This window comes from Phragmitibacter flavus (genome assembly GCF_005780165.1).
Taxonomy (GTDB): domain Bacteria; phylum Verrucomicrobiota; class Verrucomicrobiia; order Verrucomicrobiales; family Verrucomicrobiaceae; genus Phragmitibacter; species Phragmitibacter flavus.
The window spans coordinates 173,014-230,684 of sequence record NZ_VAUV01000005.1 but is presented as its reverse complement, the minus strand read 5'-3'; the positions used below and the strand labels follow the sequence as shown (position 1 = coordinate 230,684).

Annotated in this window: 50 protein-coding genes (2 of these 50 only partly in view); 27 read left to right on the top strand and 23 right to left on the bottom strand. The window is 58.0% G+C overall.

What is annotated here, in order from left to right:
- Nucleotides 1-219, top strand: partial view of a LamG domain-containing protein gene (locus FEM03_RS07750; protein ID WP_138085628.1) — the final stretch only. It extends 771 nt beyond the left edge of the window; 219 of the gene's 990 nt are visible here — the last part of the coding sequence; its start codon lies beyond the left edge, outside the window; its stop codon occupies nt 217-219.
- Here the strand turns inward: FEM03_RS07750 and FEM03_RS07745 are convergent.
- Nucleotides 216-1,658, bottom strand: a complete 1,443-nt coding sequence (locus FEM03_RS07745) for a DUF1501 domain-containing protein (RefSeq protein ID WP_138085627.1) — start codon at nt 1,656-1,658, stop codon at nt 216-218. The genes FEM03_RS07750 and FEM03_RS07745 overlap by 4 nt on opposite strands.
- A gap of 11 nt (nt 1,659-1,669) precedes the next feature.
- Entirely contained in the window at nt 1,670-4,789 is a 3,120-nt protein-coding gene (locus FEM03_RS07740) for a DUF1553 domain-containing protein (protein ID WP_138085626.1), read from the bottom strand.
- A gap of 69 nt (nt 4,790-4,858) precedes the next feature.
- Between FEM03_RS07740 and FEM03_RS07735 the strand changes: the two genes are divergently transcribed.
- Nucleotides 4,859-5,617 carry an AraC family transcriptional regulator gene (locus tag FEM03_RS07735; protein WP_138085625.1) on the top strand — a complete coding sequence of 253 codons (759 nt, stop codon included), beginning with the start codon at nt 4,859-4,861 and terminating at the stop codon, nt 5,615-5,617.
- A 1-nt stretch (nt 5,618) separates the two neighbouring features.
- Here FEM03_RS07735 and FEM03_RS07730 read toward each other — a convergent pair whose 3' ends face one another.
- Nucleotides 5,619-6,455: a nucleotide excision repair endonuclease gene (locus FEM03_RS07730; RefSeq protein WP_138085624.1), complete on the bottom strand. Its 837-nt coding sequence runs from the start codon at nt 6,453-6,455 to the stop codon at nt 5,619-5,621.
- A 305-nt stretch (nt 6,456-6,760) separates the two neighbouring features.
- On the opposite strand from FEM03_RS07730, the gene FEM03_RS07725 reads away from it, so the two are divergent.
- The gene (locus tag FEM03_RS07725) at nt 6,761-8,374 is read left to right on the top strand and encodes a formate--tetrahydrofolate ligase (RefSeq protein WP_138085623.1); all 1,614 of its coding nucleotides are present in this window, start codon (nt 6,761-6,763) and stop codon (nt 8,372-8,374) included.
- 21 nt (nt 8,375-8,395) lie between these two features.
- Here the strand turns inward: FEM03_RS07725 and murI are convergent, their stop codons facing one another.
- Nucleotides 8,396-9,244, bottom strand: coding sequence for a glutamate racemase (gene murI, locus FEM03_RS07720; RefSeq protein ID WP_138085622.1), 849 nt, complete (start codon nt 9,242-9,244; stop codon nt 8,396-8,398).
- A gap of 77 nt (nt 9,245-9,321) precedes the next feature.
- Complete coding sequence (locus FEM03_RS07715; protein WP_138085621.1) at nt 9,322-10,200, bottom strand: bifunctional 5,10-methylenetetrahydrofolate dehydrogenase/5,10-methenyltetrahydrofolate cyclohydrolase; 879 nt, start codon at nt 10,198-10,200, stop codon at nt 9,322-9,324.
- A 191-nt stretch (nt 10,201-10,391) separates the two neighbouring features.
- Between FEM03_RS07715 and FEM03_RS07710 the strand changes: the two genes are divergently transcribed.
- The 3 genes from FEM03_RS07710 to FEM03_RS07700 all read left to right on the top strand — a co-directional run bounded on the left by FEM03_RS07710 (nt 10,392) and on the right by FEM03_RS07700 (nt 12,917).
- Nucleotides 10,392-11,423: a thiamine pyrophosphate-dependent dehydrogenase E1 component subunit alpha gene (locus tag FEM03_RS07710; RefSeq protein WP_240772700.1), complete on the top strand. Its 1,032-nt coding sequence runs from the start codon at nt 10,392-10,394 to the stop codon at nt 11,421-11,423.
- 99 nt (nt 11,424-11,522) lie between these two features.
- Nucleotides 11,523-12,488 carry an alpha-ketoacid dehydrogenase subunit beta gene (locus tag FEM03_RS07705; protein WP_138085620.1) on the top strand — a complete coding sequence of 322 codons (966 nt, stop codon included), beginning with the start codon at nt 11,523-11,525 and terminating at the stop codon, nt 12,486-12,488.
- 69 nt (nt 12,489-12,557) lie between these two features.
- Entirely contained in the window at nt 12,558-12,917 is a 360-nt protein-coding gene (locus FEM03_RS07700; protein ID WP_138085619.1) for a hypothetical protein, read from the top strand.
- A 357-nt stretch (nt 12,918-13,274) separates the two neighbouring features.
- Here the strand turns inward: FEM03_RS07700 and pheT are convergent, their stop codons facing one another.
- From pheT to FEM03_RS07645, 11 genes are all read right to left on the bottom strand, one after another.
- Entirely contained in the window at nt 13,275-15,665 is a 2,391-nt protein-coding gene (gene pheT, locus FEM03_RS07695) for a phenylalanine--tRNA ligase subunit beta (protein WP_138085618.1), read from the bottom strand.
- Between the two features lie 86 nt (nt 15,666-15,751).
- The gene (gene pheS, locus FEM03_RS07690; RefSeq protein ID WP_138085617.1) at nt 15,752-16,768 is read right to left on the bottom strand and encodes a phenylalanine--tRNA ligase subunit alpha; all 1,017 of its coding nucleotides are present in this window, start codon (nt 16,766-16,768) and stop codon (nt 15,752-15,754) included.
- Nucleotides 16,769-16,977: 209 nt separating this feature from the next.
- Nucleotides 16,978-17,361 carry a 50S ribosomal protein L20 gene (rplT, locus tag FEM03_RS07685; protein ID WP_138085616.1) on the bottom strand — a complete coding sequence of 128 codons (384 nt, stop codon included), beginning with the start codon at nt 17,359-17,361 and terminating at the stop codon, nt 16,978-16,980.
- A 131-nt stretch (nt 17,362-17,492) separates the two neighbouring features.
- On the bottom strand, nt 17,493-17,702 hold the full coding sequence (gene rpmI / locus FEM03_RS07680) for a 50S ribosomal protein L35 (protein WP_138085615.1): 210 nt from the start codon (nt 17,700-17,702) through the stop codon (nt 17,493-17,495).
- Nucleotides 17,703-17,833: 131 nt separating this feature from the next.
- Nucleotides 17,834-19,063, bottom strand: a complete 1,230-nt coding sequence (locus FEM03_RS07675) for an alginate export family protein (RefSeq protein ID WP_138085614.1) — start codon at nt 19,061-19,063, stop codon at nt 17,834-17,836.
- A 23-nt stretch (nt 19,064-19,086) separates the two neighbouring features.
- Nucleotides 19,087-20,691, bottom strand: a complete 1,605-nt coding sequence (locus FEM03_RS07670; RefSeq protein WP_138085613.1) for an MFS transporter — start codon at nt 20,689-20,691, stop codon at nt 19,087-19,089.
- Between the two features lie 9 nt (nt 20,692-20,700).
- Nucleotides 20,701-22,578, bottom strand: a complete 1,878-nt coding sequence (locus tag FEM03_RS07665) for an amidohydrolase (RefSeq protein ID WP_138085612.1) — start codon at nt 22,576-22,578, stop codon at nt 20,701-20,703.
- A 27-nt stretch (nt 22,579-22,605) separates the two neighbouring features.
- Nucleotides 22,606-23,190, bottom strand: coding sequence for an antibiotic biosynthesis monooxygenase (locus FEM03_RS07660; protein ID WP_138085611.1), 585 nt, complete (start codon nt 23,188-23,190; stop codon nt 22,606-22,608).
- Nucleotides 23,191-23,207: 17 nt separating this feature from the next.
- Nucleotides 23,208-23,885, bottom strand: coding sequence for a hydrolase (locus FEM03_RS07655; RefSeq protein WP_138085610.1), 678 nt, complete (start codon nt 23,883-23,885; stop codon nt 23,208-23,210).
- 178 nt (nt 23,886-24,063) lie between these two features.
- Nucleotides 24,064-24,711, bottom strand: a complete 648-nt coding sequence (locus tag FEM03_RS07650) for a response regulator (RefSeq protein ID WP_138085609.1) — start codon at nt 24,709-24,711, stop codon at nt 24,064-24,066.
- Nucleotides 24,708-26,459 (bottom strand): GAF domain-containing sensor histidine kinase, encoded by a 1,752-nt coding sequence (locus FEM03_RS07645; protein WP_166442710.1) that lies wholly within the window; start codon nt 26,457-26,459, stop codon nt 24,708-24,710. The genes FEM03_RS07650 and FEM03_RS07645 overlap by 4 nt, the downstream gene beginning before the upstream one ends.
- 125 nt (nt 26,460-26,584) lie before the next feature.
- Here FEM03_RS07645 and FEM03_RS07640 point away from each other — a divergent pair, with 125 nt between their 5' ends.
- Complete coding sequence (locus FEM03_RS07640; RefSeq protein ID WP_138085607.1) at nt 26,585-27,598, top strand: peptidylprolyl isomerase; 1,014 nt, start codon at nt 26,585-26,587, stop codon at nt 27,596-27,598.
- Between the two features lie 86 nt (nt 27,599-27,684).
- Here FEM03_RS07640 and FEM03_RS07635 read toward each other — a convergent pair whose 3' ends face one another.
- Complete coding sequence (locus FEM03_RS07635) at nt 27,685-28,470, bottom strand: AraC family transcriptional regulator (protein ID WP_138085606.1); 786 nt, start codon at nt 28,468-28,470, stop codon at nt 27,685-27,687.
- 101 nt (nt 28,471-28,571) lie between these two features.
- On the opposite strand from FEM03_RS07635, the gene FEM03_RS07630 reads away from it, so the two are divergent.
- Genes FEM03_RS07630 through FEM03_RS07610 form a run of 4 tightly spaced genes read left to right on the top strand, consistent with a single transcriptional unit; the run spans nt 28,572 to nt 31,990 of the window.
- Nucleotides 28,572-29,342: a CDP-alcohol phosphatidyltransferase family protein gene (locus tag FEM03_RS07630; protein WP_138085605.1), complete on the top strand. Its 771-nt coding sequence runs from the start codon at nt 28,572-28,574 to the stop codon at nt 29,340-29,342.
- Between the two features lie 39 nt (nt 29,343-29,381).
- On the top strand, nt 29,382-29,990 hold the full coding sequence (locus tag FEM03_RS07625) for a lysophospholipid acyltransferase family protein (RefSeq protein ID WP_138085604.1): 609 nt from the start codon (nt 29,382-29,384) through the stop codon (nt 29,988-29,990).
- Between the two features lie 42 nt (nt 29,991-30,032).
- Nucleotides 30,033-30,986: a phosphatidate cytidylyltransferase gene (locus FEM03_RS07620; protein WP_138085603.1), complete on the top strand. Its 954-nt coding sequence runs from the start codon at nt 30,033-30,035 to the stop codon at nt 30,984-30,986.
- Between the two features lie 56 nt (nt 30,987-31,042).
- On the top strand, nt 31,043-31,990 hold the full coding sequence (locus tag FEM03_RS07610) for a hypothetical protein (protein ID WP_166442709.1): 948 nt from the start codon (nt 31,043-31,045) through the stop codon (nt 31,988-31,990).
- A gap of 112 nt (nt 31,991-32,102) precedes the next feature.
- Here the strand turns inward: FEM03_RS07610 and FEM03_RS07605 are convergent, their stop codons facing one another.
- Nucleotides 32,103-32,906, bottom strand: coding sequence for an alpha/beta fold hydrolase (locus tag FEM03_RS07605; protein WP_138085601.1), 804 nt, complete (start codon nt 32,904-32,906; stop codon nt 32,103-32,105).
- Here FEM03_RS07605 and FEM03_RS07600 point away from each other — a divergent pair.
- Nucleotides 32,898-33,701 (top strand): hypothetical protein, encoded by an 804-nt coding sequence (locus FEM03_RS07600; RefSeq protein WP_138085600.1) that lies wholly within the window; start codon nt 32,898-32,900, stop codon nt 33,699-33,701. The two genes, FEM03_RS07605 and FEM03_RS07600, sit on opposite strands and share 9 nt — an antisense overlap.
- Nucleotides 33,702-33,929: 228 nt before the next feature.
- Here FEM03_RS07600 and FEM03_RS07595 read toward each other — a convergent pair whose 3' ends face one another.
- Nucleotides 33,930-34,754: a DeoR/GlpR family DNA-binding transcription regulator gene (locus FEM03_RS07595; protein ID WP_240772699.1), complete on the bottom strand. Its 825-nt coding sequence runs from the start codon at nt 34,752-34,754 to the stop codon at nt 33,930-33,932.
- Between the two features lie 126 nt (nt 34,755-34,880).
- Between FEM03_RS07595 and FEM03_RS25770 the strand changes: the two genes are divergently transcribed.
- The 10 genes from FEM03_RS25770 (at nt 34,881) to FEM03_RS07545 (ending at nt 46,558) form a co-directional block, all read left to right on the top strand.
- Complete coding sequence (locus tag FEM03_RS25770) at nt 34,881-36,632, top strand: PTS fructose-like transporter subunit IIB (RefSeq protein ID WP_138085599.1); 1,752 nt, start codon at nt 34,881-34,883, stop codon at nt 36,630-36,632.
- A gap of 26 nt (nt 36,633-36,658) precedes the next feature.
- Nucleotides 36,659-39,118 (top strand): phosphoenolpyruvate--protein phosphotransferase, encoded by a 2,460-nt coding sequence (ptsP, locus tag FEM03_RS07585; protein ID WP_138085598.1) that lies wholly within the window; start codon nt 36,659-36,661, stop codon nt 39,116-39,118.
- A gap of 206 nt (nt 39,119-39,324) precedes the next feature.
- Nucleotides 39,325-40,257 carry a 1-phosphofructokinase gene (gene pfkB / locus FEM03_RS07580; protein WP_138085597.1) on the top strand — a complete coding sequence of 311 codons (933 nt, stop codon included), beginning with the start codon at nt 39,325-39,327 and terminating at the stop codon, nt 40,255-40,257.
- Nucleotides 40,258-40,441: 184 nt separating this feature from the next.
- Nucleotides 40,442-41,725: a carbohydrate porin gene (locus FEM03_RS07575; protein ID WP_138085596.1), complete on the top strand. Its 1,284-nt coding sequence runs from the start codon at nt 40,442-40,444 to the stop codon at nt 41,723-41,725.
- A 142-nt stretch (nt 41,726-41,867) separates the two neighbouring features.
- Nucleotides 41,868-42,338, top strand: coding sequence for a response regulator (locus FEM03_RS07570; protein ID WP_138085595.1), 471 nt, complete (start codon nt 41,868-41,870; stop codon nt 42,336-42,338).
- A 9-nt stretch (nt 42,339-42,347) separates the two neighbouring features.
- Nucleotides 42,348-43,001, top strand: coding sequence for a phosphoribosylanthranilate isomerase (locus FEM03_RS07565; RefSeq protein ID WP_138085594.1), 654 nt, complete (start codon nt 42,348-42,350; stop codon nt 42,999-43,001).
- A gap of 41 nt (nt 43,002-43,042) precedes the next feature.
- A complete protein-coding gene (locus tag FEM03_RS07560) occupies nt 43,043-44,389 on the top strand; it encodes a 3-keto-disaccharide hydrolase (RefSeq protein ID WP_138085593.1) in 1,347 nt (448 codons plus the stop codon).
- 528 nt (nt 44,390-44,917) lie between these two features.
- Nucleotides 44,918-45,811: a formate/nitrite transporter family protein gene (locus tag FEM03_RS07555; protein ID WP_206170917.1), complete on the top strand. Its 894-nt coding sequence runs from the start codon at nt 44,918-44,920 to the stop codon at nt 45,809-45,811.
- 294 nt (nt 45,812-46,105) lie between these two features.
- Nucleotides 46,106-46,300 (top strand): hypothetical protein, encoded by a 195-nt coding sequence (locus tag FEM03_RS07550; RefSeq protein ID WP_138085592.1) that lies wholly within the window; start codon nt 46,106-46,108, stop codon nt 46,298-46,300.
- A gap of 15 nt (nt 46,301-46,315) precedes the next feature.
- Nucleotides 46,316-46,558, top strand: a complete 243-nt coding sequence (locus tag FEM03_RS07545) for a hypothetical protein (RefSeq protein ID WP_138085591.1) — start codon at nt 46,316-46,318, stop codon at nt 46,556-46,558.
- 38 nt (nt 46,559-46,596) lie between these two features.
- On the opposite strand, the gene FEM03_RS07540 is transcribed toward FEM03_RS07545, so the two are convergent.
- The 4 genes from FEM03_RS07540 to FEM03_RS07525 all read right to left on the bottom strand — a co-directional run bounded on the left by FEM03_RS07540 (nt 46,597) and on the right by FEM03_RS07525 (nt 51,297).
- Complete coding sequence (locus FEM03_RS07540; RefSeq protein ID WP_138085590.1) at nt 46,597-47,190, bottom strand: response regulator; 594 nt, start codon at nt 47,188-47,190, stop codon at nt 46,597-46,599.
- Between the two features lie 50 nt (nt 47,191-47,240).
- Entirely contained in the window at nt 47,241-49,640 is a 2,400-nt protein-coding gene (locus FEM03_RS07535) for an ATP-binding protein (RefSeq protein WP_138085589.1), read from the bottom strand.
- Between the two features lie 74 nt (nt 49,641-49,714).
- Entirely contained in the window at nt 49,715-50,578 is an 864-nt protein-coding gene (locus FEM03_RS07530) for a response regulator (protein ID WP_206170916.1), read from the bottom strand.
- Nucleotides 50,579-50,607: 29 nt separating this feature from the next.
- The gene (locus FEM03_RS07525; RefSeq protein WP_166442708.1) at nt 50,608-51,297 is read right to left on the bottom strand and encodes a response regulator transcription factor; all 690 of its coding nucleotides are present in this window, start codon (nt 51,295-51,297) and stop codon (nt 50,608-50,610) included.
- Between the two features lie 351 nt (nt 51,298-51,648).
- Between FEM03_RS07525 and FEM03_RS07520 the strand changes: the two genes are divergently transcribed.
- The 5 genes from FEM03_RS07520 to ctaD all read left to right on the top strand — a co-directional run.
- Nucleotides 51,649-52,146 (top strand): YciE/YciF ferroxidase family protein, encoded by a 498-nt coding sequence (locus FEM03_RS07520; protein WP_138085586.1) that lies wholly within the window; start codon nt 51,649-51,651, stop codon nt 52,144-52,146.
- Between the two features lie 161 nt (nt 52,147-52,307).
- On the top strand, nt 52,308-52,784 hold the full coding sequence (locus tag FEM03_RS07515) for a QcrA and Rieske domain-containing protein (RefSeq protein WP_138085585.1): 477 nt from the start codon (nt 52,308-52,310) through the stop codon (nt 52,782-52,784).
- 1 nt (nt 52,785) lies between these two features.
- Nucleotides 52,786-54,222: a menaquinol-cytochrome c reductase cytochrome b/c subunit gene (locus FEM03_RS07510; RefSeq protein ID WP_138085584.1), complete on the top strand. Its 1,437-nt coding sequence runs from the start codon at nt 52,786-52,788 to the stop codon at nt 54,220-54,222.
- An 11-nt stretch (nt 54,223-54,233) separates the two neighbouring features.
- On the top strand, nt 54,234-55,187 hold the full coding sequence (gene coxB / locus FEM03_RS07505; protein ID WP_166442707.1) for a cytochrome c oxidase subunit II: 954 nt from the start codon (nt 54,234-54,236) through the stop codon (nt 55,185-55,187).
- Nucleotides 55,187-57,671, top strand: partial view of a cytochrome c oxidase subunit I gene (gene ctaD, locus FEM03_RS07500; protein WP_138085582.1) — the 5' portion only. Its footprint extends 2 nt past the window's final position; the window shows 2,485 of its 2,487 coding nt (coding positions 1-2,485); its start codon is at nt 55,187-55,189; its stop codon straddles the right edge of the window (only 1 of its three bases is visible, at nt 57,671). The genes coxB and ctaD overlap by 1 nt, the downstream gene beginning before the upstream one ends.

Below are 57,671 nucleotides of genomic sequence, written 5' to 3'. Positions count from 1 at the left end.
GACCTCGTCTACAATGGCGGAGCATTCTTCCTTGGCAACGCGGGCGGCGGTCGTGCCTTCGACGGCTGGATGGACGAAGTGCGATTCAGCAACAGCATTCTCACCACCGATCAATTTCTCCGCGCCATTCCAGAACCCATGACCGCCAGCCTCCTCATCATCGGGGCCACGTCATGCTTGCTGCGTCGCCAGCGGGCTCGCGACCACAAACTCGCCTAGCTCAAAATCCCTTTCACCACGTGCCCATGCACGTCCGTCAGCCTGAACTGACGGCCCTGAAAACGATAAGTCAGCTTGGTGTGATCCATGCCCAGGCAATGCAAAATGGTGGCCTGCAAATCATGAATATGCACCGGGTTCTGCTCCACGTTAAAACCAAAATCATCCGTCGCCCCGTAGCTCATCCCGCCCTTGATCCCACCACCGGCCATCCAGATCGAAAACGCCTTGCCATGGTGATCGCGACCATACTTTTCTAGATTCGCCCCACCCTGCGCATAAGGCGTCCGGCCAAACTCCCCCCCCCAAATCACCAGCGTATCTTCCAACAATCCGCGCTGCTTCAAGTCCCTTACCAGCGCCGCACTCGGCTGATCCGTATCCAAGGCCATCTGCGGCAAGCGATCCTGAATCCCTCCATGATGATCCCAGTCCCGATGATAAAGCTGGATGAACCGCACTCCCCGCTCCGCCATGCGACGCGCCAGCAGACAATTCCGCGCAAAACTTCCCGGCTCCGTCACATCAGGCCCATAACTGTTGAGCACATGCTCCGGTTCTCCCTTTAGATCCATCAACTCCGGCACACTGCTCTGCATCCGATAAGCCATCTCGGCCTGTGTGATCCGAGTCTCAATCTCCGGATCGCCTCTCCTCGCAAAACTCTGCTGGTTCAACTCCGCAATGCCATCCAGCATCATCCGCCGCCGGCCACGATCGATCCCCTGCGGATCATTCAAATACAACACCGGCTCTCCCGCACTGCGAAACTGAACGCCCTGATGTCCGCTCGGCAAAAATCCACTGCCCCACAACCGCGCCAGCAAACCCTGACCTGAGTTCTGTTTATTCACCGAAATCAGCACCACAAACGACGGCAAATTCTCATTCAATCTCCCCAATCCATAATCCGTCCACGCCCCCATGCTCGGCCTCCCCGGCAACTGACTCCCCGTCTGAAAAAAGGTGATCGCCGGATCATGATTGATCGCCTCCGTATGCATGGACCGAATCAAACAAATCTCATCCGAAATCGCGCGCGTATGCGGCATCAGATCGCTGATCATCGTGCCCGACTTCCCACCCGGTTGGTAATTCCACCGGCTCGGCTGCACCGCAAAACGCTTCTGCGATGCCACCATGCCCGTGATCCGCTGTCCGCGACTGATCGACTCCGGCAAATCCTCATCAAACCGCTGCCTTAACACCGGCTTGTCATCAAACAACTCAAGGTGCGACGGCCCACCCGATTGAAACAAACAAATCACCCGCTTCGCCTTCGGAGCAAAATGCGTCAACTGCGCCAGCGCCGCCTCCTTCTCGGCCGCCCCCGCGTCCGCAGAAAACAAATGCGCCAGCGCCGCTGATCCCAATCCAAGACCCGACCTCGCCAGAAAGTCCCGGCGATTGCTTACATGTTGATATCGATGACAGGACATAAAAAATAAAATCAGTTATTGGTAATGGTTTCGTCCAAGTTCAACAGCATGCTCGCCACCCCCATCATTGCCGCCAGTTCGGGCTTCGAAATCGACTCATCCTGCGGCGAACTCCCCACCTTCAAAAACGCCTCCGCATCCTGTGGCGCACCCGCAAACTGCTCGCGTAGTTTCTCCAAAGTCGCATAAACCACCCGCACCTCAGCATCCTCCCCCTCACGTCCCGTCACCAGTTGAAACCCAAATCTCAAGCGCGCCTGATCATCCACGCCACCCTCCTTGATCATTCGTCCCGCCAGATGTCGCGCCGCCTCCAGATAGCCCGGCTCATTCCACAACAACAAAGCCTGCAACGGCGTATTTGTCCTCGACCTCCGCACACTGCAAAACTCCCGGTCCGGCGCATCCAACGTCAGCATTGCGGGATGGGTCACCGTCCGTTTCCAGAACGTGTAGAGACTTCTCCGATACAAATCCTCACCCGTTCCCTGCTCCCATCGCGAACCCGGATAAGCCGTGCCCACCACCACCCCATCGTAGAGCTTGTCAGGCTGATACGGATACACACTCGGACCGCCGATTTTCGGCACCAGCAAACCCGACACCGCCAAAGCCTGATCCCGGATCACCTCCGCCGGCAACCTCACCCTCGGCCCTCTCGCCAGCAACCGATTCTCTGGATCACGCGCCACCAACTCCGCCTTCACTTCGCTCGATTGACGATAGGTCGACGACAACACCATCGCCTTGAACAATCCCTTCACATCCCAACCACCATCCACAAAATCACGCGCCAGTAGGTCCAACAATTCGGGATGACTTGGCCACTCACTTTGCGAACCAAAATCCTCCAGCGTCTTCACAATTCCGACACCAAACAACTGCGCCCAGAAACGGTTCACCACCACCCGCGCCGTCAACGGATGCCGCGGCTGCGTGAACCACTTCGCCAAACCCAGACGATTGCGCGGTGCCCCTTCCGGCCAGGGCGTTATCAAACCCTCCGGCACCCCCGGCTCCACCCGTTCCGTTGGCGCATCATACATGCCCCGATCCAACACAAACGTCGGTCGCGGCTCCGGCAGCTCCACCATCACCATCGAATTCGGCAAGCCCCGACGCGTCGCGAGATGTGCCTCCCAAACCGCCTTGCGCCGCGCCACCAACGCCTTGGTCAACTCATCGTCCGACAACAAAGCCCGATGTCGCCAACCCTTCGCCCATTCCTCCGCTGCAAACTTTCCAGCCAGCGGCAACGCATTTGCCAAAAACAATTGCATCACCTCATCGCCACCCAGCGGTTTCGCGATCACCCCCAGCTCATCCAGCTCGCCAACCCATCTCGCCCCTTCCTTGCCATTGTCCGCCCCCACCAGAAATTCGCGATTATCAATCGGCGCAGGCAACCCGTCATAACGCACCACCATCGGCAGTTCCAAGCCATCCACAAATATCCGCACCTTCTCCGCCTTGATGCCATGCGCGATGCTCACCACCACCTGCCGCCACACCCCCGGCTTGATCGACGCCCCCTCGGTTCGCACCACCATCGCATACACCGGCAGGCGACTGCTCGCCCGCCACTCCAGCTCGCCATCGATCAACCGCAACTCCTGCCCTCGACCATACCCCGACGCCGCAGGTGACCCGCTATAATCCAACGCCGACAGCAACGGCACATCCCGACCATTCGCTGCATCTGGCTTCAGCCAAAACGACAAACTCAAACCCGACTCGCTTTTGAAATCCAGCGCTTTCGCCGCGATCCTCGGAGCCGGCACTTCCGCCTTCAACACCATCCCATTCCCCACCACGCCATCCACACCATCCGGCAAAAGCACCACCATTTTCAAAGTCTCCTTCACCCTCGCTGCCTCCTCCGCAATCCTGCTCAATCTCTCCTCGTCGTCCATCTGATCCGCTAGCATCGGAGCCAGGGCCGCATCCAGCTTCGCCAGTTCCGCCTGCTGTTTCGTCATCAACGTCTGCTGCAGTTTCGTCGGCGCGGGAATCTGCGGCACCGCATTGGCAATGCGACCGTCCTCGCCATGCTCCGGCACGCTGTTGAAGAACGCAAACAGCTGAAAATAATCCTTCTGCGTCACCGCATCATACTTGTGATCATGACAACGCGAACACTCCATCGTCAGCCCAAGCCACGCCGTGCTCGTCGTCCTCACCCGATCCGCCACATACTCGACCCGATACTCCTCATCAATGATCCCGCCCTCGCTGTTGATGACGTGATTGCGCGAAAACCCTGTCGCAATCCTCTGCTCCAACGTCGGCTTCGGCAACAGATCCCCCGCCAGTTGTTCCGTGATAAACTGGTCATACGGCAGGTTCGCATTAAACGCATCAATCACCCAATCCCGCCACCGCCACATGGTCCGCAACCCGTCATTGTTAAACCCATGCGAATCCGCATATCTCGCCGCATCCAGCCAGTCGATCGCCATGCGTTCGCCAAAATGCGGCGAATCCAATAAACGGTTCACCGCCTCCTCATAAGCGCCTTCCCCATGCTGCCTCACCTGCTCCTCAAACGCCTCCAGCTCACGCGGCTCCACCGGCAGCCCCGTCAGATCCAGACTCACCCGTCGCAACCATGTCGAAGGTGAAGCTTCTTTCGACGGTGCCAATCCCTCCTTCTCCAATCGCGCCAGCACCCAACGATCCAAATTATGCCGTGACCAATCATCCTTGCCGACCTCAGGCAACTCCGCCCGTTTCGGAGTCAGATAGGCCCAATGCTTTTCATAGTGCGCCCCCTCAGCAATCCATTGCTTCACCACTTCCAGTTGTTCGGTTGAAACTTTCCGATTCGATTCCGGCGGTGGCATCAGGTCAGCTTTGTCATGCGCCATCATCCGCTTCAGTATCTCACTCTCCTCCGGTTTCCCCGGCACAATGGCCGCATAACCTCCCAAATCACGCGTCGCGCCCTCATGCTCATCCAGACGCAAATCCGCCTCGCGTGTTTTGGGGTCCTGACCATGACAATAAAAGCAGTTTTCCGACAAGATCGGACGCACATCGCGATTAAACTCAATGCCTCCGGCCCTCAACGGTGAAACCCCGCCGAGAAGCATGCATGGAAGTGTCGTGACAATAACCAACCGAAAAATCATGCGCCCATTGTCTCATGAAATGTCATGGAAGACTTTGATTGATGCCGCAGTTGTTGGTAAAATCACCGCATGCAGGCACCTTCACCTCAGCAGGTCAGCGCTGACTTTTTCCAGCAGCTCGACAGCCCTTCCGTGCTGGCAACCATGTTCGATTTTCTTCCTGGGGTATATCTCTTTGTGAAGGATCACCAGCATCGATACATGAAGGTCAACCGCAGCCTCGCGCGTCTCCATGGCTGCGATTCCGACGCCGAAATGATCGGCAAATGCGACTTCGATTTCAACCCTCCCGCTCTCGCCGCCCAATACGTTGAAGAAGACCGCAAGGTCATGAGCGAACGTCTCCCGATCATCGACAAAATCTGGCTCGTGCAGGACTCCGACGGCATGCCGCACTGGCATCTCAGCACCAAACTGCCCTTGATCGACAAACAAAACGAAGTCATCGGCATCGCCGGCGTCATGCGACCCTACGACCGCGCCGGCGACGCCCCCGGCTCCTATCAACGCCTCACCCAGGTGTGCGACCACGTCCTTGCCCACTACGGCGAGACCATGTCCGTCGACCATCTCGCCAGCCTCGCCCACCTCTCCGTCAGCCAGCTCCAACGCGAATTCTCCCGGCTCTTCAGTATGAGCCCCATCGAATACGTCACCCGCGTGCGACTCCACATGGCCAGCCGACAGTTGGAACAAAGCACCAATCCCGTCGGCCAGATCGCACTCGACTGCGGGTTCTACGATCAAAGCCACTTCACCCGCGTCTTCCGCACCCGCACCGGCCTCAGTCCTCTGGAATACCGTCAGCGTTTTGCCGCCGTTCGTTGACTCACCACTCGGGAAACATCGGCAAAGGCGGCGCTGCAGGCATTTTCAACGCATCCGTCCCGGACCTGCGCTTCTTAAAAAAACGGCGCAACGACTCCAGCTCCCCCGCCCAATACTCCACTTCGCGCTCGTCTTTTCCACCCACAACCGACTCCAAAATCACCAGCAATTCATCGCTCTGACCCGACACCCAACCGACCATCAAATCCACCAACCGCTTCCCATCCTTTGCCTCCAACTTCAACAACATCGACAACGGCACCGTGAGATTAAGCAATCCCAGTGGATAAGCACCCAGCGAACATTCAGGATTCAAATACCGAAACACACACCTCATCAACGATGCATGGGCATACCGCAAACCTGCTGGAAACGGTCCCATGCACTCCGTTTCACCACCCGCCTGTCGGCTCAGGCCCACATGAACACCGTTTGCCGCCAGTTTCACCGTCATCCACCACGCATATCCCGGCCACACCCCAGCACGATTGAACGGAGGTCGATGTTCCAGCAGCAGCTTTCGCTCAAGCTCAATCGCCTCCGCTGCACCTTCGCACTCGACCCATTCCACGTGGGTTATGCGATGCACCAACCTCAACAGGCGACGCGGATTCCGATCCAATGACAGATGCCGGTAGCTGCCAATGCGCGCACGCAGGTCGTGCGACTGGCCAATGTATAAGAGCCGCGACTCGACATCCCGGAAAAAATACACCCCCGCCCTGGATGGCACCGATTTGAAAAAACCTACCCCTAGCCTCGCACTCAACGGATTCTCCAAAGCAAACAAAGGCATTTGCCGGGCACCCCTGCGAAGATTTTTAGCGACTTCAACCATCACGATCCAAGAAGCGAAACCCTACCCCACCGACGCATCAATACCAACCCTAATCATCCGCCCACACCCCTCAGAAAATTTTCTCCAAACCCTCCTTTAGCACTTGATGTCTCCCCTTACATGGAAGAAAACGTGTCGCGTTAAATCATCATTTGCCCTCCGGCGCAAGCCTAGTCAAATCCCGGACTGGGTTGCAAAAACACCTCCCAACACTAACATCGGTCCCGCCGGTTTCGGCACGAGATTAGCTTGAGAGGTCTTACTCAGGTCTGCCATTAGTCGTCAAATCACGCCACCTTTCCCACATGCAGAACATCTTCGCCTTAGCCCAGTCGCTCCACATCTCCGACAGCCACCTTACCTGCTATGGGAATGACAAGGCCAAGATCTCACTGAAGGACCTCGAACATCGCCCTCAACGTGGCAAACTCATCCTCGTCTCCGCCATCACGCCCACTCCTGCCGGCGAAGGCAAAACCACCATGTCCATCGGCCTCGCCCAAGGCCTAAAGAAAGCCGGGCAAAGCGTCGCGCTTGCCCTGCGTCAGCCCTCCATGGGCCCTGTATTTGGCCGCAAAGGGGGAGCCACCGGCGGTGGACGCAGCACCCTGCATCCGTCCAACTCCATCAACCTCCACTTCACCGGCGACTTCCACGCCATCACCAGCGCCCACAACCTGCTGTCCTCCGTCATCGACAATCAGCTCTTCAATGGCCAGACCCACCTGAAACCCCAGGGCGTGCTTTGGAAACGCGTTTTGGATGTCAACGACCGCAGCCTGCGCCAGATCCACACTTCGCCTGGCAAACCCACCGAACGCACCACCGGATTCGACATCACCGCCGCCTCGGAAGTGATGGCCATTCTCTGCCTGTCCGAATCCCTGCAAGACCTGCAAGCCCGACTCGACCGTATCGTGGTCGGCTTCACCGAAGACGGCAGCGCTGTTTTCGCCAAAGAGGCCCGGGTCACCGGCGCCCTGCTTGCCATCCTCCGTGACGCCATCGAACCCAACCTCGTGCAATCCGTCGAAGGCGTGCCCGCATTCGTCCACGGCGGTCCCTTTGCCAACATCGCCCACGGCTGCAACTCCATCCTTGCCACCCGCATGGCCCTTGCCCATGCCGACTTCGCCATCACCGAAGGCGGATTTGCCTTCGACCTCGGCGGCGAAAAATTCATGGGCATCAAATGCCGTCAATCCGGACTGCAACCCGAAGCCATCGTCATCGTCGCCACCGTCCGCGCCCTCAAGATGCACGGAGGCGCTCCACTCAACACCCTCGCCTACCCCGACCACATCGCTCTTTCCGCAGGACTGGAGAACCTCGCCGCCCACCTCGACAGCGCCGCCCAGTTTCAACGACCGGTCATCGTCGCCATTAACCGATTCACCAACGACAGCGAGCAGGAACTCGCTCTCATCCACGAATTCTGCCAACAACGCAACGTCCCCTGCGCCACCGCCGACGTCTTCGGACAGGGAGGTGACGGTGCCATCGACCTCGCCAAAACCCTCCTCGCCGCCCTGCCGGAAAAAAGCGTCCCCCTTCCCCAACTCTACGAACTGGAAGACACCATCGAAGACAAACTTCACGCCATCGCCACGCGCATCTATGGCGCTGATGGCGTGCATTTGACCGATGCCGCTAAAGCGAAAATCGAGCTGTTCCGCAAGAACGGATTCGACCGCCTCCCCTTGTGCATGGCGAAAACCCAAAACTCCCTCTCCGACGACGCCACCAAACTTGGTCGCCCAAAGGGTTTCACCATCACCGTCCGCGACTTCGAGATCGCCAACGGTGCCGGATTCATCGTCGTCCTCACCGGCACCATGATGCGCATGCCTGCCCTTCCCAAAGTCCCTGCCGCCGAACACATTCAAGTCTCCCCCGAAGGCGACATCATCGGTATTTGAGCGCGCTTAACGCGCACCAATTCAGCGCAAAAACTGCCCCGTCGGCTCACTGCCCTCGGCGGAAAAAACCAGTCGACCGCCACGCTCCGACACAAACTCCACCACTGACGGAACCTTCCCCAAAAAGCGTTCCGCATTGACGGCAAAACGTGCCGTGTCTCCCGACGACAGCACTCTGACAAGTCCGCTACCCGCTGATTCGCTAAAGCTCGGATGGCGCATCAGCCAGTCCATAAACCGACCCGCCACAAACGGTGCTGGATCCAGCAAGTTGACCCCATCAGGCAGCACCTCTTCGAACACCGCCTTCAGCAACGGGTAATGCGTGCAGCCCAACACCAGCGTGTCCACCTCGCCCAGTTGCTCCACATATTGCTGCACCGCCAGCCGCGCAATCTCCCCACACTCCCAGCCTTCTTCGACAATCGGTGCCAGCAACGGAGCCGCCACCTCCTTCACCTCTGCGGTTGCATCCAGCTTCGCCACCTCCGTGCGAAACGTGTGTGACCCCACCGTCCTCCGCGTCCCCAAAAATCCAATCCGTCCCCTGGCCACCGCCACCGCATTCTCCGCCGCCGGCACCGTCACCCCCAGCACCCGGCGTTCATCATTCGCATAGCGATGCTGCAAATGCCGCAACGCCACACACGACACCGTGTGGCACGCCACCACCACCACCTTGCAACCCTCGGCGAACAACAGCTCCGTGCATTGCTCCGCAAAATCCAAAATCGTCGCCAGATCCCTGCCTCCATAAGGCGCACGACCACTATCCCCCAGATAAATAAAGTCCTTGTCCGGCAACACCCGCTGCATTTCGCGCAGCACACTCAATCCCCCGTAACCACTGTCAAAAACACCAATCGGCATGGGAGGAAGGTAGAGTAAGCAGTATTAGTATTGAAGTCAGAAAGGACCATTCAGCCGAGTTTTTTACTCACCCCTTTTCACTTATCACTCAACTTGCATGCCTTCACCGTATTGGCCATCAACATCGCAATCGTCATCGGCCCCACTCCTCCCGGCACCGGTGTGATCGCGCGACACTTGGGAGCCACCTCATCAAACGCCACGTCACCCACCAGCTTGTAACCTTTTGGCAACTCAGGTGCTTCCACCCGGTTGATCCCCACATCAATCACCACCGCCCCTTCCTTCACCATGTCCGCCGTCACAAATTCCGGCCGACCAATCGCCGCCACCAAGATATCCGCTCCACGTGTGACCTCCGCCAGATTTTTTGTGCGCGAATGTGCCACCGTCACGGTCGCATCCCCGCCCCTGCCTTTCCCCATCAACAACAACGCCATCGGTTTGCCGACAATCATGCTGCGCCCCAACACCACCACGTTGGCACCCGACGTCTCGATCCCCGCGTGCAACAACATCCGCTGACACCCCAACGGCGTGCATGGCACAAAGCCACTGCGATCCTCCAGCGCCAGTTTTGCCACGTTCACCGGATGGAAACCGTCCACATCCTTGCGCGGATCAATCGCCATCACCACCGCGCTCTCATCAATATGCTTCGGCGGCGGACTCTGCACCAAAATTCCATGGATCGCCGGATCAGCGTTCAGCCCCGCAATCACCTGCAGCAACTCCTCCTGCGTCGTCGACTCCGCCAGCTCCAGCTTCACCGAATGCAGCCCCAAATCCCGACACTTTTTGTCCTTGCTGCGCACATAAGCCCGAGATGCCGGATCATCCCCCACCAACACCACCGCCAGACCCGGTTTCTTCCCCATCAGGGCAAGCTCAGCGATGTCTTTTTCACACTCTGCCAGCACCGCGGCGGCGACTTCGGGGCCATGAATCAATTGCATTCATGCCTGTAGTCAAAAGCAACCCCTCCCGCAAGCCATGACATGAAATTTCCCGATGTTCCCGCCTGACACGCTCCATTTGAACATCTCCGGTTAGTTATTAGCTCTTCTCATACAAAAGAAATCGCTTCCCACCTCTCCACACGTGTGTCATGTTTCCCACCGAAGCGTCTCAACCTTCTCATTCCGCCGTGTCCACTTCCTCTCACGTCGCCCCTCCCACAACGTCCGCTGAAACGTTGAAACCACTCTGTCAGCAAGCCTTCAAACACATGGTTCGCGCCCGGGTTTTGGAGGACAAACTCGCCAGCCTCTACCGCGCAGGCGGACGCATCGTTGGCGGCGTTTATGTCGGCCGCGGCCAAGAGGCCCTCAGCGCCGCCCTCACCGTCCACCTTACGAAAGGCAAGGACCTCTACGCCGGCCTCATTCGCGACCAAGCCGGCAAAATGGCCTTCGGCGAATCCATCCTCGACGCCACCCGCACCTACCTCGGCTCCGTGCTCGGGCCCATGCGTGGTCGCGACGGCAATATCCACCGCGGTCGTCCTCGCGAAGGCATGCCTGCGATGATTTCCCACCTCGGCACCATGGTCAGCGTCATTGGTGGCATGCTCCTTTCCCGCCGTCTGCAAGGCACCATCGGCGACTGCGTCGGTGCCACCTGCATCGGCGACGGCGGCACCTCCACCGGTGCCTTTCACGAGGCCGTCAACCTGGCCGCGATCGAAAAACTGCCCATGGTCATCTCCGTGGCCAACAACCTCTACGCCTACTCCACCCCCAACAACCGCTCGTTTGCCTGCGATTCGCTTGTCGACCGCGCCAAGGGCTACGGCATTGAAGGCTACGCCGTCGATGGCACCGACCTTCCCGCCTGCGTCGAGACCTTCCGCCACGCCGTCGCCCGCGCCCGCGCCGGACACGGCCCCCAAATGGTCGTCGGCACCTTCCTCCGCCTCAGCGGACACGGCGAACACGACGACGCCTCCTACATCCCGGAAGAAGTTAAAAACTCCCCTCAAGGACGCGACTGCCTCCCCTTGTCCGAACAAAAGCTTATCGAACGAGGCTGGTTCACCAAGGAGGAAGTTCAGGAACTCTACGACAACGCCAAGGACGAAGCCGACAAGGCCATCGCCAAAAGCAGCAGCGAACCGTTGCCCGACCCCTACAAGGAATCTTGGAACGCCCTTGCATCGCCTCTCCTCGTGGAAGAATGAAGCCAGGTCGATGGTCAATGGCCGGTCGTTGATGGTTTCTCCCTTCCAACGCTCTCCAGCCTCAGGCCATCCACCATCAACCACTAACTACCAACACTCTTGTCCCTAACTTATCTCGAAGCCATTCGCGAAGCCCAATACGAAGCCCTGCGGCGTGATCCCAGAGTCTTCATCTACGGTCAGGACATCGGCAAATTCGGTGGTGCCTTCAAAGCCACCAAACATCTCGACAGCGAATTCCCCGGTCGCGTCATTGATGCGCCCATCAGCGAAGATGCCATGGTCGGCACCGCCATCGGAGCCGCCATCGAAGGCTCGCGACCCATCATCGAGATGCAGTTTGCCGACTTCAGCAGCGTCGGTTTCAACCAGATCGTCAACCAGGCCGCCACCCAGTTCTGGCGCACCAACGTTCCCTGCCCCATCGTCATCCGCCTGCCCAGTGGCGGCACCGCCGGCTCCGGTCCTTTCCACAGCCAGAGCATGGAAAGCATCTACGCCCACTACCCCGGCCTGATCATCCTCACCCCCGCCACCGTCGAGGACGCCTATCACATGCTCCTCGCCGCCATCGACCTCGATGACCCCGTCATCTTCTGCGAGCACAAGTTCCTCTACTATCACCTCAAAGCCGACAGCCTTCCCGACGCCACGCTGCCCATCGGCAAAGCGCGCATCGCCCGCCCGGGTCGGCACGCCACCGTCGTCGCCTACTCGGCCATGGTGCACGAATCCATCCGTGCTGCCGACGAACTCCAACAGGATGGCTACCAAATCGAAGTCGTCGACCTGCGCAGCGTCAAACCCATCGATACCGACACCATCCTCGCCTCCGTCGCCCGCACCGGTCGACTCCTCTGCGTCGGCGAAAGTTTCCCTTGGGGCGGCGTCACTGCTGAAGTCATCGCCCGCGTCGTGGCCGACGGTTTCCATCTCCTCGACGCTCCGCCTCAGCGCCTTAACGCCAAAGACACCCCGATCCCCTACCACCCCAACCTGTGGAAGGCGCATCGACCCACCGCCGCCAGCATCGGTGCCGAGCTCCGCAAGCTCCTCAAATTCTAACGAAGGCAGCCTCCAATCAATCAGCCGAACTCACGTTGCACACGTAACGTAAGCATTGATTTGGAAAACATGCCCACACCGCCGACTAAAAAAGAGAAAGCCACCTGGTTCAGCCGCCGTCGCATGGCACGTTGGGCCCTGCTGATCCTTGTCCTGCTCACCGCGCTTTATCTTCCACCCATCCTCGAAAGACAAAACGCCCAACAAGTCGGCATCAACTGGGCTCCCAATCAGCTACACAAAATCGTCATCTACACCGCCCCCAAAGTCTTCGGCAACGGCCAGGCCTTATCAGCTCACATCGTCCTGCAAACCAAAGACGGCCACGAACTCAACCGCCTCCGCCTCGACGATCTCCAGCACCTTCAAAACATCGCTTGGGAAGATCAAGCCGTCGTCATCAACGGCGACACCCGCTGGACTCGATAAGCCAGTAGGAGTGCGGACATTCCTGTCCGTTTCAACAAAAAGACGGACAGGAATGTCCGCACTCCTATCCGCATAAAAAATAACCGCTCCGCCGGAGCAAGCTCAACGTGCGGAGCGGTTGGAATCCCACCTGTGTCGTTTCAGAAGCTGGCTGCCGTTCCCAGGAGAGCGACAGGGTGGAAGCCCGCTTACGGGTGCGTCTGCCGTCCAATAAAGGCGTGGCATCTGCTCCCGGTGCGCAGCTTCCGGTGCTTTCAAATATCGGTTCGGGCCATGTGCAACTGCAACAACGAACACCGCAGGAAATTCGATTCTGCTACCAGAAAAATAGAAAATTTCAAAGAGCCACGAAAGATATTAACGGATGGTAGCCGGGACCGTGCCAACCAATGCTTTGAGCACTCGCTGATGGGTTTCGTCCACCTCTTTCGTGGCTAGCGTCCGCTCAGAAGAACGATAGGTCAAGCGCCATGCGATGGATTTTTTGTCATGCGCCAGTCTTTCACCTGAGGCATCCACAAAAACATCAAACAGCTCCGCTCCCATCAACAAAGGCTCCTTCTGTTTTTCAAAAAATGCCGCCACCGTCGCATGCGGAAGATCCGCCGCCACCTCCAACGCCACATCCCGGGTCACACTCGGATACCGCGGCAAATCGCTGAACTTGACCGCACTCACCACGCCCTGCTGCAACGCACTCACCGCCAGCTCCGCCACGTAAATCGGATGCCTCGCGTCCAATTCCCGCGCCCGCGCCGGAGCCACCTGCGCGATCCAGCCCAGCGTCTTGCTGCCACGCTTGATCTCCGCACTCAACAACCATCCGTCCACCGCCTTCGGCACCAGCAACAACCCCTGCCCGGCCAGACCCGGCAACGATTCCAGCACCCCGCGCAACGCATGAATATCCGCCACCGCAGGCGATTTCGCATTCCAGCTCACCGCATGTTCCGGACCGCTCATCAACACCGACAGCCGCTCTTCTTCTCGACTGCTGCCATTCGGATTCAGCAAAAACACCCGACCCAACTCAAAGAACCGCAACGTCGCCAGCCCCTGCCGGACATTGTGACCCGCCGTCATCAACAAACCAGGGATCAACCCCGGCCGCAAATGCGTATGATCCTCGCTTAACGGATTTTTCAATGCCACCGCATCCACCTTCGCCGCCAGCACATCCGTCAACTGCCCCTTCGAAACCAGCCGCAACGTCTGCGCCTCATTAAAGCCACGATTCGTCAAAGCCTGACGCACCTGCATCATGAAATCATAGGACTTGTCCGCACTCTGCGGCGCCACAAACACGCCCGATGCTTTCGACGGCACCCGATCCAGCCCGATCACCCGCGCCAGTTCCTCGACCAGATCCACCGACCTCAACAAATCATTCCGATAACTCGGCACCGTCCAGGTCGACGTCACCTCCGTCTCGCAGGTCTTCACCAATCCCAACGAAGTCAAAATCGCATGCATCTCCGCCCTCGGAAGATCCGCAATGCCAATCAAACGCCGCGCCCGCTCCTCATCCAGCACCACCGGCTGCGTCAACACCGGAGCCTCGCCCGCCACTAGCAACGTCTCCGAAGCCTTGCCGCCCGCCGTCTGCAAAATCAACTGCGTGGCCAAAGCACTCGCACGAATCACCGCTTGCGCATCGACTCCGCGCTCAAAACGATAACTCGAATCCGTGCTCAACACCAGACGGCGCGCCGTGCGACGCACCGAAGATGGATTGAAATAAGCCGCCTCCAGCAAAATGTCCGTCGTGCCCTCCGTCACCCCACTCTCCTCACCCCCCATCACCCCGGCAATCGCCAGCGCCTTGCCGTTGTCAGCAATCACCAAATCCTCCGGCAAAAGCGCATGCTCATTGCCATCCAAAGCCACCAGCTTCTCCCCTTCCGTCGCTTTGCGAATCGTCACCGGCACCACCAGCTTCGCGGCATCGAACGCATGCAGCGGCTGACCCACTTCGAACAACACATAATTGGTGATGTCCACGATGTTGTTAATCGGACGCAGCCCAATGCTCTTCAAGCGGCTCTGCAACCACTCTGGACTCGGCCCCACCTTCACGCCTTCGATCCGGCGCAACGTGTAGAACGGACAAAGCGTCGGCTCCGCGAGGTGAATCTCCGCCACGCCAGCCTTCTCCGTCACCGGCAGCACCATCTCATCGCTCTGAACCAGCGTCTTCCCCGTCAACGCCGCCAACTCGCGCGCCAGTCCGGTATGACTCAACAAATCCGGCCGGTTCGGCGTCACCTCCAGATCAAAGATCACATCCGAAGCCACCAACTCCTTCATCGGCGTTCCCACCTTCAATCCCGCCTCAAGAATCCACAATCCCCCTTGGTCTTCCCCCACGCCAAGCTCCTTCGCACTGCACAACATCCCCTGCGAAAGCAACTCGCGCAGCTTCCCTTCCTTGATCTCAATCCCGCCCGGCAAAACCGCACCCGGCAACGCCAGTGGCACCTTGTCCCCTGCCTTGAAATTCTTCGCGCCACACACAATCTGCCGCGCCTTGCCGCTGCCATCATCCACCTGACAAACACTCAACCGATCCGCATTGGGATGCTGCTCAAAAGAGACGATCTGCGCCACCACAATCTTGTCCGATTCCACCCCGCTCTGCTCGATCCCCTCCACTTCAATCCCCGCAAACGTCAGCATGTCCCTCAGTTCATCAATACTGTGGGAACCAAGATCAAGATGGGCATTGAGCCACTTAAGAGAAGTCTTCATCAGAATAAAAAAATTAAAATTATCGAGTCACCAGTTTTGATTCAAGGGTGCCCATGGTTTTGGCAGATGCGATGGAGGAATAGAGACTAAAACTGCCCGAGGAACCGCACGTCATTCTCAATCAAATGACGAATGTCCGTGATCCCATGCAGGATCATCGCCAGCCGGTCCAGCCCCATGCCAAAAGCAAAACCCGTGACCAAATCCGGATCAAACAGATTGTCTCCACGGCTCTTGCTCACCGCCTCGAACACCGCCGGATCCACCATCCCGCAACCGGCGATCTCAATCCATTTCGGTGCCTGACCTTTGACCTCGAGCTTCACATCAATCTCAAAACTCGGTTCCGTGAACGGGAAGAAATGCGGACGAAAACGCACCTGTGTCTGCGGCCCAAAAATCTCCTGGAAGAAATACTCCAGCGTCCCTTTCAGATCTGCCAGACTCACGTCCCGGCCCACATACAAACCTTCCAACTGATTGAACACGCTTAAATGGGTCGCATCAATCTCGTCCCGACGATACGCCGCCCCCGGTGCAATGATGCGCACCGGCAATGCCTTGATCGATTCCATCGTGCGAATCTGCACACTCGATGTATGCGTGCGCATCAACCGCCCATCCGGCAAATAAAATGTGTCCTTCTCGTTCCGCGCTGGATGATCCGCCGGTGTGTTCAGCGCATCAAAACAATGCCACTCCGTTTCAATCTCCGGTCCATCTGCCAAAGCAAATCCCATGCGACGCAGTGTCTGAATCGCCCGATCGCGGATGCGCGTCAGCGGATGCAAAGCCCCGTTCGGTGTCGGCAGTCCGGGCAGCGTCACATCAATCCCCGCCACCGAAGCCGCATCCTTCGCCGCCGCCATGGCCGCCACCTTCTCTTCAATCCCGGCCGTCAATGCCGTGCGCACCTCATTGAGCTTCTGCCCCACCGCGCCTTTTTGATCAGCAGGCACCTCACGCATGCCGGCACTCAGCGCCGTCAGACTGCCTTTTTTGCCAAGGTATCCGACACGAAAATTCTCCAGTGCGCTTTCGTCCTGGATGTCAGCGAGCGCCGCAAGGGCTTCAATTTGGAGAGCGGAAAGTTGGTCGAGCATGAGGAAGAAAACTAAAGCTGAATAACGAAGAACAAAGAACCAGGAACCAAGAACAAACAAAAACACCTAAACCGCGAGCAACGATAACATCACAGGCCTTGCAAGCCCGCTCCGCCGCGTTGATGCTGATCCACAAAAAAGCCGGTGCCTGTGCAGACCCCGGCTTAATTGGTAAATGGGTTCGAGGTCGAATCGGGCAGATCAAATGATTAAGCAGCCGCCTTGGACTTCGCTTTGTTTTCCAAAGCGTTTTTGGCTTGCTGGATAAGGGCCTTGATGGCTGCTCCATCGGTGACGGCGAGGTCGGCAAGGACTTTGCGGTCAAGCTGGATACCGGCAGCCTTCAGGCCTTCGGTAAATCGGCTGTAGCTCAAGCCTTCAGCACGGGCAGCGGAGTTGATGCGCTGGATCCACAACTTGCGGAAGTCACGCTTGCGAACCTTGCGGTCACGATAGGCATATGACATCGCCTTGCGGACAGCGTCCTTGGCGTAACGGAACAATTTGGAACGGAAGCCGCGGAATCCTTTGGCTTTGGCGAGCGTGCGCTTACGGCGCTTGCGGCTGGCTGGTGCGTTGGTAGCTCTTGACATGTATTTTCTCTCAAGATCAAGCTGTTGTTAAAAATTCGACGAAGGGCCTCACTTGATCGAAGGCTCCTATTACAGAGCCAGACCGGATCGTCGTGGCCGCGACTGCGGCCGGGTGCAATTCAAACGACGACTCAGGACCAAGGCATGTTGGCCTTGACTGCTGCAGCGTCGGTCTCGTGCACGAGAACGGCTTTGCCCAGTGAGCGTTTGCGTTTGCGGTTCTTATTTTGAAGCAAGTGGCGCTTGCCCTGCCGACGACGGAGGACTTTACCACTGCCCGTGATTTTGAACCGTTTGCTAACGGATTTTCTGGTTTTGGCGATGCCTGCGTTTTTGGACATAGGGGTCGCGAAGTTAAAGAGCTTGGGCAAAAGTGCAAGGGAATTCTCCCTCTCGGACTGAAAATCCCCGCAATTCGTGCACCAAATCCCGATCGCACCGGGCCACCACCGCCAGTTGCGGCTTTTTCACCTCAGAACGCCACGCGAAAACTCGCCTGAAAATACTCCACGTCATCGCCACCAACCGCCACCAGCGAACGCCCGGCTTCGTGATGGGTATAGCCGAGCGCCAGCTCCACGCTCTCCCGCACCTGCCAGATCACCGCCGCGTTCAGTGCCGTCCCCAAATACCTCTCACCATCCGGTGCCGGACCTCCCAACCTCTGCAACGGCGGCCCATAAACATCGTCTTCCGCACTGAACCTCCACTGAAAATTCACCCCAAAACTCACCGTCACCCTCTCATGCGGTTTTAACGTCAGCACCGGATTCACATTATAAAGATTCGACGGCGAAATGAACCCACCTTCATTGAAATAATTGTTCGCCTGAAACAGCGGATGAAACGTGTGCAACGTTCCCTCGTCATCCCCCCCGGAAATCGCATCCGCCCGCAGCATCAGCGTTGGCCGCCACCTCACATCCTCCAACACATATCCCACGCCGAGACTTGCCGCGCCAGCCAGAATCTCGCGCCCCCCCGCCTCACCGAACTGAAAAATCAGCTCCGTGTTGTAAACCCACGGAACTCCCTCGTTCCACCAGCGCGTCCCCACCGTGTGCCTCAATTCACGCCCCCCGTCCTCCACAAAAATCGATCCTTCATCACGCAACCCAATGTAATACCCATCCACGAAACCTTGCTTATCCAGCGGCGAAGGCATCACCGCATAAACACCCCAAAACATCACCTCCTTCTGATGCGATTCATTATCGAAAACTCCCGGCCCCGTCTCCACCGGCGACGCGACAAAACCATCCACCCTCATCTCCTCTCCCCGCTGCCAGGAAACCCTGACCCCATCATGCGACAACCTCTGGTTCGCCCCTTCCCTCGACGCCAGCAACCGACCCGACCCATAATAAAGCGTTTGCCTTCCCACGCGCATCTCCACCTCGTCTTCTCCCCCCAACTCCCAGGTCCTCTGACCATAAACCTGCAACCAATCCCCTTCATCCTGATCCGGCGGGCCCAACGGCGATTCCCGACCCCACATGTCTCCCCAGGTCAACTCCGCTGCAATCAGCCAACGCTCCTCCCACTCGCCCGTCGCCATCAACTGCACCCGCTGATGCACCCACGCATCATCCTCAATCTCCCCCAAACCCAAATCCAGTCCCCGATAACTCTCTCCCATCGTTCTCGCATGACCCGAAAACGACCACTCCCATCCCTGCCCACTCACCACCGAGCATCCCATCAATAAAATAAATCCCGCCCATCTCACAACACCACTGCCCTCACCTCCTTCATCAAATGATGCCTCGCTTTGGGTGCCCCATCCCCCACATGAAACGCCAGCACCGCCTCTTCAATCACCCGATCATCCGCCGTCGCCCGCTCATGCTGACGCAAATGCTCTCCCCAGGTCCCCACCAAAAACACTTCTTTGAATCGACCTGGCTCATCCAAATCCTGAAACAGCGACCAGCGAAACGCCCCATCCCTCAACCTCACCACCCGCAGCGCCGACATCGCCCGTTGGAACTTCACCACCTCCTCCGCCTTCACCACATACTCCAACTCCACCATCACCGGCCCCTCTCCATCCGATGGCTCCATCGCCAGCTCATGACCCGCCCAATGCGAAGAAGGCGTTAAATTCAATCCCATCGCGCCACTCACCCGAACCTTGAACCACCAACCCAACCCTCCCGTCAGCAACAAACCCAAAGCCGCCACCCGCAGCGCCCAACCAGCATCCGTCCCCGCCGTCACCTGACCCCAGACCACCGCCCCAACCGCCAGCGATACCTGCACCACAATCAGAAAAATCGCCGAACTCCTCGCCCGCACCCAATTCGGAAACGCACTCTGCGCCGCCACCGCCAGCGTTGACATGCAAGTCAACCAGGCCCCACCCGCCACCAATAAAATCGCCATCATCCCCCAGCGATTCCCCACCAGACTCAGGCCCGCCGCCAGCAACGCAAACAACACCGTCCCAGCCGTTAAAATCCCGTCCGCCGAAACCTTCGCCCGCAACTTCGGCAACACCAAAAACGCCGCCAAGATCCCCCCAACCCCATACACCCCCATCAACAGCCCGAAATCCCCCGCCGACAATCCACGTCCCCGCACGATCAACGGCAACAACGCCACCGGCGCAATCCCAAAAAACGCAAATCCCGCATTGCGCAACAACACCCGCTGAATCACTGGCGAATGCCTCGTAAAACGCAGCGAGGTCACCATCGCCCCCATCATCCGCTCCGCATGCGCCCCCTTCATCACCACCGGTGACTTCGACCTCCACAACACCGCAATGATTCCCACAAACGACAACGCATTCAACGCAAACGCCGCCGTCGGACCCGATGCTGCCAGCAACACCCCCGCCACCAACGGCCCCAGCGCCCGCGAATTATTCACCCCAATGCTCCCCAGCGTCAGCGCCCCGGTCAGATCCTTCTTGTCCACCAACTCCGCCAACAACGCCTGCCAGGTCGGCATCGTAAACGCCACCCCGACCCCCAGCAAGAACGTCACCGCCAGCAGCACTCCCGGCGTCAGCATCCCCATCGCCGACATCACCACCAACCCCATCGTCACCAGCAACGACCCCACCTGCGCCGCAATGATCACCCTCCGCCGATCCACCAAATCCGCCAACGCCCCCGCCGGCAGCGCCAGGAAAAACAGCGGCAAACTCGACATCGTCTGCATCAAGGTCACCAGCGTCGCCGAAGTCGTCAACGACGTCATCGTCCACACCGCCGCCGTGTCATGCAACGTCGACCCAATGCCCGACGCCACATTCGCCAGCCACAGCGACCGGAACACCGAATTCCCCAACACCGACCATGCGCCCTTCTTCCCCTCACTCATAACATCAAATCAAAACGCAAAACAGTCACATCCCGAACCCCAGAACGACGCAAACCGGTTCCGCGCCGCCTCTACTCCCGCCATCAACTGCAACCCTGCATGATCACAACCATGCGACCGACACTCCGCCGAATGCTCATGACTCACCAACGGCATCGGCACTCCCGCCCTCGCCATCTTCTTCACATCCAGCGGCGCCCCATACCCGCCAAACACCGAGACCGGCGACCACTCCGGCAACACCGGAATCGACGGCGGCGCAAATGATCCAAACTCCTCCACCGCATACACCACCCTGCCATCCACCACCGTCATCACCGCTTCAATGCTTTTGATCGCCTCATCATCCACGTCAAAATAATCATCCGACAACACCGCCAGATCGGCCAGCTTCCCAACCCCCAGCGATCCCTTCTTGCCCTCCTCCGTCGAAAACCATGTGATTCCCAACGTGTAAAGCCGCAACGCCTCCTCCCGACTCAAACAATTCTTGTCCGGATACATCGAAGTTCCCCCTACCGTCTTGCCCGTCGTCAGCCAACACAACGACACCCACGGATTATAACTCGCCACCCGCGTCGCATCCGATCCCGCCCCCACCGGCAATCCCATCTCCAGCATCCGCCTCACCGGAGGTGTCCGCTCCGCCGCTTCCTTGCCATACCGATCCATAAAATACTCGCCTTGAAACGCCATCCGATGCTGGATCGCCACCCCGCCTCCCAACGCCTTCACCCGCTCTAGATTCCGATCCGAAATCGTCTCACAATGATCAAAGAACCAATGCACCCCACCAAACGGCACTTCTTGGTTCACCTCCTCAAACACATTCAAAAATCTTGTGATGCTCTCATCATAAGTCGCATGCAATCGGAACGGCCACTTGTTCGCCGCCAGCAACGTCACCACCCCCTTCAACTCCTCCTCCACAGAAGCCGCCAGATCCGGCCTTGGCTCCAGAAAATCCTCAAAGTCCGCCGCTGAAAAAACCAACATCTCACCCGCCCCATTGCAGCGGAAAAAATCATCGCCCTTGCCCGGCCCCGTCATCTTGATCCAACGCGCAAAATCCTCCTTCTCCTCCTTCGGTTTTTGAGTAAACAAGTTATAAGCAATCCGCAGCGTCATCTCCCCGCGTTTGTGTAACTCGTCAATGATCACATAGTCATCCGGATAATTCTGAAACCCACCACCTGCATCAATGATGCTCGTCAATCCCAAGCGGTTCAGCTCACGCATAAAATGTCGCGTCGAATTCAACTGATGCTCCGGCGGCAACTTCGGACCCTTCGCCAGAGTCGCATACAAAATCGTCGCATTCGGACGCGCAATCAGCAGCCCCGTCGGATTCCCTTCCGAATCCCTCTGAATCTCCCCACCCGGTGGATTCGGCGTATCCCGGGTATAACCACAAGCCCGCAACGCCGCCCCATTCAGCAAGGCCCGGCAATACAAATGCAAAATAAACACCGGCGTCTCCGGTGCCGCTTCATTGATCTCCGCCAACGTCGGCATGCGACGCTCCGCAAACTGAAACTCGCTCCATCCCCCCACAATCCTCACCCACTGCCCCACCGGCGTCCGCGCCGCCTGCGCCTTCAACATCCGCAACCCATCCGCCAGTGAAGGAACCCCATCCCAGCGCAACTCCATGTTATAATTCAACCCGCCGCGAATCACATGCAGATGCGAATCATTCAACCCCGGAATCACCCTTCTACCTTTCAAGTCAATCACCTTCGTTTCTGGCCCACGTGGATACTCATGCGCATCATCCAGACTCAGCACCTTCCCATCCTTGATCACCGCTTCCCGCGCTTCAGGATAACCATCATCCAGCGTCGTAATCCGTCCATTTACCAAAATCAAATCAGGCTCCACTTTCATAAGTTGTAAGTTCTCTGTGTTTCTTCTTTAGTTATTTTTTTCGGGCACCTGAAGCACCTTGTCTTCCGAATTCGGATGCAACCATCCGTGTGCCGCTTTCACCAAAACGGGCATCGCCACCCAGGTCAGCGTTGCGGTAATCCCAGCCGCGATCACCCCTGACACCAACACCTTGTGCATCAACCCTCCCAGAAGCGGCAACACCAATGCCGCAATCCCCATGCTCACCGGCCAGACCGCCAGCCAGGTCAACAACGCCATCTTCCACCGCGGCGGCGGACTACCATCCGAAGCATGACGAAACCACGCCTCCAGCCCATGCAACTCACGAATCTGCAACGTCCCTTCGACCATCGGCTCAATCGTCTTCTCCCACCGGTGATAAGCCTCGGAAGCATAAAACGCATCACGCGCCGCCGCATTCGCAAACGTTCGCATGATCCCATACTCCTGAACCTTCGCCCCCGGCGCAGGATACAAACATTGAATTCCACGCGCCCCCGGCTCCGCCAACGACACGCGGGCAAAATCCCCCAGCGCCGCCTCGAAATCCTTCACGCGTTCAGGACGAACGCGCCGGACAACGGCAATGTGAACCGATTCATCGTCCATGACGTTGCGATGTTGAGTTAGTGCCCTTCCTTGTGCGGAACCACCTGTGGTTTGATCGCCGACTGCGGCGCTTTATGCACCATCGTATAAGCATACTCAACGCCGACTCCATAAGCCCCACCCTGTTCCTTGATGAGCCCCATCAAGTTGTTGTAATGCTCGCGTTTCGCCCAATCCCGTTGCCACTCCAGCAATGCCGGAAGCGCCGTCAACCGCACCGCACCCGCCTGCACCATTCTCGACAACGCCGCATCATGCGCCGCCTGTGACGTCGCTCCACAACAATCCTCCACCACATAGATGTTATAGCCCGCCCCCAGCATCTCAATCGTCGGCCAAGTCACACACACCTCCGTCCACAACCCCGTCATCAGAATATTCTTCCGTCCCGTCGCTTCCACCGCCTTGCGAAAACCCGCATCATCCCACGAATTCATCGAGGTCCGCTCCACCACTTCCTGACCAGGAAACACATCCAGCAATTGTGGCCAGATATAACCACTAAACGATTCCGTCTCGACCGCCGTCAGCACTGTCGGCACATTAAATTCTTTCGCAACTTTGGCCAGCAGCGTCACATTGCTGATCAATGTCGCCCGATCAATGTTCGCCACCCCAAAAGTCATCTGCGGCTGGTGATCAATAAATACAACGGCACTATCTTCCGGCGTAAAAAGCTTGTAGTAAGGATTCATGATGATGATGGTGGTCAGTTAGTCACTAAGTTCGTTTTCCAACTTATGCCCAGGCACACTGGAAACGCCCATCATCATGCCAGCTGCGCCCCCAAAAAACCATGGATCATGCGGCTGGATTTTTCGCCCTGCCCAAGGATGAGTTCCGCCTCATCCTTTTGAACGAGGCGACCCTGAATCAAATCCGCACAAACCCGCGCCGACCCGCCACCGTCACCGCCTCCGTCCGGCTCAACACATTCAGCTTCCCGAAAATCCCGCGCAAATGCGTCTTCACCGTCGTCTCGCTGATGCTCAACCGCGCCGCAATCTCCTTGTTGCTCAACCCCTCCGCCAAAAGCTCCAGCACATTCAACTCCCGTCCCGTCAATGTCTCCCCGCTGATCCCCGCCGCCAGCTTTTCAATCAAACCCTGCGGAATGCACGTCTCCCCCGCATGCACCTTGCGAATGCACTCCAACAACTCCTCGCGCCGCGCATCCTTCAACAAATACCCCCTCGCCCCCGCTTTCACCACGCGCATCACATCCTGGTCATTATCATAAGTCGTCAGCACAATCACCTTCGCCGTCCCGTCATGTCGGCGCACTTCCTCAATCACCTCCATCCCATCACGACCCGGCATTCGCAGGTCCACCAGCGCCACGTCTGGTCGTAACTCCAGCCACCTCGCCACCGCCTCATCCCCATCACAAGCCTCCGCCACCACCTCCATGTCCGGCTGCCGGCCAATCATCGCCGCCAGTCCCTCCAGCACCGTCACATGATCATCCGCAATCAAGACACGAATCCATCCATCAGCCTTTTTCGAGTTTCCTTTCATCATCCAACAATCCCTCCACCGTCCACCAGAGGCAGCCGGATGCAAATCGAAGTCCCCGCTTCACTCGAACTGGCGAGGGTCATCTCACCCCCCATTGCCTCCACGCGCTCCCGCATCCCCGTCAACCCAAACCCCTCATGCACCGCCAATACGTCAAAACCCAGTCCATCATCTTCCAACTCCAGTCGCAGTTCCTCTTCCTCAAAAAACAAAATCGCCTCAAACCGCGTTGCCTGCGCATGCCTCAACACATTGGTCAAAACCTCCTGCACAATCCGCAACAGATTGCACTCCACCTCTGCCACCAGCTTCCTCGGCTTTCCACGCAACTCAAACTTCGCCGTCAACCCCGTCCCCTCCGTCATGCTCTTGAACAACTTCGACAACGCCACACACAAATCCTGCGTTTCCAGCGCCTGCGGCCGCAGCGCCTGCACCGACCGCCGCGCCTCCTGCAAACTGTTCCGCGCCAGCTCCCTCGCCCTCGTCACATGCGCATCCGCCGCCTCCGTCAAGCCCCCCACACGCGCATCCTCCGACGCCTCCAACTGCACAATCACCCCCGTAAACCCCTGCGCCAGCGTGTCATGAATATCCCTCGCCAACCGGTTCCGCTCCGCCATCACCGCCGACTTCCGACTCTGCATCGACAACCGCATCAACTGAATCGCCAGCATCGCCTGATGCCCCAACGCCCGCGCCAATCCCAGCTCCTCATCACGAAACACCCTCCACTCCTTGAACCTGATATTGATGAACCCCACCACCCTGCCCCCCACCAGCATCGGCACACCCAACGTCAGCTTCACCCCCTTCCCCGTCAATACCCGCAGCATCGTCCGCACCTCCTCCGTGTTCACCATGTCCCCCAGCCACTCCTGCCACTCCCCATCCGCCACCCCAGCCAACCTCACCCTCGGCATCTCCGACTCCAAATCCCCCAAAATGCAATGCTCCGCCGTCGCGAAAAACGTCGTCCACACCCCGTTCTCCCTCACCGGCGGCGCAAACCTCGGAGCCCCTTGCTCTTTATCCTCTTTCACCAGCCGCACCACCTCACCCTCACAACTCGCCAGCAACTCCACCCGCTCCGTCACCTCATTCAGCTCCCAAACCCCCAAACTATGCGCCGCAAACTGCCGGCCAATCATTCGCAAAACATGATCCAAAAACCTGTCCGGTTCCGACTCCCTCGAAAGCATCGTCAACGCATGCTTCAGCGCCTCCGCCTGACCATAAGCCAGCCCCTCCAGCTCCCCGTTCAACTTCGCCAGCGCCTCCTCCGCCCTCTTGCGTTCCGTGATGTCGGTCACCGTCCCAATAAACCGCACCGCCTTTCCCGACCCATCAAAAAACGCCTGTCCCCTCGCCATCACCCACCCCTCACGACCATCATCCGCCCGGATCGTCCGATACTCCGCCGTATACCTCCCCTCATCCACCCCCGCCAGCGCACCCATCACCTTCCCATGGATCAACTCCCGATCCTCCCCATGCACACACTTCAAAAACATGTCGTGCGTCACCTCCGCATCCAGCGGCAGCCCAAAAATCTCCTTCAACCGCTCCGACCAGTCCCCCTCATTCGAAGTATCCGTCGAATCCCACACCCACAATCCAATCCGCCCCATCTCAATCGCCAGCCTCAGCCTCTCCTCACTCTGCTCCAGCTCCGCCACCCGGCTCCGCAACCTCTCCAGCTCTTCTGAAGAATCTGCCTCCGCCAAAGAAATCTGCGTCCTCTCACTCATCACGTCCCCCATCCTCCAACCAATCCCCCCGCAAAGCCAGCGAAAACCAGTTGCCACACCCCCACCCGCCCCCCGTAAATAAATAGCAAGAACAAGGAACGAAGAACTAGGAACAAATCCTCCCCATGCCCCACCCTCGCGGACATTCCCTCATTCTGACCGTGCTGCTGCTCCTTCTCACTGCAGGCGGCGTTCTCATCTGGTGGCAAAACCACCTCAATCGGCAAGCCACCATCGCCCAGGTCGGGACCACCCCCATCGCCCGCAGCCAGCTCGCGCTCGCCCTCCGCAACCACGTCTGGCGTCACAACCTCCACTGGCAAACCCTCGCCTCTCCCCGTCAGGATGCCGAACGCCAAATCGTCCTCGACCAGCTCATCCACTCACACCTCCTCGCCCAGCTTCCCTCCGCTGAAGAAACCCGCGCCCAGACCGAAGCCGACCAGCGCTTCCAGCAATTCACCAAACAATTCGAAGGCGCCAACACCTGGCAAACCCGCGCCGCCACCCAAAATCTCGATGAAATCCTGCTTCGCCAGCAACTCCTTCACGAAGCCCGCCTCTCCATCTCCATCGAAAACCACCTCGCCAACCATCCCGACCAACCCACCGAAGCCGAAGCCCGCGCCTACTTCGCCGAGCACAGCGGCCACTTCACCGTTCCCGAAAGCGCCCGCGCCAGCCACCTATTCCTCACCATCCACGACAAAGAGCGCCCCAATGCCGAGTCCAACATCCGCGCTTATCACCAGCAACTCATCACCAACCTGGCAACCCTCCCCAACCTTGCCACCCGATATAGCGACGACCCCCGCACCAAAAAAACCCGCGGCGAACTTGACTGGTTCAGTCGCGACCGCGTCCCTCCCGACTTCGCCTCCAACGTCTTCGCCCTCACCCCCGGTCAGCTCAGCCCCCCTTTTATCACCGACCTCGGCTGGCATATCGTCAAGCTCCATGAAAAACGCCCCGCCCGACCCGCCACCTTCGACGAGGTTAAACCCGAAATCCTCGCCCACCTTCATACCCAATTCCGCCGAACCGCCCTCCAAACTTGGCTCACCCAGCAACGCCAAAACGCCGCGATCCAAATTCACCCCGACCGACTCAACACCCTCCAACCCGCCCCCTACCAGTGATCTTTTTTCGCGCTCCCCGTCCGAGGAACCGCAGACTTTCAAAGCTCATCAATCAATGAGGAGCAGGAATGTGCGAAAGTAAAAAATCAAATCCTCCTCAACCGAAACTGCCTCAAATACCGCAACGGCGTCATCCCCAAATGACGCTGAAAATGCTGCGTAAAGCTGCTCTGATCCGCAAACCCCATCGCCCTCGCCACCTCGCTGATCTGCGCCGACTCCTCTTTCAACGCCAGGCACGCCGCCTGGATCCGCAACTTCATGATGAACGCCTGCGGACTGCTCCCAAACGCCTCCACAAACTTGCGCTGCAACTGCCGCGGCGACAAATGCACCATCGCCGCCAGCTCCTCCACCGACACTTTCTTCCTGAAATGTTCCCGAATGTAATTCACCGCCTTGTCGATCTGCATGAACGGCTGCAAAATCTGCTTTTTGCTCTCATAACTCTGCGTCGTTCCCATCAACCCCATCACCTTGCCTTTCCGATCCAGCACCGGCAGCTTGTTGGTAATGAACCAGTCCGGAATTCTCTGCCGGTTGAAGAACAGCTCCACAATATTCAACTTCGCCACCCCGGTCGCCAGCACCTCCGCGTCATCGCGACGAAAATGCTCCGCAAGCCCGGTCGGGAACAAGGTGAAATCATCCTGCCCGATGATGTCCGATTCCTTCTCAAATCCGAAACGCTCATAAAAATGCCGGTTCGCCGCCACGATGCGGAATTTCTCATCCTTGGCAAAAAACGACACTCCCGGCATGTGATCAAACAGCGGATAAAACATCGCATCATCCGCCATACGCCTCGCAAAACGCTGCTTTAACAATACCGCATCCGCAGAACTTGCCGTTGCCGTTGTCTTCAATGCCATGTCCGAAAAACTATAAAAATCCATCCTTGCTGACAAGCCCTAAATTTAGCCTCCCTTCACTCCCCGCTGGTAAAAACACCGCTCCGTGTTATGAAGCCCCCATGGCATCCGATCCCGTCGAAGGCGCACGTCGCGAACTCAAAACCCGTCAGGCAGGATGGGCAAAAAAACTCGCCGCGTTCCTCGTCAAGACGCCCATCACCCCCAACATCATCTCCGTCATCAGCATCCTTTTCGCCGTGCTGGGTGCCATCTGCTTCATCATGATCCCCACCGCCCCCTGCCAATGGGGAGGCACCCTCCTCTGGTTCGGAGCCGCCACCTGCATCCAGCTTCGCCTTCTCTGCAACCTCCTCGACGGCATGGTTGCCATCGAAGGCGGCAAAAAAAGCCCGACCGGCGGCCTCTACAACGAAGTCCCTGACCGCATCGCCGACATCCTCTTCCTCGCCGCCGCCGGCTACACCGCCAGCAACCACCTGTTACATTTCGACATCGCAAAACCCATCGCCGAAGGAGGCTGCTGCAACTTCGCGCTCATCGGCACCCTTAGCCAGCATGTCCTCTACGGCATCCCGCTCGGCTGGCTGGTCGTCGCCCTTGCCGTCACCGCCCCCTACATTCGCGTCCTCGGCGGCACCCTCACCGGCACCCAGAGCTTCATTGGTCCCATGGCCAAACAACATCGCATGTTCCTCCTCACGGTCGCCTGCTTCCTGTCCATCGCCGAACTCTGGCTCTGGAACCCCGGCAACCACGGCCACTCCGTCATGTGGTTCACCCTTCTCTTCATGGCCATCGGCACCCTCTGGACCTGCATTCGCCGCCTCAACCTCATCGCCAGACAGCTCAACCAAAATCCCTCGGCATAATTCCGACTTCCGACTTCCGACTTCCGACTTCCGACTTCCATGCTCCGTCCCACCGCCGTCTTCCTCACCAAGCTGATCACCGGCGCCAATGCGCAATGGGTGAACTGCCCCAAAGACCGCGACTGCCTGCGCATCTACTTCGCCAACCACGGCAGCCATCTCGATTTCGCCACCCTCTGGGCCGCCCTGCCCGCCTTTGCCCGCGATAAAACCCGACCCGTCGCCGCACGCGACTACTGGGGCAAAAATGCCTTCACCCGCACCATCGCCATCGGCATGTTCAACTCCCTGCTCATCAATCGCGAAACCATCACCCGCAAAGACAACCCCATCGAACAAATGGCCGCCGCCATGCGCGAAGGCAACTCCCTCATCATCTTCCCCGAAGGCACCCGCAGCATGGATGGCCAGATGGCCGAATTCAAAGCAGGCCTCTACCATCTCGCCAACAAAGTCCCCGAAGCCGAAGTCGTCCCCGTCTATCTCGAAAATCTCAACCGCATCCTCCCCAAAGGCCACCTCCTTCCCATTCCCCTCCTGAGTCGCGTCGTCTTCGGCGAACCCATGCGACTTCAAGAGGGCGAACGCAAAACCGACTTCCTCCTGCGCTGCCGCCACGCCCTGGAGTCCCTAGCCTCCCCAACCTAGCCTGCATTCCTTTATCCCTTCGCCTTTATCCTTTAGCCTTTCATGATTGACTACGCCTCACCCGTCACCCGCAACCTCCTCAGTGCCATCTTTGGCGTGCTCATCATCGCCAGCGTCATCGGTTACCTCCTTGCCCGCAAAGCCAAAACCGACAGCGCCAAAGCCACCGTCAGCAACCTCAACGCCCGCACCAAAAGTTGGTGGGTCATGGTTCTCGTGCTTCTCGGAGCCCTTGCCCTCGGCCATCGCGGCACCACCATCATCTTCGCCTTCATCTCCTTTTTCGCCCTGCGCGAATTTCTCACCGCCACCCCCACCAAACGCGCCGACTACTACGCTCTCTGCTTCGCCTTCTTCATCATCCTGCCCTACCAATACTGGCTCGTCCACACCCAGTGGTATGGCATGTTCAGCATCATGATCCCGGTGTATGCATTCGCCCTGCTGCCCATCCTCAGTGTCATCGGCGGCGACTCCACCGACTACCTCGCCCGCACCGCCCGCACCCAATGGGGACTCATGGTCTGCGTTTACTGCATCAGCCACATCCCCATGCTGCTCACCCTTCCCATCCCCGCCGACTCCCTGCGCATGGGCAGCGCCGGCCTCGTGCTTTTCCTCGTCTGCCTGATCCAGGGCAGCGACGTCCTCCAGTATGTCTGGGGCAAACTCTGCGGCAAACGCCCCGTCGCCCGCGTCCTCAGTCCGAAAAAACCCCTCGAAGGCCTCCTCGGCGGAGTCCTCACCGCCAGCCTGCTCGGTGCCGCCATGCACCGCCTCACCCCCTTCAGCCCCCTTCAGGCATTCTTCGTTTCCCTGCTGCTCTGCTTCATCGCCTTCTTCGGCGGCCTCGTCATGTCCGCCATCAAACGCGAACGCGGCATCAAGGACTGGGGCACCCTCATCGAAGGTCACGGCGGCATGATGGATCGAATCGATTCCTTGTGTTTTTCCGCGCCCGTGTATTTTCATATTCTGCGCTACTATTTTACCTGACTTCGCATAAGATCTCACGCCCGGCCCGTTCCTTAAAAAAACTAATTAACTTATTCATGAAATCTCTCGGCATTCTGCTTTTAGCCATTGGCGTCGGCCTTCTCGCCTACTTCAAAGCCTATCCATGGGTCATCTCCGAACTCGGCATCGTCAAAAAAGCACCCGTGGTTGAAGCACCGGTCGTGGTTGAAGCCCCTCCACCACCGCCCGAGCCCGAGCCCGAGCCCATGCCCGAGCCTCCGAAACCCACCCCGCCACCCGCTCCCACCCCACCGCCCATGGTCGCCGACACTGGCCTCGGCGAAATGAAACCCAAAGTGGACGCCGACGGCTTCGAGATTCCCATCTTCCCGTCCTTGGAGGAACTGACCAAAAACTGGACCGTCATCCCCCCCAGTGCCTTCAGAACTCCGAAGGAAATCAAACTCAAGAAGAACGTCACCTTTGAACTCGTCATCGGCAACAACCGCGTCGGATCACAAGTCGCCGCCGGCGGCACCGCCTATGCCGTTTCACAAGTCAACGCCACCACCATTTCCGTTGCGCCCAACCCCGAATCCAAAGCCCGCGCCCAGATTGGCATCGACGACACCAACCTCAAGGACGTTCTGACCGCCCTCTACGAAGCCGGCAACGCCAACAAGATCGTCCTCATGAAACGCGCTTTCATGCGTCAGAAAAACGCCCCCGCGATTGCCGCCGCCGCCGCCAAACCAGGCGCCCCGCTCGACACCGCCAAACCCACCATGGCAGCCGACGGCACCTACAAAGTTCTTCTCGACAGCATCTCCGCAGGTGACGTTACCGAAGTCACCCCCGCCAGCATCACCAAATGGGACGAACCCATGCAGGAGGAGCTCGACGGCAAAAAGTATTGGACCATCGTTGTCACCTATACCACCAAAACCATGTTTGGTGACTTCACGACCTACGCCAAAGCCCACATCTACAACGGCAAAGTCGAAAAATGGCTCTACCGCGACTCCGGCGAAGTCGTCCCCTAACTTTGAAAGTAGCAGCCGAAGTGAGGAGGCCCTCACTTCCTGCTGCCCCCCCGGCCAATCCCTCGCCAGCGAACGAGACTCTTCATCTCGTCCGCCATCACGCGTTGTCGACTCAATGCTTCAACAACCAATCCGTCGTGCGCGGATTGAAATCGCTCAAACACTCCCAGTGGAACGCATGCCCTGCATCGTCATAAAGATGCAGCTCAGCCCCCGGAATTGCCGCCGCCACCTCTTCACTCATCCACCGCGGCGTGAACACATCGTTTTTCCCGCCAATCACCAACACCGGACAATCAAAACCCGCCAGATCATTCAATGTGTTGTGATTCATCGCCGCCGCCGCCTGGGCCTCCATCGCATGCACCGGCTGGGGTGCTGCACCAATCGCCGCATCCGCCAACCCCTGCTTCATATTGTCCCAGCAATCATCATTATCAAACCAAGGCTTCGTGAAGATCAGCATCTGCACGTAATGCATAAAATCCTCCGGACGCATCGTCGCCTTGCACTTCATCATGTGCTGCCAGGTGTAAATCCCAAATCGGTCCTGCCGTGCCCAGGTGCACATCAAAATCGCGCTCTTCACCTTGCCCGGATGCCGCAGCGCCAGTTGTTGCGCAATCACGCTCCCCAACGAACACCCCACCACCCGCGCCGACTCAATCCCCAGCTCATCCATTAATCCCGCATAATCATCCGCCATCATCGCCGTCGTATACGGCCCTTCCGGTTTGTCCGTCAAACCCACGCCACGGTTGTCGCCCAAAATGCACCGAAAATGCTTCGACCACTCCGCCGCATGCGCCTCCCAAACCCCACCCGGTGCCGTCACCCCCATGATGCAAATGAGCGGCTCCCCTTCACCGCGTTCGTCATAATACATGTTGATCCCGTTAGTCTTGATGTGTGGCATGCTGTGCTGTGTGGTTTGGTTGGTAAAAAAATGTCCTCTCAAGTCCTAGCGGACCCTCCCCCCCTTGCCAAGCGTAAATTCCAACGCGTTCTGCTCGGTTCGATTTCACGAACGGAAGAAAGCGGAGGTCAAGTTGGCGCACGGCATGGGGTTTATCGACCTTTCCAAGGCAGAAAAAGCGATCAAACGCATGGAAAACATGATCAAATTCTGCAAACCTCGGGCCGATCTCATTCAGAGGACTTTGAAACGACCACAACACATGAATGCACAACAAACTCGATCATCAGTTCGATTCGTCAGCAGTTTTTGCGTCGACAATGCTATTTCAGCGATATGAAAGGTCACCAATTTAAGAATCTGACAAACTTGTCACCGGGAATCAATTTTGGTGATCTCTCGGTGTGGGAAAAGATTAAAGGTTTGGAGGAAAATATTCCCGGGTTAGTCCGTGATTATGTGAAAACAGGACTCCCCAGTTGTAGCGTCGACTCTGACGGATTGGAGCTTCTTGGCAGCACTCGTTTTGTCGAACACAACACCAAGTATTCGCCCGCGATATTTATTCGCCCATTGGGTTTCTGGACGATCGCAACCACTTTTGGTGGAGACGCATTCGTCGTTGACACAGAAAAAGGAGACGTATTGCTGGTTGATACAGGAATGCTCTTCTACGACAACGGAATTCCGACTGGCCTGGGTGCAGCCGGAAAAGAACCAATTACCAGAGACTTCGTGCTGAAAACATCACAGATAGAAGCTTCATCCTGGGTGGAATTTCTTAATATGATATAGAATCGGTGTGACGCGTTTAGCAACCGTCACGCTCACCTTCTTGATAGTTGTCTATCAAGCTGCAAGGAACGTGGCTTCGTTGCTGCCTCTCAGCCAACTTGGCGATGAGATCGGAATCATCTGCAAGACTGGGCATAAGTGGCTGACTCTCTTTTCCGAGTAGATTGAGGAAGCTCAGAGTGAGTTGCATCGCGCATCGCGTTGAGGTGCCGTCTACGCGCCCCCCCCTCACACGACCACCACCTCAATCCCCAAATTCTCCAGCGCCTGCCGCGCCTCTGTCGCCAAACCTTCATCCGTGATCACCGTCTGCACCGACGTCATCGGTGCCACACGGATAAACCCCGACGTCTCCCACTTGCTCGAATCCATCAGTAACGTCACCCGCCGCGCACTCTTCATCATCGCCCTCTTAATTTGCGCAATCTCCACATTGGTATCCGTCAGCCCGTTCTCCAAATCCGCCGCCTGCGCGCCAAGAAACAACTGATCCACCAACAAATCCTTCAGCATCCCTTCCGCCATCGAACCCAGCGTGCTGCCCGAATCCCCACCCACCACACCGCCCAACATCATCACCCGCGCATCTGTCGACGCCGTCGCCGCCAAGGCCACATTCAAGGCATTCGTCACGATGGTCAGCCCGTTCACCCGGGACAAATGACGGACCATCTCCACCACCGTCGTTCCCGCATCCAGCAACAACGAACTCCCCGACGCCACCCGACTCGCCGCCGCCGCCGCAATGCGCCTTTTTGAATCCACATTCAACCCCGCCCGCAGTTCCATCCCCGGCAACGTCGTTACCGTCCGCGTCTGACCGGATGGCAACGCACCGCCACGATCACGCATCAGTCGCCCCTCGCCTTCCAACTGATCCAGATCGCTGCGAATCGTCACCTCAGACACCCCAAACCGCGCCGCCAGATCCACCACCCGCATCGATCCACGCCCATGCACCAGCTCCACAATCTGACCACGCCGCTGCGCCGTCATCGGAGCCAAATCATTGCCCTCACCCGCTTTTGAAGATTTCGGTCGCCCAGATTTCATAAGTTAACGAAGCCGTAATGAAAGTATTCGCAAGGCTTAATCGCATTATTTTTGAAAGTTTTCGAAATATAAGCTCGACATTTTTCGTAAATTTTCGCAAACTTTCATTAATCCACGAAATTACCCATGAAAATCGTCGCCCTTACCTCCTGCCCCACTGGCATCGCCCACACCTACCTGGCGGCTGAAGCCCTCAAGAAAACCGCCCAAGTCATGGGTCACAGCATCGCCGTCGAAACCCAGGGTTCCATCGGTGCTGATCACCTCCTCACCGAAACGCAAATCGCCGAAGCCGATGTCGTCATTCTCGCCACCGACATCAAAGTCGACCTCGCCCGATTCACCGGCAAACCCCAAATCGAAGTCCCCATCAGCGAAGCCATCCGCGACACCCGCAATCTTCTTGAGAAAGCCATCGCTTTAGTTCCGACTCCCGCCCCTGTTGCGGTGCCCGTCCCCGCCCCCGAACCCGTCGCCTTCGAGAAAAAACGCTTCGTCGCCATCACCGCCTGCCCCACCGGCATCGCCCACACCTTCATGGCCGCTGAAGCCCTCCAAAAAGCCGCCAAAGCCCTCGGACACGACATCAAGGTCGAAACCCAGGGCTCCGTCGGCTCCAAAAACACCCTGACCACCGAAGACATCGCCAACGCCGACGCCGTGGTCATCGCCGCCGAAACTAAGGTCGACACCGCCCCCTTTGCTGGCAAACGCCTGTTTATGACAAGCACCAAACACGCCATGCACAACGGTCGCGAAGTCCTCCAAACCGCGCTCGCCCAGCCCCTAGCTTCCGGCACCGACCTCACCTCCGCCGTCGACCAGGCCAAAGCCTCCCGATCCGCCCAACGCACCGGACCCTACAAACACCTCATGACCGGCGTCTCTTACATGCTGCCCCTGGTCATCGCTGGCGGACTTGCGATCGCCCTTGCGTTTGCTTTCGGAGGCATCTACGCCGGTGACCAGGAAGGCACCCTCGCCGCCGCCCTGAGTCAAATTGGCGGAGGCACCGCCTTCCACCTCTTCGTCGCCGTTTTCTCCGGCTTCATCGCCTTTTCCATCGCGGACCGACCCGGCATTGCCCCCGGCATGGTCGGTGGACTCCTCGCTCAAAATCTCGGTGCCGGATTCCTCGGCGGCATCATCTCTGGATTCATGGCCGGCTATCTCACCAAATTTCTCGCCGAGAAAATCAAACTCCCCAACACCCTCGAGGGCCTCAAACCCGTCCTCATCCTCCCCTTCCTCTCCACCGTCATCATCGGCCTGTTGATGATCTACATCGTCGCCCCACCCGTGCAGATCGTGCTCGACGCCATGACCACCTGGCTCAACGGCATGCGCGGCACCAACGCTGCCCTCCTGGGCATCATCCTCGGTTCCATGATGGCGTTTGACATGGGCGGACCCATCAACAAAGCCGCCTACACTTTTGCCGTCGGACTCCTCGCCAGCAAAGTCTACACTCCCATGGCCGCCGTCATGGCCGCTGGAATGACCCCACCCCTCGGACTCGCCCTCGCCGCCTTCCTGTTCAAGAGCCGTTTCGACGCCGAAGAACGCGGAGCCGCTGCCCCCGCTCTGGTGCTCGGCATGTCCTTCATCACCGAAGGTGCCATCCCTTTTGCCGCCAAAGATCCCCTGCGCGTCATCCCCGCCCTCGTCCTCGGTTCCGCCGTCGCCGGAGCCATCACCATGGTCGGCGGTGTGCAGCTTCTCGTTCCCCACGGCGGCATCTTCGCCTCCCTCATTCCCGGTGCCGTCACCCATCTCCTCAACTACCTCGCCGCCATCGTCATTGGCACCGTCGTCACCGCCGGCACCATGTATTTCCTCAAACGCCCGATCACCACGGCCCCCGCGACCGCCGCCTAATCCCAACCGCCTTCCTCTTTCCTTCCATGATCTCCCTCGCTTCACAAAACGTCCGGCTCAACGCCACCGCGAAAACCAAAGAAGACGCCATCCGCGCTGCCGGACAACTCCTCGTCGAATGCGGCCACATCGCCCCCGGCTACATCGACAGCATGCTCGGCCGCGAGCAACAGGCCAACACCTACCTCAGCCACGGCATCGCCATCCCCCACGGCATGCCCCAGCATCGCGACCTCATCCAAAAAACCGGCGTCTGCGTCATTCAGATTCCCGCCGGCGTCTCCTGGCAAAACGGCGAAACGGTTCACCTCATCGTCGGCATTGCCGCCAAATCCGACGAACACCTCGGCATCCTCGCCGCTCTCACCGATGTCCTCGACGACCCCGCTGCCGCCGGCCGGCTCGCCAACACCGACAACCCCGAAGACATCGTTGCCGCCCTCACCCGACAGGCCCCCAAAGGCGCCATCACCCAGGGCCTTGTCAACGCCCGCGAAATCACCCTCAACCTCCTCGAAGGTGCCGGACTCCACGCCCGCCCCGCCCTCGCTTTTGCCGAAGTCGCCCAGCAATACCACTGCGCCGTGCGCGTCGTCTACAATGGCAAAGTCGCCAACGGCAAAGCCATGGCCTCGCTCCTCAAACTCGGCGTTCCCGGCAACGGCAGCATCACCATCCAGGCTGAAGGCAGCGACGCCGACGCCGCCCTGCAGGCTCTACGCAGCGCCATTGCCGCCGGTCTCGACGACGAACCCCATCAAACCGAAGACCTCGCCCCCCTCACCATCCCCCACTGGAAGCCCGCCACCGAACTTCAATCCTTCACCGGCGTTTCCGCCTCCCCCGGCCTCGCCATCGGCCCCCTCCATCTGTTCCAGCCCACCACCCTGCGCGTCATCCAAAAAGGCGACACCCCCAAAGCCGAGATCCAGTTCCTCATCAATGCCCTGCACGAAGCCGACGCCCAGCTCGAAGACATTCACGAATCCGTCAACACCCGCAGCGGCAAAAACCAGGCAGCCATCTTCCGCGCCCATCAAGCCCTTCTCAAAGACGAGGAACTACTCGATGCCGTCGAACAACACATCCACACCGGCAACAGCGCCGCCTGGTCCTGGCAGCTGATCATCCAACAACGCGTCGACGAAATGAAATCGCTCGCCGACGAACGAATCGCCGCCCGCGCCGTCGACCTCCACGATGTCGGCCAACGTGTCCTCCGCGCCCTCGCCGGAGCCACCCACGCCGAACTCATCCTTCCCGATCACCCCGTCATTCTCGTCGCCGACGACCTCACGCCCTCCGACACCGCCCGACTCGACCCCACCCGCGTGCTCGGCCTCTGCACCGCCCTGGGCGGCCCCACCTCCCACACCGCCATCATCGCCCGTTCCCTCGACATCCCCGCCATCGTCGGAACCGGACCCGCCATCCTCGAACTCAAAAATCAAGCGGTCTGCATCATCGACGGCAGCGCCGGCCAACTGCATCTCCACCCCACCACCGCCGACCTCGAATCCGCCGAAGCCTTCCGCCACGACCTCCACTCCCAGCGCGAAACCGAAAATCAAACCCGCTACCAGCCCGCCATCCTCACCGACGGCCACCGCGTCGAAATCGTCGCCAACATCGGCAAAGCCGCCGAAGCAGCCGCCGCCGTCGAAGCCGGAGCCGAAGGCATCGGCCTCCTGCGCACCGAATTCCTCTTCCTCGATCGCGAATCCGCCCCCACCGAAGACGAGCAATACGCCGCCTACACCGAGATGATCCGCGCCCTCAACGGCCTTCCCCTCATCATCCGCACTCTCGACATCGGCGGCGACAAAGTCCTACCCTATCATCCCCTCGCCAAAGAAGACAACCCCTTCCTCGGCGTCCGCGGCATCCGTCTTTGTTTGCGCGAACCCGACCTCTTCCTCCCCCAACTCCGCGCCATCTATCGCGCCAGCCAAAACGGACCCGTCAAGATCATGTTCCCCATGATTGCCACCCTCGAAGACTGGCATGCCGCCTGCGAAGTCGCCGAAAAAGTCCGTCTGGAGATCGGTGCCGATCCCGTCGACATGGGCATCATGATTGAAGTCCCCTCCGCCGTGCTCATGGCGGCTGAATTTGCCAAAGAAGTCGACTTCTTTTCCATCGGCACCAACGACCTCACCCAATACACCCTGGCCATGGACCGCATGCATCCCGCCCTCGCCAAAAACGTCGACGGCCTCCATCCCGCCGTCCTGCGTCTCATCGACCAAACCGTCCGTGCCGCCACCAAAGAAAACAAATGGGTCGGCGTCTGCGGCGGTGTCGCCGGTGATCCCCTCGGAGCCCTCATCCTCACCGGCCTGGGCGTCACTGAACTCAGCATGTCCCTCCCCAGCATCGCCGCCGTCAAAGCCCGCCTCCGCACCACTTCCAAAGCCAAAACCCAATCCCTTGCCCAAAAGGCCCTCACTCTCTCCACCGCTTCCGAGGTTCGCGCGCTAGCTTAAAATCGTCCTCGTCCTCCTACTCGAACTCGTCCTCGACACCCCTCGCCAAACAAACACTCACCATCCCCAACTAACCCAACGCACTCTACTCTTACTCCTCCTCCTACTCCTACTCCCCACTCCAATCTCCATCCGAGGACGAGGACGATGCAGCCACATTCAGCCTCCCCCATTTTAGCCTTTATCCCTTATCCTTTATCCTTTCTATGCTTGCCTCTGTCACCATCACCCTAAATCCCGCCATCGACCGCACGGTCCTCATCCCCGGCTTCACCGCCGGAGCCACCAACCGCGTTGAATCCATGCACAGCCACGCCGGTGGCAAAGGCATCAACGTTGCCTCCGCGCTCTCCGACCTCGGCCATCGTGTCGCTGTCAGCGGCTTCCTCGGACACGACAACACCGCCATCTTCGAACGACTCTTCATCGCCAAAAAACTCGAAGACCGTTTCGTCCGCATCCCGGGCAGCACCCGCCAGTGCATCAAGATCTCCCACTCCGAACAGTCCGAAATCACCGAGGTCAACTTCCCCGGCCTTACCCCGAGTCCCAACGACATCGAATTCTTTCAAGCCATGGTGGGTGCCCTCGACGCCCAATGGTTTGTCCTCTCCGGCAGCATCCCTGAAGGCGTCAGCGCCGACATCTACCAGCACCTCATCCGCACCCTCCGCGCCCGCAATAAAAAAATCCTCCTCGATACCAGCGGCGAACCTTTCGCCCTCGCCCTCGAAGCCGTCCCCCACATCATCAAACCCAACCTCCACGAACTCTCCACCTTCGTCGGCAAACCCTTAAAAACTGACGCCGAAATTCTCGAAGCCACCCACCCCCTCCTCGACCTCGGCATCGAACTCATCATCGTTTCCCTCGGTGCCGAAGGAGCCCTGTTCATCACCAAAACCCAAACCCTCAAAGCCACCCCACCTCAAGTCAATGTCCGCAGCACCGTCGGCGCCGGTGATGCCATGGTCGCCGGAATCATCTCCGCTCAACTTCAAAACCTCGACCTCGAAACCACCGCGCGACTCGCCACCGCCTGTTCCCTCGACGCCATCCAACAACTCGGACCCGGCCTCAATTCCCGGCAATCCGTCGATCAATACCGCGATCAAGTCACCATAATCCACCACCACTAACCACCCTCATCATTAACCGTGGACTGCGGCAGCCTGCTGCCGCTGTAAGTCCCGCAGCCTGCTGCGGCAACTAGGGCCACCACCTCGCAGCAAGCTGCTTCGAACCCCAGCGGCAGCAGGCTGCCGCACTCCGCAGTTTCACCTGCCTAGCCACCGCTTCGCCCAAATCCAAACCATCATCACCATGAAAATACCAACCATCCTCCTCATCCTCACCACCACAATCTCCCTCCAAGCCGGCGATCCCAAAGCCCCAATCCAAACTCAACCACCCCCACCCACCTCCTGGGCCGACGGCAAATACTTCACCGGCAACTGGGGCGGATTCCGCGATGACCTCGAAGCCAACGGCCTCAGCATCGACTCCTACTACGTCAACAACCTCGCCGGCAACGTCTCCGGCGGTTTCGATCAAGGCACCGAATACGCCGACAACTTCTATCTCGGCTTCCACTTCGACCTCGAAAAAATGTTCTCATGGGACGGTGCCTCCTTCCTCATCAGCACCATCAACCGCGCAGGACGCAGCATCACCTCCGAATACGTTGGCAGCCAGTTCGACTCCATGCAAGTCGTCGGTGGCCAAACCATTTTCCTCTACCAAGTCGTCTACGAACAAAAATTCGCCGATGACCGCGCCTCCCTGCGCATCGGCCGATTCGGAGCCTCCGATGACTTCAACACCAGCCCCCTCTACGGCTACTACATGAGCAACGCCTTCGACGGCAACCTGCGCGCCGTGCTCTTCAACACCCAGTTCTCCGCCTATCCCTTCGCCACCTGGGCCGCGCGCTTGCGCCTCGACCCCACGCCCGAAACCAACTTCCAAATCGGCGTCTTCCAGGCCCAGGACGACGTCTTCGACCGCAACAATCACGGTCTCGACTTCGGCGTTGAGTCCGACGACGGCGTCTGGCTCATCGCCCAGCTCGGTTGGACCCCCATCTTCGGCGGCGACGAAAATACCGGCCTTCCCGGCCACTACTGGTTCGGTGCCTACTACTCCCCTTGGGACGGCTTCAGCCAGTTCAAAAGCACCGAAACCACCGACGGCTCCTACGGCTTCTACGTCCACGGCGATCAAATGGTTTACCGCGAACAATCCGGTTCCGACCAGGGCCTCACCCTCTGGACCGCCTTCACCCATGACCCCAACGAAAACATCGCCATCATGCCCTGGCAGCTCAACGTTGGAGCCGTCTATCGCGGCCTCATCTCCGGACGCGACACCGACGCCACCATCCTCGGCCTCGCTTATGGCAAATTCGGCGACGACTACGCCGATGTGGTTGAATCCCGTGGCGATGGTCGCCCTAAACACGAAATCATTCTTGAAGCCGCCTACCGTTACGAGTTCACCAAGTTCGCCTATGTCCAACCCGGCCTCCAATACGTCATCCGTCCCGGCGGCACGGGTCGCATCGGCGACGCCCTCGTCCTCGGCGTTCAGATGGGCATCAAATTCTAGAACAACCTGCGCGAGTCCGGCATCTCTGTTCGCTGGAATCGGTGCCCTGCACACAACTTCGCTTCCAACTAAAAAACCCCCATCTCAAACAATCCAGTGAATCCTGTCTTGGAATTTCGCACATGCCGTTCAATATGCTCCCATGCCGGACAAAGAACCCGTCCCCAATCCAACTGAACCTGAAATCACGCCTGCTCCGGCACCCGCCGGGCCGGCCCTTCCCCGTGTGTTGATCGCGGACCAAAGCCTGCCCAACCGACGTCTCATTACCGAGATCCTCACTTCTTTCCACAAGTGCGAGGTCGACGCCGCCTCCAGCGCTGAACACGCTTTCGAACGTATCCTTCAACATCCCTACGATCTCTTCATCTTCGCGTTTACCCTTCCCGACATGAGCGGCCTGCTTCTTGATCGCCTCGCCGCCCGTGTCCACACCCTCATCCACACCTCCAAAGCGACCGCCCCCTCCGTCATCTTCCTTGTCCCCACCAACGAAACCGCCGCCTACAAAGAAACCCAACGCGACGCCCGCACCCGTGGCTCCGTGCCGCTTCCCCTCAGCCTCGATGTCCTCATGACCCTCGTCGGCCCTCTCCTCCCTTCAAAAATGTAATTTCGGTCAATGACCCCGCCCAATCCGCCCATCACCCAGGTCAAAATCTGCGGCGTCACCCAGCCGGGCCAGGCGCAGGCCATCGCCGAACTCGGTGCCGACTACCTGGGCATCAACTTCTGGCCCCATTCCAAACGTTATCTCCCCTGGAAAACCGCCGCCACCTGGTTGCCCGACCTGCCCCCGACCATCAAACCCGTCGGGGTCTTCGTGAACCCCGATGTCGATCTCTTGTTGGAAATCGCCGATACTGGCCTCCTTCACGCCTTTCAGCTCCACGGCGATGAATCCGCCCCCTTCTGCCACGAACTCCAGCGTCGAGGGCTGACCATCATCAAAGCCTTTCAAGTCCGCAATCCCAGCACTCTCGATCTCGTCTCCACGTTTCAAGTTCACGACATCCTCCTCGATGCCTACCACCCCAGCGAACGCGGCGGTCTCGGTCACACTTTCCCTTGGGAACTCGCCCAAAACTTCCGCACCCGCCAGCCCGATCATGCCCTCTGGCTTGCCGGTGGCCTCACCCATGAAAACGTCAACAATGCCGTGCGCGGTGTAAGACCCGCCGTTGTCGATGTCGCAAGTGGGGTTGAAGACGACCAGCCAGGCATCAAAAACCTGCAAAAAGTGATGCTTTTCCTGCAATCCGCAAGAAACCCCTAGCCCGCCAGTTACCAAAAAGCTTCAATCCATTTTGTTTACCCATGAAGCTTCTTCCACTCCTCCTTCTCGGCCTCACCAGCCTCTCCGCCCACGCAGCCACCCCACCCGAAGGCTTCACTCCACTTTTCAACGGCAAAGACCTCAGCGGATGGCGCGGCGGCAGCACCTACGACCATCGCAAACTTCTCGAACTCCCCGAAGCCGAACGCGACGCGCAGATCCAGAAATGGACAGCCAGCATGACCGCCACCAACGAAAAAACCGGCATCCCCCACTGGCGCGTCGAAAACGAAGAACTCATCAACGACGGCTTCGGCGACTACGCCACCACCGAAAAAGACTACGGCAACTTCGAACTGCACCTCGAATACAAAACCGTTCCCCTAGCCGACAGCGGCATCTACCTCCGCGGTGTCCCCCAGGTCCAAATCTGGGACAGCACCGAATCCGACGAAAAAGCCGTCTCCCTCGGCAAACCCAAAGGCTCCGGCGGCCTCTGGAACAACTCACCCGGCACCTCCGGCAAAGATCCCCTCGTCAAAGCCGACAAACCCTTCGGCGAATGGAACCAGTTCCGGATTCACATGATCGGCAGCCGCGTCAGCATCTGGCTCAACGACCAGCTCGTCGTCGATCACGCCATCCTCGAAAACTACTACGACAAAAAACTGCCCGCCGACCAGCAACGCCCCGTCCCCGCCAAAGGTCCCATCCAGCTGCAAACCCACGGCGGCGAAATTCGCTGGCGCAACGTCTTCGTCCGCGAAATCCCCAACGCCGAAGCCGTCGAATACCTGCGCAGCAAAACCCCTCAATCCGCCCAATCCATCTTCAACGGCAAAGACCTCACCGGTTGGGCAGGCGATGCCGAAAACTACGAAATCATCGACCAGTCCATCCGCTGCAAAGCCGGCAAAGGCGGCAACCTTTATTGGAACACCGAGCTCTCCGACTTCACCGCCCGCCTCGAATTCCTCCTCCCTCCCGCCGGCAACAACGGACTCGCCATTCGTTATCCCGGCAAAGGCGGTCCCGCTTATGAGGGCATGACCGAGATCCAAATCCTCGACGACAATTACGACAAAATCAAAGGCCCCATCAAACCCCAGCAGGTCCACGGCTCCGCCTATGGTCTCGCCGTCGCCCAACGCGGTTATCAATTTCCCATCGGCGAATGGAACCATCAAACAACCACCGTCAAAGGCAGCACCATCAACGTCGAACTCAACGGCGTCCCCATCCTCAACACCGACCTTTCCAAAATCGACCCGTCCACCTTCATGGACAACAAACCCCATCCCGGCCTCAACCGCTCCTCCGGCTACTTCGGCTTCGCCGGCCACAACGACCCCGTAGCCTTCCGCCAGATCACCATCGAAAAACCGTAGCCGGCGACCGTCCTAGAATTTCCCGCGACTTCCCATCATCTCCGCACGGCATCCGCTGGACTCGTCAATCGGTTCGACATTACGATGGCACCGTCATTCCGAGCGAGGATCCTTTTCATCGTCCCATTTACTCGTGCTCTGTCATTCCACTGGAACCTGCCGAAGAGGGAACCGACCGGCGTGCCGTCGATGATGGGTATGTTTCCATCACCCCTTTACGGCTTGATCTGACGGATCACGCGGCGCTTGATAAACTGGCTGCGTCGTCATCGTGGAACGGTAACTGAAACCAGCCCCGCTAGCGACGCCTGCAGCATGGTTTTCAGTGATGAGCTGCTGCGACGTCAGATCGCCCCAGGTGACCGGCCGAGAGGATTGCTCGGATCGGTTCGGGTTCGATTGATCCAACCAGAAGCAAGTTCAGCAGCGATCCTTTCATGGGCTCACCTGTCGGCTATGACTTGTAGGTGCATTGGCATCTTCTGCTGACGATGGCGAACCCATATCGGAGTCGATGTCGGCGACAGAATGAACCCTGAATTGGCGAAGAAGATGAGCAGCACGAACAACGCATCGACGGGCAAGGTTGAGGTGAAGGTGGATGACTTGTTGCCCGAGGAGATCGCCCGCAAGGCGGAGACATTTTTTGCCCGCAAGGCTGGTGTGAAAACGCCCAATTTGTGGGTGCTGGCGACGCTGGCAGGTGCATACATTGGCTTTGGTTCGATTTTCTCCCAGGTGGTTCTCGCAGGCGGGGCAGATCTCCCTTTCGGCGTGCGGCAAGGACTCTGTGGGATGGCATTTTCATTGGGATTGATCCTGGTGGTGGTGGGAGGAGCGGAATTGTTCACCGGCAATACGATGATGGTGATCCCTCGTGCTCAGGAGCGCGCAACGGCGGTCGAAGTGTTGTCAGCGTGGGCTTGGGCTTATGGAGGTAATTTTGTGGGCTCCGTGCTCATCGTGATGCTGTTTGTGCTGGCAGGTGGGCATACTGCGGGAGATGGTCAGGTGGGGCTTGCCGCTTTGGAGACAGCGCAACGCAAAGCGGGGTTGACTGCGGGAAGCGCTCTGGCATCCGGCATTTTGGCAAACATGCTGGTGTGTCTTGCGGTGTGGTTGAGCCTGAGTGCACGAGCCACTCAAGGAAAAATTTTCGCCATTGTATGGCCAATCACCGCGTTCGTAGCGTGTGGGTTTGAGCACTCGGTGGCCAATATGTCCCTGATTCCAATGGGGCTCATGATCCTGGCCTTTGCAGACCAGGCCTTTTGGCTTGCGGCGGGAGTGGAACCCACCGCGTTCACTGATCTAACCGCAACCGGGTTTTTATGGAATCTCTTGTGGTCAACGACTGGCAATATCATTGGGGGAGGTTTGATTGGCATGGCCTATTGGTCAGTCTTCCGGCGGGGCAAATAGCAACACTGTCTGCTTCAATTCGGCGGTATCGACGGGAAGACCACGGTTACTTCCATCATGAAGTTCGGCGGACAATTCATCGAACGTTGGTGTTAACTGTTCCGTTGCCCTTCTCTGCCGGAAGAGGGCAAGACCTTGATGCAGACAATGATCCCCCACATCGGACTCGGGTTATCATCAGGCAGGCGACCGATTGATGCATCGGGTCGGGTTGATGCACGCCCACTAATGCAGGGCGGACGATATAAATGGATAACAAGGGGCCGCTTAAACTTATTTCACACCACGCAGCCGATGAAAGACCCAAATCTTGAAAAAGTGAAAAAAGACAAGTCCGTAAGCGGCTGCCTCATTTTGGTATGCCTGCTGTTTGCGGTCATTGTAGGAGCAGTGCTGTGGACGATGGTTTCTGGAAAAGCCGCGCCTGGCGGCGGAGGGACCACGGGACTGGATCGCAAGGAGCCCACCAAGGACAATGTAACCCCGTGAATGGAGACCCATGAGATGAACTCGACACCGCACAACCAACCCGGGGAGAATTCCCCTCGCCCGAGACTGACATGGATCATCAGCGGGGCGCTGTTGATCATCGTAGGGGTGCTGTTCATGCTTACCATCGCGCTAAGTGCCATCGGCATCGTGATGATGATTGGCGGAGGAGCTTTGATCGTGGCGGCCTTCATTTCCCGCGGAGGGCGTCAGATCAGGAATGAGGCAGAGCATCGCGAAGAGCAAGGCGGCTCATGATTTTCCTGCACAGCATGCCATGCAACCTGCCTGAATTCTCAATCCACCCTCCTCTGTGACCTGTCCCTTCCCGAGCACCATGAAGGAGGGTCGCTGGCAGGGAAAGATTCGGCGGTGGCTTCATCCATGCGATCGTCATCATCGGCGGGTCCAATAGGATAGACCGCTCTCTCAACTCTCCCTCCGCAGAGAACCTCCGACGTTTCGGAATGTCCCGCTGGCCGCGCCCTGGCGACACCCATCAATATCTCGTTCAATTCCTGAATGTGAAAAGGTTTGATGAGGTGCCTTTGAAATCCCGCCTGTTTACTCTGACTGAGATCGTTGGCGGTTCCGAAACCACTGATGGCGATGGGATACACGGAGGCAGGAAGTCGTGCCCGTCTTAGCAGTTGCCAGCCAGTCCCGTCCGGAAGACCAATGTCAGAAATCCACACATCCAGTTGATTGACAGGCAACGCGGCCAACGCATCCTTCATGCAACACGCCTGCTGCACATGATGGCCGAGGTGTCGCAAGTAGCGGCCAAGAACGCGAGCCGTATCGGGATCGTCCTCTACCAAAAATATACTCAGCACCTCCGCCTGAGTGTTTGCAGGAGTTAGATTCATCAACTCGGATTCGGGCTGCATGCATGGGGTGGCCGCCTGAGAGCCAGGTAGGGAGGTGACGCTGCATTGATTCAAGAGATGAGCGGGAAGGAGACGGTAAATGTGCTCCCTCTGCCGTGGCCTTCACTGTGGGCCTTCAACTTACCGCCGTGTGCGTCAATGGTGACTTTTGAAATGGCGAGACCAAGGCCCAGTCCGCCATAGTTTTGATTGATGGTGGAATCGGCCTGGACGAAGGGTTTGAAAATTTTTTCGAGATGGTGCCCATCAATGCCGATACCTGTATCGGTTACCGTCACGCAAATGTGTTCATTCGCCTCAACGTAGGTGCTCACTCTGATTTCCTTTCCCGCCGGCGTGAATTTGACAGCGTTTTTTAACAGGTTCCAAAAGACCTGCTGGAGCCGGTCAAAGTCGCCCTTGATTCGAGAGCGCGGGGCTTTGAGATGGACTTCGAGCCGGTGGTTTTTTTGTTCAAAATCGGACGCACACACTTCAAGGGCGTTTTTCACTGCCTCGTGCAAATCAAGCGGTTGGTTGGCCATGCTGAGCGAACCACGGTTGATGTGAGTAAGGTCAAGCAGATCATTGATAAAGCGGGTTTCAAGGAGCACATTTCGTTCGATCATGCCCAGCGTTTCCTTGACGTCGCGAGAAAGATCCGGGTCGCCCAGCAGGGACTGCACGGCAATCAGGATGGGTGTCAATGGCGTGCGTAGTTCATGCGACAGCACCGCGATGAAGCGCTCCTTGACCTTGTCGGCCTCCTCGGCAACGCGACGGGCCTCTTCAGTGGCCCGCAGGGAGGTTTCCAACTCTTCGCGCGATTTGAGCAAGGCTTCCTCCGCCTTTTTTCGTTCGGTGAGGTCAATGAAAAACAGGGCGTCTTCGTCGTCGAAGATGCTGGTGCCGGTTGACAGCGCCCACCAAAGGCTGCCGTCCCTGCGCTGGAACTGCCTCTCGAAAGTGGCAAGATGTGGCTTCTGATTTGACCCTGCGTCGGGGATCACGCCTTCTCCTCTGCCGTTGTCGAGGACACCGGATGAAAAGAATGCCTGTGCCAAAATGCCTTCTTCGAAGTCGCTGCGAGAATAACCGCTCATCTGAAGGAAGGCATCATTGACATAGCTGATGCGACCGTTGTTTTTGAGGAACAAGATGCCGACAGTCTCGATCTCCACAGCGCGTTGCAGCCGATTCTTGAACCGACGGAGATCTTCAGCGGTGACTTTCAGTTCAATGAGATCCGCCGCCTGCCGGGCAAGGATGTCGGTGAGCCGAAGCTCGCGTGCTGCCGGTTTGCGAGGTTGTTTGAATTTGACGGAGAGAACACCCAACGGTTCTCCGCTGCGGCCACAAAGCGGGATGGAATGAATGGAGCGTATTCCGTGGGTTTGGAGTGCATCGCGTTGCCTTGCGAGATTGGGGTCCTGCTCGACATCTTCAACGACAATCCGCCGTCTCTCGTTCCAGGCACGCTTGCTGGTGGTGCTGACATCCTGACGTGAGAGCTCACCGAATCGGCTGAGATGTTCTGCTTCCACTCCTTGATGGGCAACAATCTCCAGCATTTCACTGTGCCGGTTCCACAGTTGTAACATGCCACAATCACCGGCCTGGATTTCGATGGCGGCCGAGAGGATCTGCTCAAAAAGGGGTTGTAGTTCGCAGGTGGCAATGAGTCGGTTGCTAAGATTTTGCAACCACTCCATGGCGGCGAGATCGGCATCCTTCTCCTTCTTCACCGCCTGGAATGCTTCCTCAAGTGACTTCAACGCGGTAATCTCGACGAAGTTCAGAACCACGCCTGCGCTGTTGTTCGCTGCGGACCGGTAGGGCAGCATCCGGGCGAGGAACCAGCGTCCATCGCGGCAGCGGATTTCGTGTTCGCTCACGCCCATCTGCTCCAGCACACGGGAGGCATCATCGACCATGCCACCGTAATCAAATTGATGGCGGAGTTCGGACAAGGGGCGGCCCACGTCGGTGTCGATCAGGCCAAACAATGCAACGGCAGATGGGGTATAGCGTTTGATGCGCAGTTCGCGATCAACAAAGATCGTCGCGATGTTGCTGGAGGCCATCAGGTTTTGAAGATCGCTGTTGCCCTGGGCAACCTCTTCGACCTTCAGCTTCAGATCTTTTTTGACGGTGGTGATCTCCTCGGTGATCGACTGCAGTTTTTCGCGACTGGTCTCCAACTCCTCAGTGCTTGACCGCAGCTCCTCATTCTTCGCCTGGAGTTCCTTGGTGAAGACTTTTAGTTCCTCAATGGAGGCTTCATATTTCTCCACGGTTTCACGCAATTTTCGTCTGACGCGTTCAAGCTCTTCCTCCAGACGGCTGACCACATCGCCCATCATGCTTGGTTTTGAGGCAATCCCCTGTTCTTCCTCCCCTTTTAACCCACTCGTGACAGTTGGGGCAGCACGATCAGGGGAGGTGTCGGGCAGGGATGGTTCGGTAGACATTTGGGCTGGTTGGGAACTTTTATCTATAAGTGGAGAAAGAATCTAATTAGGCGTCGGATCAGCCAGCGTCAGATTCACTCTTTGGCTGGTTGAGGGGCGGCGATCATCGACCGGGGAGGCGGATGGATGTCGATGTCAATCCGACCGTCGAGGACAAATCCCTCCTCCGCGAAGCCTGCATCAGAATGAAAATTTTCCCCCATTGCCAACTGGTGCAGATCCCTGGCGAGCCGCTGCATCTCCCTGCTCGAACTTAACCGCAATTTCTTCATGGCATGACCGCGATGGGTTTCTACGGTTTTGACGCTGACGCCAAGGCTGCGCGCAATGTCATGGCGCGACTTCCCCTCGCCCATAAATTCGAGAATCTGTCGTTGCCTGAGCGACAGCGAATCGAGCTTGGGCGCGGAAGGCGGCGTTTCGTCCTGCAGATTGATGATGATGTTTAAGAGAACATCGTCGCGCAGCGAGGGAGTTAGGTAAGTGCCCTGACTGCCAACGGTTTTTAAGGCGACCGTCAGTTCGTCCAAACCGTCGGACTTGCAAGCATATCCGCTGGCACCTGACTTGTAGGCTCGAGCCGCAAAAATGGCCTGATCATGCGTGGACAGCATCAGAAGTCGGACTGCAGGGCACCTTTCGGTGATGCATTTGGCCAAATCGAAACTGTCCAGATCGTGCAGATGGGCATCGAGAACTACCAGATCCGGCCGAAGATCGAGGCACATTTGCATGGCAACCGACCCCGATTCGGCCTCCCCGCATACCTTCATGGTAGGGATGCTCTCAACTAGGGCGCTTATGCCCAAACGAAAAGCCGCCTGCTCGTCCACGACCAAAACCAGGATCACATTCTTCTGATGTTCAAATGAAGTGTTTCGGCTCATGGTGCGGCAATCTTTTCTTAACTTTTTGGCCGCACGATTGTAGGTGAGCACTCCGAGGCATCATCTGATTTTGTCCTCCCCTAGTTGAATTTAGGGGGGACTTCTGTATTGCATGCCGCCTGGTCGGATGAACTTGTTTCCCGCTCCCTTTCGGATCTCCAGTCCTTGGCGAGAGCAACCAGTTGGGCAGCGCTGTGCAACAACAGCTTCTCCTTGATGCGGGCGCAATGGGATTCGATGGTTTTCACGCTGAGGCCAAGCTTGCTGGCAATTTGCCGCGTGCCCAGCCCGCTGCCGAGCAAGTCAAAAACTTCGATTTCGCGATCCGTGAGTCCCTTGATGTCATGACTGTTGTCTTTCTCATCTTCACAACGGATGGCTTCACGGACCACATGACTTAGAAAGCGCCGACCCAGGTAATAGCGGTTCTTGGCGGTGGTGTGCAAGGCCTCGTTCAAATGGTCAAGTGCGTCATCCTTGCGGAGGTAGCCTTTGGCACCGGCGCGAAGGGCACCAAGTCCATAAATGGCTTCATCGTGCATCGACAGGACAAGAACCGGCATGCTGTTCTGTTCAGACTTCACCATTTTGATCAATTCAATTCCGTTCATCCCTGGCAAACCGATGTCGAGCAAAATCAAATCGGGATGCAGACGGCGAAATGCATCGAGCGCTGTTGGAGCGTCTCCGGCTTCACCACATATTTCCGCATCATCCATGCGATTCACCAATTGACGGATGCCATGACGAAAGACCGGGTGATCATCCACCAACAGAACTCGGATTGGTGTTGCATCAACGTCAGATCTTGTTTTGGAAAGATCGTGCGACATAAAAGGTAATCGTTAAAGGTCGTGTGTCTGAGTGTATGCATGTAACTTTGGCTGTATTTGTATCTGTCGAGCTAAGTGGGCAATGCCCCATGGCTGTTCATTTGTTGACTGCGTTTCATCCATGTTGGTGATAGTTTCCAATTACTCGGGCAGCCTTCTGGCAGCCAGCCGGGGGAACAGGATGGTTTTGATCCAGGAGTAAGGATTAGCCCCCAACGTTGGTTCAGGAATGCTCTCCGGGAGAGGATGGCACAACCTCAACAACCGGTCGTCACGAACACCCGTCGTATGAAACTAAACACCTTGCTCAATCTTTATATTCACGAATTGAAGGACCTCTACAGTGCTGAAAAGCAACTGATCCGGGCCCTACCCAAGATGGTAAAGGCAGCGACCCATGAGGAGTTGAAAGCGGGCTTTGCCCAGCATCTGGAGGAAACCAAGGAACACGCCGCGAGGCTTGAAAAAATCCTGGAAGGTCATGAGGCCTCCACGCGTGGCCCCAAGTGCAAGGCCATGGCAGGGCTGCTTGAAGAGGGCGCGGAGATCATGGAGGAGGAGGGCGATCCTGAAGTGCTCGACGCAGCGCTCATTGTCGCGGCGCAAAAGGTGGAGCACTATGAAATCGCGGGTTATGGATCGGCCCAAACCTTTGCCGAACTGCTCGGTGAAACGAACGATCAGAAAGTGTTGCAACAGACCCTGGATGAGGAAGGCGCGACTGACAAAAAGCTGACGGAACTGGCGATGTCAGCCATCAATGTTGCGGCTTCGGATGCGGCCTAGAGTGCGAAGACATTGACGACGTCCCTTGTGGAATCCGGTGTGACATCCGTCGAGGATTGGGGGGTGAGGACCACGGGGGACGATTGTGCAAAAACGGCAGGGCCGGTGGGGGAGGTTGAAGCGCATTCTATGGAACCTCGCTCGTTGGAAATCTCCTTGTCATGAATAAACGCGGATTCTCGAAATTGCTGGTGGTGGGCGGCGGCCTGGCTGTCGCCGGGACGGTGGGCGTGCCAGCTTTGTTGACCGTGTTGTCTCCATCACTGGAATCCGATGGAGGGGCAAACTGGCAACCGGTGGGAGAGTTGGACAAGTTTCCCCTGGGCGAGGTGGCGAAGGCGTTGGTGCCGGTGCCGCAGGAGGGGTGGGTGAGGTCGCTGCGGCAGAAGGGTTTGTTTGTGCTGCGCGAGTTGGAAAATGAGGTGGTGGTGTATTCCAGAAGCTGCACGGATTTGAGTTGTCCGGTGACGTGGGATGCGGGCAGTGAATGGTTCTTTTGTCCCTGCCACGGCGGGGTGTTTTCGAAGGAGGGCGAACCGAAGGCGGGGCCGCCGAAAGATCCGTTGTATCGTTATGCCACGCGGGTGCGCAGTGGTGTGGTGGAGATCGACCTTAACTCCGTGCCCCCGATGATTTGAGATGAGAGGGCGTGCTGTCATCAAAAAGCTTCGTCGCTGGGCGGTGGACCGGCTGGGGCTGGGGCCGATCCACAAGGCGGTGCTGGATCGCCGGGTGGCGCGTGCGCCGTGGTATTATGGCGATGGGGCGACGCTGACGATGTTGTTGATGGTGCTGGTGGTGACAGGGATGGCGATGACCTTGACTTACTCGCCCACCCCTGATGGTGCTTATCATAGTGTGAAGCATATTACGGAGAAACAGTTACTGGGTGGGTTTATTCGTGGGCTGCATTACTGGTCGGCGGGATTGATGGTGGTGATGTTGTTTTTTCATTTGTTCCGGCAGATATTGGTGGCGGGATACAAGTTTCCCAGGGAAGCGACCTGGATCTTCGGGGCGCTGTTGTTTCATGCGGTGCTGGCGATGAGTTTCACGGGTTATCTGCTGCGTTGGGACGAGCGGGCGATTCATGCGGTGCGGGTGATGCTGCACATGTTCAATCATGTGCCGTGGATTGGGGATGAACTGGTTATTTTTGTGCAGGGTGGTGAGGAGCCGGGAGCGCTGTTGCTGACGCGGGTGTATGCGGTGCATGTGATCATCCTGCCTTTGGTGATTGCGATGATGACGGGGTATCATCTGTATTTGGTGATGGTTCATGGCATCACTTCCGAAGGGGAAAAGAAGCAATCGGTGCATACGGTGGAGGAGCAGCGTGCGCTTTACAAGGCACAGGCGGAATCGGAGGAAAACGGAGAGACTTTTTATCCAGATACGATGGCGAAGTCGGGGGTCATGAGTTATGTAGTGTTTGGTCTGGCGGTGGTGCTGACGTTGACGCTGGGACCGGCCACTTTGTATGATGAGGCCAACCTGGTGGACCAGACTTTCCCGGTCGAAGAGTGGTGGTTCTGGTGGTATAGCGCGTTGATTGCCCTGATGCCGGAGTGGCTGGCTCCGTGGTTTTTGGTGTTTTTTCCCCTGCTGCTGTTGCTGGCGATGCTGGCGCTGCCGTTTGTGGATCGAAGTCCGCATCGGGGCATGCGGCGGAGGCCGTGGGCGGTGGTGTTTGTCATGGGTTGTGTGGTGGCATTGGTCGGGCTTTCGGCGTTGCGATTGAAGTCGCACTGGACGGCCTGGCCGGTGGGCGAGGCACCGCCGGTGCCGGAGGGGGTGGTGTTGTCGGGGTCGGCAGAGGCGGGTCGGCAGTTGTTCGCGCGCTATGGTTGCAGCAGTTGTCACGCGGTGGGTGGGATCGGGGGGCGGCGCATGGCGGTGGATTTGGTGGCGGTGGAGACGCGTCGTTCGCGTCAGGCGTATCGGGCTTACATTCTGCAACCGCCGGAGGGGGTGGCGATGCCGGCTTATCAGGGACGACTAAGTGAAGCGGAGCTGGAGCAGTTGCTCGACTACGTGCATGCAGCGCAATCCTTTCCGAAAGGGGGCAATCGATGAGATCTATCGTGATGGCGACAGTTTTGGCGGTGTTCCTGATGGTTGGATGCCGGGGAACAGGGAATGATTTTCAGTCGGCGTTTCATCCGGCAAGTGTGGAGGCGCGGGAGATGGCGGGATTGGGGTGGATGATGGTGGCGGTCTATGGCTCAGTCTTTTTCGGGACGATGGGACTGGTGGTGCTGGCGTTGGTGAACCGTCGTTCGAATGGAGAGGCACCGGGTGGTTCGGACCGTTTTGTGCTGGTGGCGGGGATGGTGGTGCCGACGGTGATTTTGGTGGGCATGCTGGTGGTTTCGTTGCGGGTGAGTGCGGCGATGCGGGCGCCGGAGACGGCGTTCCGAATTGAGGTGACCGGCAATTTTTGGTGGTGGGAGGTGAGGTATCCGGATCATGGCATTGTCACAGCGAACGAGATTCGCATTCCGGTGGGGGTGCCGGTGCGGCTGGAGTTGAAGTCGCGTGATGTGATCCATAGTTTTTGGGTTCCCAATTTGCATGGCAAGATGGACATGCTGCCCGATCAGATGAACCAGTTTTGGTTGCGGGCTGATCGGGAAGGGGTGTATCGCGGGACCTGTGCGGAGTTTTGCGGAGGGCAGCATGCGCGGATGGGGATTGATGTGGTGGCGTTGTCGGAGGACGGGTTTGAGCAATGGGTTCAGGAGCGAACCCGCACACGTGAGCCTGGGGATGCCCGCGGAAAGGAGCTGTTTTTCAGCACGGGATGCGCGGCCTGTCATGCGGTGGGTGGCACGCAGGCGGTGTCGAATCTGGGGCCGGATCTGACACACATGGCGGATCGATTAAACCTGGCGGCGTCGACCTTGCCAAACACGCGTGAGAATTTGAAGCGGTGGATTGTGGATCCACAGTCGATCAAGCCGCTGAGTTTGATGCCGCCGACGGAGATTGGGCCTGAGGAGTTGGAGGCCTTGTTGGATTATCTGCAAACCCTGAAGTGATGAACGAGAGCCAACAACGTTTCGAAAAAACCTGGAGTCCGCTGCCCGGCTGGCGGGGCTGGTTGATGGAGGTCAACAATCAGTTGTTGGGCAAACGGTTCATGGTGACCGCGATGGTATTTTTTGCGTTGGGCGGTGTGCTGGCCTTGTTGATGCGGATGCAGCTGGCGGTGGGGGATGCGGAGTTGATTGGACCGGCGCGGTTCAATCAGATTTTTACGATGCATGGGTCGACGATGATGTATCTATTTGCGGTGCCGTTTTTGGAGGGGCTGGCGCTGTATCTTCTGCCGTTGATGATAGGATCGCGTGATGCGGCGTTTCCGCGACTGACGGCGTTTAGTTACTGGACTTATCTGTTTGGCGGGGTGTTGTTTTATGCGAGTTTTTTTACGGATACGGTGCCAGATGCGGGGTGGTTTGCTTATACGCCTTTGTCGGGTCCGCAGTATTCGGGAATGGGGGTGGACTTTTGGTTGTTGGGGTTGAGCCTGGTGGAGATTGCCGGATTGACGGCAGGTGCGGATATTGTGGTGACGATCTTGAAGTTTCGTGCGCCGGGGATGACGTTGAGCCGGATGCCGTTGTTTGCGTGGACGCTGCTGGTGACCGGGGTGATGGTGCTGTTTGCGTTCAGTGTGTTGTTGACGGCGACGATCTTGCTGGAGTTGGACCGGTCATTGGGGACAAGGTTTTTTGATCCGGCGGCGGGGGGGAGTTCGCTGCTTTGGCAGCATCTGTTCTGGTTCTTCGGGCATCCGGAGGTGTATATCATGTTTTTGCCTGCGACGGGGGTGGTGTCGATGGTGGTGGGGGCATTTGCACGGCGGCAGGTTGCGGCGTATGCGCTGGTGGTGGTGGCGATTGTGTTGATCGGGTTTGTATCGTTTGGCTTGTGGGTTCATCACATGTTCACGACGGGGTTGCCGGAGCTGGCGATGGGATTTTTCACGGCGGCGAGTTTGATGATCGGGGTGGCGAGTGGGATTCAGATTTTCTCCTGGATCGCGACCTTGTGGGGAACGCGTCCGAAATTTCGCGCGGCGTTCCTGTGGGTGTTGGGATTTTTTGTGGTGTTTGTGATTGGCGGACTGACGGGGGTGATGGTGGCGGTGGTGCCTTTTGACATGCAGGTGCACGACACCTATTTCATCGTGGCGCACATGCACTATGTGTTGATTGGCGGGGTGTTGTTTCCGATTTTTGCGGCGTTGCATTTCTGGCTGCCGAAGATCACTGGAAGGATGTTGTCGGAGGGGCTGGGCAAGTGGAGTTTCTGGCTGACGTTTGGTGGATTTAACGTGACGTTTTTTCCCATGCATGTGATGGGGTTGTTTGGGCTGCCAAGGCGTGTGTATACTTATCCTTCGTCGCTGGGATTGGACGGCATGAACTTGACGGCCAGTGCGGGGGCGATGGTGATGGGCGTGGGTTTTGTGGTGTTTGTGGTCAATGTGTGGCGCAGTGTCAGGAGCGGGGTGGCGGGTGGCAATGATCCTTGGGGCGGTGAGACATTGGAGTGGCTGGTGTCGTCGCCGCCGCCGTTTTACAGTTTCAAAAAGCCGCCGGTGGTGCATGGAAGGTCTCCGATGTGGGACGATCGGGCTATCGAGGATGGACCTTATGCGAAGATGGTGGATGCGATGGATGCGCAGCCCTGTGAGTGGCGGGCCAATCTGAGCACGGATCCGCTGACGGCGGAGCCGCAGGGGGTGCAATATCTGCCGGGGCCGAACATGATGCCGTTCCTGGCGGCGTTGGGGGTGTTGGTGGGGATGATCGGGGTGCTGACGAAGTTATATTTGTTGGCCCCGCTGGGGGTGGTGTTTTTTGTGGGGGCGCTGGCGCGGTGGCTTTATCCATCAAGGGATCGGATTGAGATGGTGGAAGCGGATGAAGTGGGAACGAAGGCCGGGCTTCCGGTGGTGAGTTTGGGGGTGCAGTCGACGGCTTGGTGGGGGATGTTGACGCTGTTGGTGGTGCTTGGGATGATGCTCGGCACGCTGGTGTTCAGTTATTTTTATCTGCGCTTGTTTGCGCCGCAGTGGCCGCCTGAAGGAGTGGCGATGCCGTCGTTTATGCTGTCGGGTCCGGCGTGGATGGGGTTGGGATTGTCGGGGCTGGCGCTGCATCTGGCGTCGCATGCGATCAAGGCCGGGGCCCGGGAAAGATGGCTGATGGTCGGGATGCTGTCAGGGTTGGCGTTTTGTCTATTGTTAACACTCGAGTTGATGCGGCTGGAATTTGGTCCGGCGTCGCATGCTTATGGATCGATCTTTTATGTGATGGGCTGGACGGTGCTGTTGTTTGAATTCACGGCGGTGGTGTTTGCGGCAGTGGTTTGGGTAAGGCTCAGGAAGATGGGGGGCAGCGTTGGACGGGTGGAGATTTTGCATGGGCAGCTTGCTGCCATGCTTGGGCGGTTTTGCGTGGCGGCGGGTGTGGTGGGGTTGGTAACCTTATATCTTGTTCCTCATTGGTTAT

Excerpts from the sequence above, each read along its gene's own strand:
- FEM03_RS07725 (WP_138085623.1), top strand. The coding sequence starts at position 6,761 with ATGCAGAACATCTTCGCCTTAGCCCAGTCGCTCCACATCTCCGACAGC.
- FEM03_RS07625 (WP_138085604.1), top strand. The coding sequence starts at position 29,382 with ATGCTCCGTCCCACCGCCGTCTTCCTCACCAAGCTGATCACCGGCGCC.
- FEM03_RS07670 (WP_138085613.1), bottom strand. The coding sequence starts at position 20,691 with ATGAGTGAGGGGAAGAAGGGCGCATGGTCGGTGTTGGGGAATTCGGTG.
- FEM03_RS07575 (WP_138085596.1), top strand. The coding sequence starts at position 40,442 with ATGAAAATACCAACCATCCTCCTCATCCTCACCACCACAATCTCCCTC.
- murI (WP_138085622.1), bottom strand. The coding sequence starts at position 9,244 with ATGCCGATTGGTGTTTTTGACAGTGGTTACGGGGGATTGAGTGTGCTG.
- ptsP (WP_138085598.1), top strand. The coding sequence starts at position 36,659 with ATGATCTCCCTCGCTTCACAAAACGTCCGGCTCAACGCCACCGCGAAA.
- FEM03_RS07675 (WP_138085614.1), bottom strand. The coding sequence starts at position 19,063 with ATGGGATGCTCGGTGGTGAGTGGGCAGGGATGGGAGTGGTCGTTTTCG.
- FEM03_RS07595 (WP_240772699.1), bottom strand. The coding sequence starts at position 34,754 with ATGAAATCTGGGCGACCGAAATCTTCAAAAGCGGGTGAGGGCAATGAT.
- FEM03_RS07515 (WP_138085585.1), top strand. The coding sequence starts at position 52,308 with ATGAATAAACGCGGATTCTCGAAATTGCTGGTGGTGGGCGGCGGCCTG.
- FEM03_RS07700 (WP_138085619.1), top strand. The coding sequence starts at position 12,558 with ATGCCCACACCGCCGACTAAAAAAGAGAAAGCCACCTGGTTCAGCCGC.
- FEM03_RS07540 (WP_138085590.1), bottom strand. The coding sequence starts at position 47,190 with ATGCAGCCCGAATCCGAGTTGATGAATCTAACTCCTGCAAACACTCAG.
- FEM03_RS07550 (WP_138085592.1), top strand. The coding sequence starts at position 46,106 with ATGAAAGACCCAAATCTTGAAAAAGTGAAAAAAGACAAGTCCGTAAGC.
- pfkB (WP_138085597.1), top strand. The coding sequence starts at position 39,325 with ATGCTTGCCTCTGTCACCATCACCCTAAATCCCGCCATCGACCGCACG.
- FEM03_RS07645 (WP_166442710.1), bottom strand. The coding sequence starts at position 26,459 with ATGAGTGAGAGGACGCAGATTTCTTTGGCGGAGGCAGATTCTTCAGAA.
- FEM03_RS07650 (WP_138085609.1), bottom strand. The coding sequence starts at position 24,711 with ATGATGAAAGGAAACTCGAAAAAGGCTGATGGATGGATTCGTGTCTTG.
- FEM03_RS07640 (WP_138085607.1), top strand. The coding sequence starts at position 26,585 with ATGCCCCACCCTCGCGGACATTCCCTCATTCTGACCGTGCTGCTGCTC.
- FEM03_RS07735 (WP_138085625.1), top strand. The coding sequence starts at position 4,859 with ATGCAGGCACCTTCACCTCAGCAGGTCAGCGCTGACTTTTTCCAGCAG.
- FEM03_RS07535 (WP_138085589.1), bottom strand. The coding sequence starts at position 49,640 with ATGTCTACCGAACCATCCCTGCCCGACACCTCCCCTGATCGTGCTGCC.
- coxB (WP_166442707.1), top strand. The coding sequence starts at position 54,234 with ATGGCGACAGTTTTGGCGGTGTTCCTGATGGTTGGATGCCGGGGAACA.
- FEM03_RS07655 (WP_138085610.1), bottom strand. The coding sequence starts at position 23,885 with ATGAATCCTTACTACAAGCTTTTTACGCCGGAAGATAGTGCCGTTGTA.
- pheT (WP_138085618.1), bottom strand. The coding sequence starts at position 15,665 with ATGAAGACTTCTCTTAAGTGGCTCAATGCCCATCTTGATCTTGGTTCC.
- FEM03_RS07660 (WP_138085611.1), bottom strand. The coding sequence starts at position 23,190 with ATGGACGATGAATCGGTTCACATTGCCGTTGTCCGGCGCGTTCGTCCT.
- FEM03_RS07570 (WP_138085595.1), top strand. The coding sequence starts at position 41,868 with ATGCCGGACAAAGAACCCGTCCCCAATCCAACTGAACCTGAAATCACG.
- FEM03_RS25770 (WP_138085599.1), top strand. The coding sequence starts at position 34,881 with ATGAAAATCGTCGCCCTTACCTCCTGCCCCACTGGCATCGCCCACACC.
- FEM03_RS07560 (WP_138085593.1), top strand. The coding sequence starts at position 43,043 with ATGAAGCTTCTTCCACTCCTCCTTCTCGGCCTCACCAGCCTCTCCGCC.
- FEM03_RS07610 (WP_166442709.1), top strand. The coding sequence starts at position 31,043 with ATGAAATCTCTCGGCATTCTGCTTTTAGCCATTGGCGTCGGCCTTCTC.
- FEM03_RS07630 (WP_138085605.1), top strand. The coding sequence starts at position 28,572 with ATGGCATCCGATCCCGTCGAAGGCGCACGTCGCGAACTCAAAACCCGT.
- FEM03_RS07715 (WP_138085621.1), bottom strand. The coding sequence starts at position 10,200 with ATGCAATTGATTCATGGCCCCGAAGTCGCCGCCGCGGTGCTGGCAGAG.
- FEM03_RS07520 (WP_138085586.1), top strand. The coding sequence starts at position 51,649 with ATGAAACTAAACACCTTGCTCAATCTTTATATTCACGAATTGAAGGAC.
- FEM03_RS07510 (WP_138085584.1), top strand. The coding sequence starts at position 52,786 with ATGAGAGGGCGTGCTGTCATCAAAAAGCTTCGTCGCTGGGCGGTGGAC.
- FEM03_RS07620 (WP_138085603.1), top strand. The coding sequence starts at position 30,033 with ATGATTGACTACGCCTCACCCGTCACCCGCAACCTCCTCAGTGCCATC.
- FEM03_RS07565 (WP_138085594.1), top strand. The coding sequence starts at position 42,348 with ATGACCCCGCCCAATCCGCCCATCACCCAGGTCAAAATCTGCGGCGTC.
- FEM03_RS07730 (WP_138085624.1), bottom strand. The coding sequence starts at position 6,455 with ATGGTTGAAGTCGCTAAAAATCTTCGCAGGGGTGCCCGGCAAATGCCT.
- FEM03_RS07635 (WP_138085606.1), bottom strand. The coding sequence starts at position 28,470 with ATGGCATTGAAGACAACGGCAACGGCAAGTTCTGCGGATGCGGTATTG.
- FEM03_RS07545 (WP_138085591.1), top strand. The coding sequence starts at position 46,316 with ATGAACTCGACACCGCACAACCAACCCGGGGAGAATTCCCCTCGCCCG.
- FEM03_RS07555 (WP_206170917.1), top strand. The coding sequence starts at position 44,918 with ATGAACCCTGAATTGGCGAAGAAGATGAGCAGCACGAACAACGCATCG.
- FEM03_RS07740 (WP_138085626.1), bottom strand. The coding sequence starts at position 4,789 with ATGATTTTTCGGTTGGTTATTGTCACGACACTTCCATGCATGCTTCTC.
- FEM03_RS07745 (WP_138085627.1), bottom strand. The coding sequence starts at position 1,658 with ATGTCCTGTCATCGATATCAACATGTAAGCAATCGCCGGGACTTTCTG.
- pheS (WP_138085617.1), bottom strand. The coding sequence starts at position 16,768 with ATGCTCGACCAACTTTCCGCTCTCCAAATTGAAGCCCTTGCGGCGCTC.
- rplT (WP_138085616.1), bottom strand. The coding sequence starts at position 17,361 with ATGTCAAGAGCTACCAACGCACCAGCCAGCCGCAAGCGCCGTAAGCGC.
- FEM03_RS07665 (WP_138085612.1), bottom strand. The coding sequence starts at position 22,578 with ATGAAAGTGGAGCCTGATTTGATTTTGGTAAATGGACGGATTACGACG.
- rpmI (WP_138085615.1), bottom strand. The coding sequence starts at position 17,702 with ATGTCCAAAAACGCAGGCATCGCCAAAACCAGAAAATCCGTTAGCAAA.
- FEM03_RS07605 (WP_138085601.1), bottom strand. The coding sequence starts at position 32,906 with ATGCCACACATCAAGACTAACGGGATCAACATGTATTATGACGAACGC.